General features: G+C 60.9%; 51 protein-coding genes (2 of these 51 running past the window's edge). 24 read left to right on the top strand and 27 right to left on the bottom strand.

The genetic code is table 11. The annotated features are described in order from the left end of the window. A protein-coding gene (locus tag EQG66_RS11050; RefSeq protein WP_245988050.1) for a helix-turn-helix transcriptional regulator crosses the window boundary here: on the bottom strand, positions 1–321 show its start. 756 nt of this gene lie to the left of the window's left edge; only the first 321 of its 1,077 coding nucleotides appear in the window; the start codon lies at positions 319–321; its stop codon lies beyond the left edge, outside the window. A 257-nt stretch (positions 322–578) separates the two neighbouring features. Between EQG66_RS11050 and EQG66_RS11045 the strand changes: the two genes are divergently transcribed. The 3 genes from EQG66_RS11045 (at position 579) to EQG66_RS11035 (ending at position 2,098) form a co-directional block, all read left to right on the top strand. Next, positions 579–1,187: a hypothetical protein gene (locus EQG66_RS11045; protein ID WP_129404636.1), complete on the top strand. Its 609-nt coding sequence runs from the start codon at positions 579–581 to the stop codon at positions 1,185–1,187. Between the two features lie 14 nt (positions 1,188–1,201). Further along, positions 1,202–1,621 (top strand): hypothetical protein, encoded by a 420-nt coding sequence (locus EQG66_RS11040; RefSeq protein ID WP_129404635.1) that lies wholly within the window; start codon positions 1,202–1,204, stop codon positions 1,619–1,621. Between the two features lie 288 nt (positions 1,622–1,909). Beyond that, the gene (locus tag EQG66_RS11035) at positions 1,910–2,098 is read left to right on the top strand and encodes a hypothetical protein (RefSeq protein WP_015458414.1); all 189 of its coding nucleotides are present in this window, start codon (positions 1,910–1,912) and stop codon (positions 2,096–2,098) included. A gap of 71 nt (positions 2,099–2,169) precedes the next feature. On the opposite strand, the gene EQG66_RS11030 is transcribed toward EQG66_RS11035, so the two are convergent. The 7 genes from EQG66_RS11030 to EQG66_RS11000 all read right to left on the bottom strand — a co-directional run bounded on the left by EQG66_RS11030 (position 2,170) and on the right by EQG66_RS11000 (position 13,543). Further along, a complete protein-coding gene (locus EQG66_RS11030) occupies positions 2,170–6,687 on the bottom strand; it encodes a type I secretion C-terminal target domain-containing protein (protein WP_129404634.1) in 4,518 nt (1,505 codons plus the stop codon). Between the two features lie 2 nt (positions 6,688–6,689). Further along, positions 6,690–7,370 carry a hypothetical protein gene (locus EQG66_RS11025; RefSeq protein ID WP_129404633.1) on the bottom strand — a complete coding sequence of 227 codons (681 nt, stop codon included), beginning with the start codon at positions 7,368–7,370 and terminating at the stop codon, positions 6,690–6,692. Between the two features lie 175 nt (positions 7,371–7,545). Beyond that, complete coding sequence (locus EQG66_RS11020; RefSeq protein WP_129404632.1) at positions 7,546–7,944, bottom strand: hypothetical protein; 399 nt, start codon at positions 7,942–7,944, stop codon at positions 7,546–7,548. Positions 7,945–8,057: 113 nt separating this feature from the next. Beyond that, positions 8,058–9,542, bottom strand: a complete 1,485-nt coding sequence (locus EQG66_RS11015) for a relaxase/mobilization nuclease domain-containing protein (protein ID WP_129404631.1) — start codon at positions 9,540–9,542, stop codon at positions 8,058–8,060. 9 nt (positions 9,543–9,551) lie between these two features. Beyond that, positions 9,552–10,097 carry a plasmid mobilization protein gene (locus tag EQG66_RS11010; protein ID WP_129404630.1) on the bottom strand — a complete coding sequence of 182 codons (546 nt, stop codon included), beginning with the start codon at positions 10,095–10,097 and terminating at the stop codon, positions 9,552–9,554. Positions 10,098–10,676: 579 nt separating this feature from the next. Continuing rightward, positions 10,677–13,058: a type IV secretory system conjugative DNA transfer family protein gene (locus EQG66_RS11005; RefSeq protein WP_129404629.1), complete on the bottom strand. Its 2,382-nt coding sequence runs from the start codon at positions 13,056–13,058 to the stop codon at positions 10,677–10,679. Beyond that, a complete protein-coding gene (locus EQG66_RS11000) occupies positions 13,058–13,543 on the bottom strand; it encodes a hypothetical protein (protein WP_129404628.1) in 486 nt (161 codons plus the stop codon). Before EQG66_RS11000 ends, EQG66_RS11005 begins: the two co-directional genes overlap by 1 nt. Positions 13,544–13,726: 183 nt before the next feature. On the opposite strand from EQG66_RS11000, the gene EQG66_RS10995 reads away from it, so the two are divergent. The 6 genes from EQG66_RS10995 (at position 13,727) to EQG66_RS15395 (ending at position 20,958) form a co-directional block, all read left to right on the top strand. Continuing rightward, on the top strand, positions 13,727–14,137 hold the full coding sequence (locus tag EQG66_RS10995; protein ID WP_245988048.1) for a hypothetical protein: 411 nt from the start codon (positions 13,727–13,729) through the stop codon (positions 14,135–14,137). 235 nt (positions 14,138–14,372) lie between these two features. Then, positions 14,373–14,696 carry a HigA family addiction module antitoxin gene (locus EQG66_RS10990; protein ID WP_129404627.1) on the top strand — a complete coding sequence of 108 codons (324 nt, stop codon included), beginning with the start codon at positions 14,373–14,375 and terminating at the stop codon, positions 14,694–14,696. A 46-nt stretch (positions 14,697–14,742) separates the two neighbouring features. After that, the gene (locus EQG66_RS10985) at positions 14,743–17,943 is read left to right on the top strand and encodes a helicase-related protein (RefSeq protein WP_129404626.1); all 3,201 of its coding nucleotides are present in this window, start codon (positions 14,743–14,745) and stop codon (positions 17,941–17,943) included. Then, a complete protein-coding gene (locus tag EQG66_RS10980) occupies positions 17,940–18,710 on the top strand; it encodes a DUF4391 domain-containing protein (RefSeq protein ID WP_129404625.1) in 771 nt (256 codons plus the stop codon). The genes EQG66_RS10985 and EQG66_RS10980 overlap by 4 nt, the downstream gene beginning before the upstream one ends. A gap of 23 nt (positions 18,711–18,733) precedes the next feature. Next, complete coding sequence (locus EQG66_RS10975) at positions 18,734–20,746, top strand: site-specific DNA-methyltransferase (protein WP_129404624.1); 2,013 nt, start codon at positions 18,734–18,736, stop codon at positions 20,744–20,746. Continuing rightward, positions 20,746–20,958, top strand: a complete 213-nt coding sequence (locus EQG66_RS15395; protein ID WP_181951802.1) for a gamma-glutamylcyclotransferase family protein — start codon at positions 20,746–20,748, stop codon at positions 20,956–20,958. The genes EQG66_RS10975 and EQG66_RS15395 overlap by 1 nt, the downstream gene beginning before the upstream one ends. Positions 20,959–20,979: 21 nt before the next feature. On the opposite strand, the gene EQG66_RS10965 is transcribed toward EQG66_RS15395, so the two are convergent. The 6 genes from EQG66_RS10965 to EQG66_RS10940 form a co-directional block, all read right to left on the bottom strand. Continuing rightward, positions 20,980–21,306, bottom strand: coding sequence for a hypothetical protein (locus EQG66_RS10965; RefSeq protein ID WP_129404623.1), 327 nt, complete (start codon positions 21,304–21,306; stop codon positions 20,980–20,982). Further along, positions 21,303–21,488 carry a hypothetical protein gene (locus EQG66_RS10960; RefSeq protein WP_015458418.1) on the bottom strand — a complete coding sequence of 62 codons (186 nt, stop codon included), beginning with the start codon at positions 21,486–21,488 and terminating at the stop codon, positions 21,303–21,305. Before EQG66_RS10960 ends, EQG66_RS10965 begins: the two co-directional genes overlap by 4 nt. After that, a complete protein-coding gene (locus tag EQG66_RS10955) occupies positions 21,485–21,700 on the bottom strand; it encodes a hypothetical protein (protein WP_129404622.1) in 216 nt (71 codons plus the stop codon). The genes EQG66_RS10960 and EQG66_RS10955 overlap by 4 nt, the downstream gene beginning before the upstream one ends. A gap of 538 nt (positions 21,701–22,238) precedes the next feature. Further along, the gene (locus tag EQG66_RS10950; protein ID WP_129404621.1) at positions 22,239–23,534 is read right to left on the bottom strand and encodes a tyrosine-type recombinase/integrase; all 1,296 of its coding nucleotides are present in this window, start codon (positions 23,532–23,534) and stop codon (positions 22,239–22,241) included. A gap of 196 nt (positions 23,535–23,730) precedes the next feature. Then, positions 23,731–24,606 (bottom strand): UTP--glucose-1-phosphate uridylyltransferase, encoded by an 876-nt coding sequence (locus EQG66_RS10945; protein ID WP_129404620.1) that lies wholly within the window; start codon positions 24,604–24,606, stop codon positions 23,731–23,733. An 82-nt stretch (positions 24,607–24,688) separates the two neighbouring features. Beyond that, positions 24,689–24,850 carry a DUF1674 domain-containing protein gene (locus tag EQG66_RS10940; protein ID WP_129404619.1) on the bottom strand — a complete coding sequence of 54 codons (162 nt, stop codon included), beginning with the start codon at positions 24,848–24,850 and terminating at the stop codon, positions 24,689–24,691. Positions 24,851–24,962: 112 nt separating this feature from the next. Here EQG66_RS10940 and EQG66_RS10935 point away from each other — a divergent pair, with 112 nt between their 5' ends. Continuing rightward, on the top strand, positions 24,963–26,282 hold the full coding sequence (locus EQG66_RS10935) for an RsmB/NOP family class I SAM-dependent RNA methyltransferase (RefSeq protein ID WP_129404653.1): 1,320 nt from the start codon (positions 24,963–24,965) through the stop codon (positions 26,280–26,282). Here EQG66_RS10935 and EQG66_RS10930 read toward each other — a convergent pair. Continuing rightward, complete coding sequence (locus tag EQG66_RS10930; RefSeq protein ID WP_129404618.1) at positions 26,272–27,327, bottom strand: methyl-accepting chemotaxis protein; 1,056 nt, start codon at positions 27,325–27,327, stop codon at positions 26,272–26,274. The two genes, EQG66_RS10935 and EQG66_RS10930, sit on opposite strands and share 11 nt — an antisense overlap. 261 nt (positions 27,328–27,588) lie before the next feature. Between EQG66_RS10930 and rpe the strand changes: the two genes are divergently transcribed. Genes rpe through purH form a run of 3 tightly spaced genes read left to right on the top strand, consistent with a single transcriptional unit; the run spans position 27,589 to position 31,600 of the window. Beyond that, positions 27,589–28,251, top strand: a complete 663-nt coding sequence (rpe, locus tag EQG66_RS10925) for a ribulose-phosphate 3-epimerase (RefSeq protein ID WP_129404617.1) — start codon at positions 27,589–27,591, stop codon at positions 28,249–28,251. Continuing rightward, on the top strand, positions 28,248–29,996 hold the full coding sequence (locus EQG66_RS10920) for a heparinase II/III family protein (RefSeq protein ID WP_129404616.1): 1,749 nt from the start codon (positions 28,248–28,250) through the stop codon (positions 29,994–29,996). The genes rpe and EQG66_RS10920 overlap by 4 nt, the downstream gene beginning before the upstream one ends. A gap of 14 nt (positions 29,997–30,010) precedes the next feature. Beyond that, a complete protein-coding gene (gene purH, locus EQG66_RS10915) occupies positions 30,011–31,600 on the top strand; it encodes a bifunctional phosphoribosylaminoimidazolecarboxamide formyltransferase/IMP cyclohydrolase (protein ID WP_129404615.1) in 1,590 nt (529 codons plus the stop codon). 46 nt (positions 31,601–31,646) lie between these two features. On the opposite strand, the gene EQG66_RS10910 is transcribed toward purH, so the two are convergent. Continuing rightward, a complete protein-coding gene (locus EQG66_RS10910) occupies positions 31,647–32,948 on the bottom strand; it encodes an arylsulfotransferase family protein (protein WP_129404614.1) in 1,302 nt (433 codons plus the stop codon). A 198-nt stretch (positions 32,949–33,146) separates the two neighbouring features. On the opposite strand from EQG66_RS10910, the gene dnaE reads away from it, so the two are divergent. After that, on the top strand, positions 33,147–36,662 hold the full coding sequence (gene dnaE, locus EQG66_RS10905) for a DNA polymerase III subunit alpha (protein WP_129404652.1): 3,516 nt from the start codon (positions 33,147–33,149) through the stop codon (positions 36,660–36,662). Between the two features lies 1 nt (position 36,663). On the opposite strand, the gene EQG66_RS10900 is transcribed toward dnaE, so the two are convergent. From EQG66_RS10900 to secB, 6 genes are all read right to left on the bottom strand, one after another. Further along, entirely contained in the window at positions 36,664–37,350 is a 687-nt protein-coding gene (locus EQG66_RS10900) for a glutathione binding-like protein (protein ID WP_129404613.1), read from the bottom strand. A 40-nt stretch (positions 37,351–37,390) separates the two neighbouring features. After that, positions 37,391–38,248: a formyltetrahydrofolate deformylase gene (gene purU / locus EQG66_RS10895; protein ID WP_129404612.1), complete on the bottom strand. Its 858-nt coding sequence runs from the start codon at positions 38,246–38,248 to the stop codon at positions 37,391–37,393. 87 nt (positions 38,249–38,335) lie between these two features. After that, complete coding sequence (locus EQG66_RS10890) at positions 38,336–38,986, bottom strand: DUF4136 domain-containing protein (protein ID WP_245988047.1); 651 nt, start codon at positions 38,984–38,986, stop codon at positions 38,336–38,338. A gap of 109 nt (positions 38,987–39,095) precedes the next feature. After that, positions 39,096–40,100 carry a tryptophan--tRNA ligase gene (trpS, locus tag EQG66_RS10885; RefSeq protein ID WP_129404611.1) on the bottom strand — a complete coding sequence of 335 codons (1,005 nt, stop codon included), beginning with the start codon at positions 40,098–40,100 and terminating at the stop codon, positions 39,096–39,098. A 16-nt stretch (positions 40,101–40,116) separates the two neighbouring features. Beyond that, positions 40,117–41,694, bottom strand: a complete 1,578-nt coding sequence (murJ, locus tag EQG66_RS10880; protein ID WP_129404610.1) for a murein biosynthesis integral membrane protein MurJ — start codon at positions 41,692–41,694, stop codon at positions 40,117–40,119. Between the two features lie 23 nt (positions 41,695–41,717). Beyond that, positions 41,718–42,227 carry a protein-export chaperone SecB gene (secB, locus tag EQG66_RS10875; protein ID WP_129404609.1) on the bottom strand — a complete coding sequence of 170 codons (510 nt, stop codon included), beginning with the start codon at positions 42,225–42,227 and terminating at the stop codon, positions 41,718–41,720. 203 nt (positions 42,228–42,430) lie between these two features. On the opposite strand from secB, the gene EQG66_RS10870 reads away from it, so the two are divergent. From EQG66_RS10870 to EQG66_RS10860, 3 genes are read left to right on the top strand one after another with little or no spacing between them, the layout of a single operon-like run. Next, the gene (locus EQG66_RS10870; RefSeq protein WP_129404608.1) at positions 42,431–43,087 is read left to right on the top strand and encodes a Tim44/TimA family putative adaptor protein; all 657 of its coding nucleotides are present in this window, start codon (positions 42,431–42,433) and stop codon (positions 43,085–43,087) included. An 8-nt stretch (positions 43,088–43,095) separates the two neighbouring features. Further along, entirely contained in the window at positions 43,096–44,334 is a 1,239-nt protein-coding gene (gene mltA, locus EQG66_RS10865) for a murein transglycosylase A (RefSeq protein ID WP_129404650.1), read from the top strand. After that, positions 44,334–44,882: a Smr/MutS family protein gene (locus tag EQG66_RS10860; protein WP_129404649.1), complete on the top strand. Its 549-nt coding sequence runs from the start codon at positions 44,334–44,336 to the stop codon at positions 44,880–44,882. Before mltA ends, EQG66_RS10860 begins: the two co-directional genes overlap by 1 nt. Positions 44,883–45,081: 199 nt before the next feature. On the opposite strand, the gene EQG66_RS10855 is transcribed toward EQG66_RS10860, so the two are convergent. Then, positions 45,082–46,866, bottom strand: a complete 1,785-nt coding sequence (locus EQG66_RS10855) for an ABC transporter ATP-binding protein (RefSeq protein WP_129404607.1) — start codon at positions 46,864–46,866, stop codon at positions 45,082–45,084. 187 nt (positions 46,867–47,053) lie between these two features. On the opposite strand from EQG66_RS10855, the gene EQG66_RS10850 reads away from it, so the two are divergent. Genes EQG66_RS10850 through EQG66_RS10840 form a run of 3 tightly spaced genes read left to right on the top strand, consistent with a single transcriptional unit; the run spans position 47,054 to position 49,756 of the window. Continuing rightward, on the top strand, positions 47,054–48,181 hold the full coding sequence (locus EQG66_RS10850) for a hypothetical protein (protein WP_129404606.1): 1,128 nt from the start codon (positions 47,054–47,056) through the stop codon (positions 48,179–48,181). A 49-nt stretch (positions 48,182–48,230) separates the two neighbouring features. Next, entirely contained in the window at positions 48,231–49,310 is a 1,080-nt protein-coding gene (locus EQG66_RS10845; protein ID WP_129404605.1) for a CDP-alcohol phosphatidyltransferase family protein, read from the top strand. After that, positions 49,307–49,756, top strand: coding sequence for an HIT family protein (locus tag EQG66_RS10840; protein WP_129404604.1), 450 nt, complete (start codon positions 49,307–49,309; stop codon positions 49,754–49,756). Before EQG66_RS10845 ends, EQG66_RS10840 begins: the two co-directional genes overlap by 4 nt. Here the strand turns inward: EQG66_RS10840 and EQG66_RS10835 are convergent. Both EQG66_RS10835 and EQG66_RS10830 read right to left on the bottom strand, forming a co-directional pair. Continuing rightward, on the bottom strand, positions 49,751–50,506 hold the full coding sequence (locus EQG66_RS10835) for a phosphocholine cytidylyltransferase family protein (RefSeq protein WP_129404603.1): 756 nt from the start codon (positions 50,504–50,506) through the stop codon (positions 49,751–49,753). The genes EQG66_RS10840 and EQG66_RS10835 overlap by 6 nt on opposite strands. 40 nt (positions 50,507–50,546) lie before the next feature. Beyond that, entirely contained in the window at positions 50,547–50,912 is a 366-nt protein-coding gene (locus tag EQG66_RS10830; protein WP_129404648.1) for a MerC domain-containing protein, read from the bottom strand. Between the two features lie 114 nt (positions 50,913–51,026). Here EQG66_RS10830 and EQG66_RS10825 point away from each other — a divergent pair, with 114 nt between their 5' ends. The 4 genes from EQG66_RS10825 to EQG66_RS10810 all read left to right on the top strand — a co-directional run bounded on the left by EQG66_RS10825 (position 51,027) and on the right by EQG66_RS10810 (position 53,785). After that, the gene (locus tag EQG66_RS10825) at positions 51,027–52,082 is read left to right on the top strand and encodes a COX15/CtaA family protein (RefSeq protein WP_129404602.1); all 1,056 of its coding nucleotides are present in this window, start codon (positions 51,027–51,029) and stop codon (positions 52,080–52,082) included. Positions 52,083–52,248: 166 nt separating this feature from the next. Further along, positions 52,249–52,728, top strand: coding sequence for a 50S ribosomal protein L13 (gene rplM / locus EQG66_RS10820; RefSeq protein ID WP_129404601.1), 480 nt, complete (start codon positions 52,249–52,251; stop codon positions 52,726–52,728). Further along, positions 52,728–53,237 (top strand): 30S ribosomal protein S9, encoded by a 510-nt coding sequence (gene rpsI / locus EQG66_RS10815; RefSeq protein ID WP_129404600.1) that lies wholly within the window; start codon positions 52,728–52,730, stop codon positions 53,235–53,237. The genes rplM and rpsI overlap by 1 nt, the downstream gene beginning before the upstream one ends. Positions 53,238–53,311: 74 nt before the next feature. Continuing rightward, a complete protein-coding gene (locus EQG66_RS10810) occupies positions 53,312–53,785 on the top strand; it encodes a hemerythrin domain-containing protein (protein ID WP_129404599.1) in 474 nt (157 codons plus the stop codon). Here the strand turns inward: EQG66_RS10810 and EQG66_RS10805 are convergent. After that, entirely contained in the window at positions 53,772–54,461 is a 690-nt protein-coding gene (locus EQG66_RS10805) for an aspartate/glutamate racemase family protein (protein WP_129404598.1), read from the bottom strand. The genes EQG66_RS10810 and EQG66_RS10805 overlap by 14 nt on opposite strands. Positions 54,462–54,557: 96 nt before the next feature. Beyond that, positions 54,558–56,491, bottom strand: the 3' portion of a protein-coding gene (ftsH, locus tag EQG66_RS10800; protein WP_129404597.1) for an ATP-dependent zinc metalloprotease FtsH. It continues 22 nt past the right edge of the window; the window shows 1,934 of its 1,956 coding nt (coding positions 23–1,956); its start codon lies beyond the right edge, outside the window; the stop codon is at positions 54,558–54,560.

Below are 56,491 nucleotides of genomic sequence, written 5' to 3'. Positions count from 1 at the left end.
CACCGCGCCAATCATGTGATGAATATCAAGATGCCGGAGCCATTCCTGATAAAAGCCGCTGCGCGCCTGTTCCTCGCGCGTCACCAAATCTTCATCCGTGATGATGCGCGACATGCCGTAGGCCACGCTGCGCTCCACCCATAAATCCTTGCGGTGCCAGTCATCCGCCCATGCCTGCTCGCGCGCGGACACCATGAGGTTGTCAGTGCATTCCAGCAGGTTCACGCTGGCATTGTCACCGTGGAGTTTAAGAACGGTGCTGGTCGAGCCGAGCGTTTCCGCGATGCGCGTAGCCGTTCCTGCCCAAAGGCTATCATCCACTGCCGCATCGTATAGATGCGCGATTAATCCCGAGAGACGGGGTTCAAGGATTTCTTCGGACAGCATGGCCGCGTAACGCCCCCCGTATTTATGCGCTGATAACAGTTAACCTTATCCGCACTTCAAATAACCGCACCTGAACAACGCCGCGCGCCAGCATTGTTCGATGCTGCGTGATTTCTCCCCTGTTTAGGGGACGAATGACCGCGCGCGCCACCTTAACCATGACGGAAAGGAATTTCACGCGCGGAGATGTCATGAGCCAAACCCGTTTCATCATAATGCCGCTGATCTTGGCGACGGGGCTTGCCGCCTGCGGCCAGCCCGCCGATACGGCGGAAAATAAGAACGCAGCGACGGCGGAGAATTCCACCGTCACAGAGGACGTAGCTGCACCGGCGACCGGCAACGCGGCGGACGCAACCACAGCAACCAAAGTTGCCACCACAACCTCTGTCTCCGCACCCGAAACACCGGAGACGCCTCCGGCTCGGGTGCAAGCAGCCGTGGTCACGGTGCTCCCGCTCAAGCGCGGCTATTATGTCGCCAGCGACACGCCGTGCGGCCAAGCCTCCAACGCCACCACGACGCTGCTGCGCCGTGAGGGTATCGGCGGCGCGCGGGACTTCTGCGAGTTCAAGAAGATCGAGCAAACGGGGCCGAACACGTTTCGCGTCACGGAAGCCTGCGGGGATTTGCAGGAGAACGCCCCGCCAGAAACCAGCGTCACGACCTATACGCTCAAGGGCGATACGGCGTTTACGTCCAAGAGCGCGAGCGGCTGGGAACACAGCGCCCGCTACTGCACCCAATCGAGCATGCCGCCTGATTGGCGCGCCAATGACATCAGCGACGTGACGCGCTGAACATAGAGACAGATATGGAACTCACCACACTGAGCGGGCCTGTCAGCGGTATCCGCCATTCCACCGAAACGCGCGGCACGGTGGGCCGCAATGGCGGCTCTGTGAAAACCGGGCAGGTCATCGCCTTTCGCGTTGGCGAGCGCTCCGCGCAAATCAAGCTGGCCGATGTGCCGGACATCCGCGATGGCGATGAGGTAACACTGGCCGGACGCGAGAAGAACGGCGTGTTCAAGGCGCTGGCGCTGCGCAACGACAAGACACGCGCTGTCTATACCATCCCGACGACGGTCGGCTATCTGATGGGCGTGACGCTTATCGCGCTCGGCGTGATGACGCTCGTTTTCCTGATCGGCGTCGTGTTCATCGCGGGCGGGCTGTGGACGCTCTACGAGGCGTACAACTACACGCAGGCGGCGAATATGCTCAGGGGATGAAGCCCTTCCATCCGCGCGCGGCAGGCAGGCAGGCAGGCCATCGTGCTCCGGCGGAAACGAGGTTCAGGGCAAGTCAGAAACCGGCGCGGGACAATCTCCCTGCGTGTCTGCACCCATACGTCCTATCCATCATGCACCCTGCCAGCGGCTTTGCCTGCTGGGCGCAAGCCCGTGCGGGCTTCTTCTCTCCGTTGCGGTCCTACGGATGCGCCCGGCAATGCCGCTGGCGTCATCGGGGGGCATGAAAGGCCGTAGTGGTTGCGGCCTCAAGCAATAGGGAGACAGCCCATGCGCCTCATCGTCGCTTCCGAACTCGACAACCTGCCGGAAACCGCTCTGCACTCCAAATTCTACCGCGTGCAGCAGGAACTGGCCTTCACCGAGCCCGCCACCACCGAGCGCGCGAATGCGCTGGCGTCCCTCGAAAACATCAACCGCGCGATCATCACGCGCCGCGTCAAAGGGCCGGGCTTTTAAGCCCCGCCTAAAAGAAAACCGCCAGCGGATGGAACAGCTGGCGGCTTTCTTTTCCCAAAACTGGGTCGTCGCTACGCGGCCAGCAGGTGGCCGTTGGCAACAAGCGTGTCCACATCGGGCAAAGCTGTCACGCCTTGAAGCGTTGCCACATGCACCCAGTCGTGCTCCGCGCCTGCGCCATCAAGATCGACAAACATATTCGACTTCTTGCCGCTGCGGGTAAACTGGACGAAGTCTGCCAGCGCATCCGTTAGAGGGTCATAGGCGGATAGAAGATCGCTGATGTCGATTTTGTCGTTCTGCGCCAAGCTGAAATCCTTGATCGTATCTACGCCGGTGCCGATATGGTTGGCACGAAACACGAAGGTATCCACACCGTTGCCGCCATCCAGCGTATCGCTGCCGCGTCCGCCGACTAGACGGTCGTCTCCGTCACCGCCGCGCAGGATATCATCGCCACTACCGCCACGAAGAATATCATTCCCCGCGCTGCCTTTGAGAATATCGTTCCCTGCGCCGCCGATAAGAAGGTCGTTACCACTACCGCCGCGCAGGATATCGTTACCGATGCCTCCATAGAGACTGTCGTGACCGTTTCCACCGATAAGAATGTCGTCGCCATCATAGCCATAGAGAGTATCAGCGCCGCCTAGACCGCGAAGAATATCGGCTGCCTCAGTGCCCTCTAGAAGGTCCGCGCCGGACGTGCCCGTGATCGTACCTGTCCCTGTGGAAACAGCGGCAAGGATGTACGCTGCATCATGAATTGTGCCGTCCATGAAGGCCACTTCCTCGATGCGCGTCTCGTCGCTCGCAAAGAATCCCGTCACGGTGATTTCGTCCGAGCCAGCGCCGTATCTGATGAATAGATCGTCCCCGTCCTGATAATAGGACACACTCGAAGATTCGACCGACGCAGCGAAACGGATGCGATCCAATGATCCGCCTTCATCAACAATGGTGTCGGAACCGTCACCTAGATTGAACCAGTAGTTGTCGTTGCCCACGCCGCCATAGAGCGTATCATCTCCTGCGCCGCCCACGATCACATCATCGTCCGCATAGCCCCAGATAACATCGTCGCCAGCGAGACCGTAGATGAAATCGCGCCAGGCTGTTCCATGCAGTGTATCGTTGTCCGGCGTGCCGTAAATGCCATCGTCGTCACCGCCGGAGCCGATCGATGTCACGCTGGTAATAAGGCCGTCACGATCCACGGCAAGCGACAGCTTGGTGCCGCTATTCAACTGCACACGAACAACGGCGTCTTCGTCCTCTGCTTCCGGTCTTTCGATACCGAGCAGCATAGAGGTATTATCCGCATAGAGCTCCAAACCTTGAGCGCCATGAGGGCTCGTCCACCACGACGTCACGAGCTGCGAAATGTCGGATACCGTATATGGCAGAATGATAATATCTTTCTGCGCCGCGGTATAATCCACAAAGTTGGTCACGCTGTAGGGGCTCATAACAACGGTGTCCGCACCAAATCCGCCATAAACGGTGTTAACCCCCATACCAGCATCGATAAAGTCTTCTCCGTCACCGCCGTAAACAAGATCGTTGCCATAGCTAGCGATGATGGTGTCATCGCCCCCAAAGCCGTGAAGCGTGTTGTCTTGCCCTTCGTAGCCCGTCAGAACGTTGTTGTCCCAGTTCCCTTTGCCAAAGAAAGACGTGTCATAATCAAAGAGCGATGCCGGTTGTCCAGTCTCGCCCCATTCCCAAGTCGTTCCATCACCGAAGGCGATTTGCAAAGGCACGAACGAACCGTTGTTATAGAGCTTTAGCCCCTCAATCGAAATGGTGCCGTAACCATCAACCGTAATCAATGCGTCTGCATAGGTAACGGGGAAATAGGTGCCAACCAAAGGGTCGCCGTCCTGTTCGCTTTGATTGAAGAACTCGACAGAAACCTGATCTGGCAAGATGCCATTCGCCATAAGGATCAGCAGTGGCGCATTTACAGGGTTCAGGCCGGGTGCAAGCTCGCTACCATACGAAACAATCTGGTCATAACCACCTTGATAGCCAATCGTAATGCGGCCCATCGTCTCGAAACCGCCGGTCTGAATGACGATAGTGTCGTCCTGAATCCCGCCGGTAAATGCACCTGTGCCATAGAAAGAGATAGTGTTACCGACAGCGTTACTGCCTATAACCATTGAGGGCGTTTCTGATATCAGATGTGTATGCACGCCGCTTGCGTCAAACATCTCTGCGGTATTGTACTGCACGCCAAGCGTAAAGAGAATGTTGGCCGCCGAGGTAGAGTAATCCAGCGTACTCGCAGACGATGCGTTGACATCGTATGTATAACGAACATCCGGAATAATATATTTTGCCGCCATATTCAGCACAGGGCCGGGCAGATTACCGTTTACAATGTCATAGTATTGACTGGGAGAAAATCCGAAGAAATCGACGTTCAACAGATGGTCTTTGCCAGTTCCGTTAATGTTCTGCACAACGGAATTGACATCGTCGCGGATGAGGTTTGATGTATCATAAAACACAGTATCGCCGCCAGCGCCGCCGTCAAACCAGCGCTCCACACCCGCCACAGGGGTGCTGAGCCACAAGCCGTCGTCATAATCTGTCAGTGTCAGATGCTCGACCGAGAACAGGTAGTCTTTGACAGTATGCATGGAGCCCATCAGCTTGACCGTGCCGAACCCGGATTCCGCTGCGGCGCTAAAATCCGCTTCCAGCCCGGTAGTGTAGCTGTAGGGGTCATAATTGGGAGCGGGGTAAATCTCCCCCTCCGGCGGAGCAATATAAATGCCGGAGTAGTCCACTGTATCGATACCATGACCGCCGATAACAAAATCTCCGCCGATACGCGCGTAAACAGCATCGTTCCCTGCGCCGCCGACAACGATCTGTGCGCCGCTTGTAGATTCAGACGTCGAATTTTCGATGAACATCTGCGTAGAATTGCCGCCCGATGCCGGGATGACATAGTTAAAAGCATCCCGTGTCGTTGAAATTGTTATTTTCTGAATATGTTCAAACTGATCCAGAATGTATTGCTTCTGAAGGTCGTCAATACGCAGATTTCCGAGCAATAATTGCTTTGAAATAATGTTTGAAGGGGCCTCGTTGTCAAATTGCCATTTCGCAGATGAAAAATCAGCGGTTATGCCCGTGTTTCCCTCCGTCAGGCTCAATATGCCTTGCAGAGCATTATGTTCCGTTGCGTAATCACTTGATTGCAGCACCTTTTCCATGGCCAGCTTCGCCGCAAACTCGACAAAAACCTTGCTGAGCTGTTCCGCATATCTAAGGACGGCTGCGCCTTTCGAGGCCACCCCCATCGCAACGCCAAGATCGCTCGCGTCGTCGTAGAGCGCGCGTATCGCAGTATCGCCATAAGGGCGGGCAGATAAATCATCAGCGCCGTTATCGATGGCTGAGTAGGCAATATAAGTCCGCATCGTCTTGTCGTATCCATGCGGCCCGTTCTCTGCGATGTACCTTCCGCCATCCGCTACGCCAACGCCGATACTTTGGCTGAATTGGTTATCATACATCACCGGCCAAAAATGCGGCGCTGCGATTTTCCAAGCATGTCCGAATGCAGCTTCCTCGGCGGGCGTTATGCCTGCGAACATGCGAATGACAAGTGTGGCCACGTTGTGAGCGTCAAAGGGGTCTATGCCATTATCACCAATCAGGTTGAACCATCCAACATCTGCTGCGAGGGAAAGCTCAACAGGTTTCACGGGGTCTTGATGCGCATTTCCGCCGGGAATAAAGTCCTCTGCGAGGATTTCCCCCGCTATCGTGTAAGCCTTTAGCCCCTCAAATTTCGCATAGAAATCTCCGCCAGACTGCCAGCGCGGATCAAGAGACCGCTGCCCGTTTCCATCAATCAAAACAGGTCCGTTGGTACCGTTAATCAGCTGATAGAAATCTTCGCTGTAAAGCGGGCGCAACAGGTCGGATGGATCATTCGGGCTGCTCGGACTACCATTATAAAAAGACAGGTTTCGGGCGGCCTCAACAAATGCCATATTGTCAAAGACCACGCCTTCCTTGTGGTATATCGCGCCGACAAGTCCCGCCAAGCCGCCACCGGAAGAATGGCCGGTGACGACAATGTTCGCGGCATAAGGGTCAGGATTCTGGGGATTGATAGCTGCTGCAACTGATTTATAGAACTCTATCGCCAGTCGGGCTTGGGTCTGCTCTGCTGCTCCGCTACCGACTAGATAGGCGTTGGCAATGTCACCACCCACCAAAGGATTGTTATTAGCATCGTATGTTGTAAAAAACTGATCAGTACCGCGATAAGAGATAATTGTTTTTATTTGACTGTTTGCATCCGTATACTGATAAGCTATGGCGTAGAATCCCGCCTTTTGATCATCTCCAGATGGAAACGCTTCAGAGGAATTTGCGATAATTGTTAAATGTCCTAGCGTGTTTCCGATAGTATCGGATGGAATAGGTGCACCGTTCTCGTCCACCACAAGATTTCCGTTCTCCTCCCTTAAACGTAAATCAACTCCAGATAAGTATCCCCTGCTGTAGGAGTCCATCGCTAGTATAGCTTGAAAGAGTGGTGAATTAGGTTCAATTGCCATTTTTAAAATCCTCTCTTGAATTCAATAGACTTTAGCCAGAGACCGGTTTTATCCTTAAAGGGACTATCAGGGTCTGATCCTATAGATCCAGGAAGATTTGCCCTCTCTGAGAGCCATGGCAAAAGCCGTTCTACATTACCGAAACTTGCAGGAGTATTTACAGTTTCTACTTCAATCTGTTTAAGAGAAACGCCATATCCAAAATCTCTCTGCAAATTTAGATAACTCGCGCTTGCGACGGTTTTAGGGTCATTCATGTCTTTGAAATAGACAAATCTTGGCGCGCCCCATTTCTTAATAAGTGGGTCTAAATCTTGCATATTTACTTTATTAGATGTTTCAAGCGCCTTGAAAACAATTCTTGCTTCCCATTCGCCTCCAATCAGGACAAACAAAACCCCACGATGCCCAAGATCAACGACAACAGCTTCGCCCTTGGTGATGTTGTAGAAAGTACCGCCTTGATCGGGCAGGATGCTTGGCTCGGTATAGCGGATGGCTTCCCGCACGGCGGAGCCGGTCTTGATGCCCTCTGGCGTCTCGACCGTCACGGTCATCTTGTACCTGATCGTTTCGTTTGAAAATCCGCCCGCACCCGCACAGGACGCCATTGTGAAAATCAAAGCCGAAGCCGCACAGATGGAAACCAAAAATCGCTTGGTAGCAAAACGTATTTGAGACATTCGTATTAAACTCACGTTAAAATTGCACACTCGATCTATTTTCGATTTGTTTTCGAAAATAAAATCAATATTAGTATTAGGCGAGAATCAAATTTTAACGTGATAAAAATTGAGATAACGATGACACGACGGCGCACTTTAGTTCAATAACATTATTTTTTATTTCTATAATACGTTATAGACGTGGCGTCATGTTGAACTTACCGCGCAGTGTTTGGGGCCTTGGCGACGATTGTGATGTAGCTGATTGTGCCACCGGCTTCGGCGGTTTTGGCGGAGCCGGTTTCGGTGCAGGCGGCGGTGATGGCTGCGCCAGAAACTTCGACCTGAACCCTGTACGCGCAAGAAGTGCGCGAAGACCGCGCGCACGGCGGTTTTTCACGCTGCGCTTCTTGGCCGGATTCATGAATCGCGAGAGCACGCGGCGCACCGTCGGCATGAACGTGGGCACAAGCTCGGGCGGGTCTTCAAACCCTTCACTGTCCTTCGCGGTCGCGCTTGCATCTGCCAGTTCCGATGATTGCATCGCGTCCAGATGCAGGAAGCGTGACATGGCTGCGGATATTGCCGCCATATCGGGAAGCCAGCCGAACAGCCCTTCGGCGGCGGCTTCGCCCTGCTGACCTGTGGCAACCTTTTTCTTCTTTTTCTTGCGGCCCGGTTCTGGTTGCAGGAAACGCGAGCCGCTTACTTTGCGGGTCTTGGCGGCGGTTCCGCCGCGCGCCCCTCCTGCCGTTGCCGCTCTGCTTCAAGGCGGTCTTGTTCTACCTGCGCGAGCAGTCGCGCCGCGCGGGCTGAATCTTCCGCATAACGGATACGCTCCCGCGCAAACCCCGCCTGTTGGTCGCGCCGCTGCTGGTCGTGGCGTTCTTTCAGTTCCGCGATGTGTTCGGCTCTGTCCTGCCGGAGCAATGTGCGAAGATCGGCGCGTTCGATGGCCTGCCGCTCTCGCAGGTGTTTCCATGCGGTGTCGCGCTCAAGGCGCTTCTCCGCGCCGCGCCCCGGCTTGAGGCGGTTTTGCAGGGCTTCGATATATCCCTCGATGCCGGATAATTTTCCATCGCGGATGAAGCGCGCGCGCTCGGCCTGCTGCTGGCGTCGCAGGCCGTCTATCTTTTCGCGTGCCTCAAGAACGAGCACATGCCGGAGCTGGCGCAATTCGGCCTGATGCCACTTGGCCAGTTTCTCGGCCTCGGCCTGTTCGCGCGCGACCAAGGGCGCCGCGACGGCGAGGGCGAGTTCCGGCGTGCCGGAATCCTGCTCCTGCGCGTCCGGTATCTCGCCCTGCGCCTCCGGCGCTGGCGCGAGATCTTCGACGGGCGGGCGTTGCATCTCGAAGGCAGGCGGCTCGGCATCCATATGCCGGTGCCGCTGCTGGGTTTTGGCCTCGCTGGCGGTGGGGAGCGTATCGCGGTTCACATCCGCCATGAATGCCCGCGCCTCGGCGGCCTTCATTTTGAGTTCGCGGCTCAGGCTGTAAACGCTGCCTTCCGGCCCGACGAGCACGAAGTCCTTGCTGTCGCCCCGCGCCAGCACATAGCCCGCTTCTTCCACGGCGGCCTTGAAAGCCATGCCGCTGTCGCAGGATGATTTGAGCGCCGCAAGCTGCGCCCGCCGCTCTTGGGTGGAAAGGCCGCTGCGTTCGGCCTGCTGATGCTCCGCATGGCTGACCTCCGCGCGCGGGAACTCCGGCTGCTTGGCGCGGTCGCGCTTCGCGTGCTTCCCCGGCACATGCTCATGGCCGAACTCGCGTTCCAGTTTCAGGCTGGCGCGCTCATGGGCGAGATAGTTGTTGCTATCCGAGCGCATGGTCATGGTTTCGAGGTCGGTGCGCGCCCAGACGATATGGATGTGCTGGCGGCCTTTCTTCTCGTGCAGGACGACGGCGCGGGGCTGGCCGTCCAGCCCGAGTTCCTGTTCCAGCACTTCCACAGCCCGCGCCCATTGCTGGGGCGTCATCTCATAGCGGGCGTCGGGGTCGATGTTGACGTGATAAAGGCCCTTCTTGCCGCGCGTGCCCTCCGAGAGCGTCTGCCAGTCGCGGAAGGTTGCGGCCAGGTCATCGAGGCCGGAGTGCAGTTCCAGCATCTCCATGCGTTCGTTGGTGTCGGTGCGCTGAAGGTGGGCGGCAAGCTGGCGGGGTCCGGCGCGTGAGCCTCCTTTGATAATCATGCCGCCGCCTCACGGTTTGGGCGGCGGGATGAACTTGGACAATCCCGCAGGCGGGATGGCCTCCGGCGCTGCCGGTGCCGGTGCCGGTGTCGGTGCCGGGATTGGAGCCGGTGCGGATGCCGAGGCCAGCGGCGATGTCGCCGCTGGCGCGCTATCCGGCTCCTTGCCGAGCGCATCATAGATGAGGCTGCGGATGTACGCGAAGTCGGCCAGCGCCTCGCGCAGGTCCGGCAGGACGGTTTCCGGCTCGCCGCCTGTATGCAGGTAGCGGGCAATCTGGTTCAGATTGCTGCCGGTCTTGCCAAGGTGGCCGAGGATTTGACGCAGCGCAGCACTGTCGGCAGGGGTGCGCCGCTGCGCGCGGGGACCGGCTTCGCCGATGAGCACCGCACGGGCGAAGGCGGCGGCGGCCATGCCCGCCCTGTCGGCGCGGGCGAGAAACGCCGACTTTTCGTCGGGCGTGACGCGGGCATAGATAGTGGCGGTGCGTTGCCGCCGCTCCGACTTGCGCCGCCCGGAAGGGCTGTGCTCTGAGCCGCTATCGCTCAAGCGCATCTCCTTTCTGCCGGATGTATCCGGCTGCGGGGTCGAGGGGGTATCCCCCTCCGTCAGGGTGCAGGGGCATGAAAGCCGCCTGTGCGTCGTCCAGAGCGCGCAAGCTCTGGCCGTGGGTGCCGGGACGCGGAAGTCTCCGGCGAGTGGTCGAGGGGGGCGATAACCCCTTGTCTGGTTCCAAGGACGACGTGCCTTGGTCGATGGGTTCCAAGGGAGCGCGATAGCTCCTTTGGTGGGGTCCGGGGGCAAAGCCCGGGTCATGGGTCGCAGGGAGCACGAAGGCTCCCCGCACGGGTGCAGGGGTGTGAAACCCCTTGCTCGGGAGGGATGCAACGGGAGGGCGAAGCGCCTTCCTTGCCAAGCCAGCACCATCAGGTGCGGGGTGTGGACGGTCAGTCCGCACATGGCTTGCACCGTCTCCTAAGCCATAACTTAGGATAGCACGGGACGTGCTGGGGTGTGGGGTAGCGAGCGCTTGCGGCAAGGGCGGGTATCGCCGTCTGCATACAATCGTATGTGAATCGCTCAGCGCGGGATGAGCCGCAGGATAGCACGAAGGCGGAGGATGTGGCGATGCTTTCATCCCGCGCGGCCCTCGTCGCCGCCGCCTGTGGCGAGCACGTCGCGGGCTTCGTTGAGCATCTGCGCAAAACGGGCCGAGCCGCCCGTGTCGGGATGCACCTTCTGCATAAGCCGCTTCCATGCGGCGCGGACTTCGGCGGCGGTTGCGCCTTCCGCAAGGCCGAGAAGGTCGAGCGCTTCCGCGCGCGTCATTTTGCCGTTGGGTTTTGCGGCGCGCTGACGCGCGCCGCCGGACTGGCGGCCCTGTTGGCCGCCGTCCTTGTTGCCACGCATAAAATACGGGTTGTCGTCGTAGACTAAGGGCGGCTCCCAATAGAGATGCGGGTAGACGCCGGCGAGCGAGGCGAAGGCATCAGGAAGCCGCCAGTAATCGACCGGACGCACATAATGCGGACGGTCTGCGGGGTTCAGGACGATGGCCACGTCCCGCCCGAGTGACAGCACCTCGTCGGGCATGAGCAGCGGGCGGCCTGTTTCCCCATAGTTGAGGTTTTCGCTATGCCCGCCGCCGCCGGGGCCAAAGTTCTGGCCCTCGCCATGCCCGACCGTCTGCACGGTCACTTTGCCCAAGGTTTCGGAGAGGTAGTTCGCGCTCTCAAGGTCGTTGACGTTGCAAAACCACTTGTAAGCGCAGTTCGAGAGGATGGTGCCCGCCGCCGCGCCGTAGAGGTCTTTGAGCTGGTCAAGGCCCTGCACGATGAGGGTGAAGTCGATGCCGTAGCCCGACATGGTGGCGATATCGCGGGGTAAATCCTCGATGCGGCCAAGGGCTGGAAACTCGTCCATCAATATCATGCAGCGGTGCGGCGGACGCCCGCCCAAGGGATACCGCTTGAACGTATGCATGGCCGCCGTGGTCATGAGCCGCAGCCATGTACGCTGGGTGTCGATGCGGTCGGGCGGTATCACCAGATAGACCGTCACCGCCTCACGGATGAGGTCGGCCATGTCGAAGGATGATTGGGCGGTCGCGGCCTTCACCTGCGGGTCGGAGAGGAACTTGGTCGCCTCCGAGAGATTGGACATGATGCCCGAATAAGTTTCTTGGGCAAGATCGAGATACGGGCTGACCATCTCCCGTATCGCCCCGCCGAAGGCGCTGCTGGCCGCCATCGGCACCAGAAACCTCTCCGTGAAATCCCTCCGGCTGAGGCTCACAATCTCCCGCGCGCGGGCGAGCGTCTTTTGCTCGCCCGGCTGGTCGGTGATCCACAGGAGCACGGCGGTCAGCACATTCGCGGCGCTGCCCTGCCAATAGCGGTCTTTGTCGCCGGGGGTCGTTGGACAGACCGCCGCAGCAAGCGCCTGCGCGACGGCGACGGCGTTAGGGTCGTCGCGCACCAGCACGTCCAGCGGATTGAAGGTCGCGGGGGCAAGGCCGCGTTCTTTGAACGTCTCCGCCAATTCGCCCCACGGGTTGATGACGTGCACGGCGCTGTTGAGCGCACTGCGCCGGATGCGCGCCGTGATGGCGGCGTTCTCGCCCTTGGGGTCGATGACGATGGCCGAGCCGCCATAGCGCAAAAGCGTCGGCACGATGACACGGGTGCCCTTGCCCGTGCGGGTGCGCGCGACAATCAGCGTATGGTGTTCCGGCGTCGAGAGCACGGGCGCGCCCGTCTGCTGCTCGATGGGGATGGCAGAAAGCTCCGGCGCGCTGCTTTTGCCGAAAAACACGCCCCGATGGCCGTCGTAGGGGTCGGCAAGGCGGTCGCGTACCTCCGCATAGCGGGCGCTGCCGTAGTTGTCGGACAGGGCGGGTTTTGGCTTCGGTTTACGCCGCTTGTCCTTCACCAGCCAAATCAGCCCGACGACGCCCACGAGCATGGCCAGCGGGCCGAACAGGCTGGAAAACAGACTGCCGAGAAAGCCGATGCTGTCTCGGAACAGGCCCACGGCCATGTCCTTGCCAATCCCTGCAAGCTCGGTGACGTAGTTCCAAGGGGTCGGTTCTTTGGGCGGGTCGTATTGCGCCCGCAGCGCCGCCATGCGCGCGCGGGCGATGCTGTCGGCGGCGCTGCTCAGCATGAGGTCTTGGCCCGTGCCGATGCCCTGCCATTTGCGGCGCAGGGCGGTTTCTGCCCCTTGCAGTTCGCTAGTGCGGCTACGCCATGCCGCCGCGTCAATCTCGCCTGCCTTGCGGCGATACGCGCCCTCCGCAAGCTCCACGCGGATATCGGCCAGCAACGCCGCATCGCGGTCAAAGACGCGCTGCTGCGCGGGCAGGAGCACCAGACCGCGCGGCTCGCCGCCCTGCCGGAATATCGGATTATCCTTCTGCCAGCTTGGCGCGGCTTCTTGCGCGGCGGCGGACAAAGGCAACGCGGCAAGCGCCAGCGATACGGCGACGGCCCGCAAGGGCTTCGTCGCCGCGCGCATCAGAACGACCCTCCGTCAGCGGGCGGCGTCCCGTCCGCTGCATCGCCGGTCGGCACCGCCAGTTCCGGCGCGCCTTCGGCGGCGCAGAGGGCGTTCCACAGTTCCGCATAGTGCGGATGGCTGGTCGGGTTGGTTACGATGGTATGCAGCAGATTTTCGAGGTGATTGCTGACAATCTGCGTCAGCAAGCGCGACGGCGGCGCGGGACTCCGCCCGACTCGGGCCGAATCGAGTTCTTCGATGTGGGCGAGTAGCGCGAGCAATCCCGGTTGCACCTCCACCGTCACGGGCACGGCGTCGCCCGCGTCGTTCATCGCGACGGAAAGCGCGTCTTCCAAGCTGCATACATCCGTATGCGCGGCGAAGAGGGATTTGATATGGGCGAGCTTCGGGTGCGGCGGCGCATCAGGCGTATTACCTGCGCCTTGTTCCCAAGCGCTTAGCGCTTCATCTGCGGTTGGTGCGCTTGGCTTGTCCTCCGGCATGATGCCCCCGTGAGTAAACATACGTCTGTATGTTTGTGCGGAGCGGCAACCCGCCTTGGTAAATCTTTGCCATGTCCTGCATCGTAGACAGGGACATTGCAGATGTACTTGCGCACAAACGTCTTTCCCCTTCACAATCTAAAGAGACAGGGGGCGCGTCAAGCTTACCATACAGAGGCGCGCATGCGCAGATGCCGCTGCGGCATCGCGCAGGTGAAGCGCCCCCGGATTGGGGGAGACGTGAAATGGCTATCCTGCGGCACTGATTTCATCGTGGCGGACGTGATCCGCTGGCGCGAGCCGGTCTGGAAACCCCAGCCGCGCCATTCCAAGAAAAGGCCGGTCATCACCGGCCACCGCGTTATCACGGGCCAAGTCGTCAAGATTGACCGGGGCGGCTGGGTGCATATTGAAGTCACGGCCTGCACGGTCGAGCCTGCGCCGCAATGGCTGCGCCCGCTCTATCCACTCAAACGCGGCGAAGCGATACGTCGCCAACGCGGGAAAATCGGCCAAGGCAAGATAGACCGCATGGCATGGAGCGATGAAACCGCCCGCGCTGCTATTGTCGGTTCGCGCTTCGTGAAGGTGTGAGGCCGTAAAGGCCGCAAGAATAGCAGCCGCGAGGGCGCGGCCCGACGCAAAGGTGCGCGGCATGACTGAGAGCGGAACAACACCGCAGGAGCAAACGCGGCGGTGGATGCGCTGTTGTGCCGGAAGCCGGACACGGCCCACGCGTCGCAGGTTATGTAAAGCGTGTCTTTACAGGAAACGATCCGTCCGATAGGCTGAAAGCCGATTCAAGGGGCAATTCAACCGGATACCGCACATGCCAAATCAGGCCGATGTTCGGCTAAAGGAACCCGCCCATCCGGGCGGCTTCGTGAAGCATGAAGTGTTGAAACCGCACGGCCTGTCCGTGACGGATGCCGCCGAAGTGCTCGGCGTGACGCGGCCTGCGCTATCTGCGCTGCTCAACGAGCGGGCGCACCTGTCGCCGGAAATGGCGCTCCGGATCGAGAAGGCGTTTGGCGTCTCCATGGAGACGCTGATGCGAATGCAGAACAGCTACGACATCGCCCAAACGCGCAAGCGGGCGGGAGACCTTAAAGTCGAGCGATATTCAGGACTGAACACGAAGGGGCGGGCATGACGGAGCTGAGTTTCAACGGCAAAGAGTTTGTTAGAGCGGATCGCTGATGAAACTTCTGCGTAACACCGGAAATGAGCGGGTTATTGATCAGCTGCGAGAATGGCTTCACCCGGATTCGGCGGTTGACCTTATGTCGCCGGAGTTCTCGCTCTACGCATTTGCCGAAACCCACGATCATTTGAAGAAAGCCGGACGCTGCCGCCTTCTCCTCGGTTCAGACGCAGCCCTTGCTGAAACCCTTTACGGCGGATCAGGTGACATTGCCGCGCGCGGCAAACTCCAAGGGCGTTGGCTGGCAAAACAAGCCGGTGAATGGTTGAACAAGCACGCCGAGGTTCGGCACGCGCCGACAGCCCCACCTCAATCCATGATCGTTGTTTCTAGCAACGACGACCGCCACGTCCTGACCGGCACATGCCCGTTCACGACCGAAGGTCTGGGCATCACGCCCGGCGACCAGCTTGGCCTTGTTCAGTTATCCGATATGGACGCGGAAGCCGCGGCCTATGCCGATTGGTTTCAAGCGAGCTGGAATGCACTTAAGCCGACAGGAAGCCAGCTTGCTGCCCGCCTCGACGATGCAGCGAACCATCGCCCGCCTGCGCTCCTCTATTTCAAGGTGCTTTACGAGCTTTTCCGCGACATCGGCGACGAGCTTGACGAGGAGCGGATTATCAAATCCGCCACTGGTATTCGGAACACCACCGTCTGGAACAAACTTTTCAAGTTCCAGCGTGACGGCGTTGTCGGCGCTATCGACAAGCTAGAGCGCATCGGCGGTTGCATCATCGCCGACAGTGTCGGCCTTGGCAAAACCTTCGAGGCCCTTGCCGTCATCAAATACTACGAGTTGCGCAACGACCGCGTCCTTGTCCTTTGCCCCAAGCGTCTGCGCGACAACTGGACGCTCTACAAGGCCAACGACCGGCGAAACATTCTGGCAAGCGACCGCTTCAACTACGATGTGCTCAATCACACCGACCTGTCGCGCGACGGCGGGATGTCCGGGGACATCGACCTCAGCCATGTAAATTGGGGCAACTACGACCTTGTCGTGATCGACGAGTCCCATAACTTCCGCAACAAGGCGACCCATAAAGATCGTGACACCCGATACGACCATTTGATGAAGCGGATCATCAAAGCGGGCGTCAAAACCAAGGTGCTCATGTTGTCGGCTACGCCGGTCAACAATCGCCTTGCCGATCTTAAAAACCAGATTGCCTTTATGACCGAAGGCAACGACCTCGCGCTCATGAGTCACGGAATTCAGAGCATTGAGGCCACCATCCGCAAGGCGCAAACGCAGTTTAACCGTTGGCTGGACTTGCCGGAAACAGACCGCCGCCCGACGCGGCTGATGGACATGCTCGGCTTCGACTATTTCAAGTTGCTCGACCTGCTGACCATCGCCCGTTCCCGCAAGCACGTCCAACGCTATTACGGCACCGAGGAAACGGGCCAGTTCCCGGAACGCCTACGGCCAGTCAACATCAAGGCCGACGTGGACCTTGCCGGAGAGTTCCGACCTATCCGCGAGATCAACAACGAAATCAGGCGGCTCACGCTCGCCGCCTATGCGCCGCTGCGCTACGTCCTGCCGCACAAGCAGTCCGTCTATGACGAGAAATACAGTACCAAGATTAGGGGCGGCGAGAGCTTCTTCCGGCAGGTTGACCGCGAGGAAAGCCTTATCCACCTGCTGCGCGTCAATATCCTTAAGCGCATGGAAAGCTCCGTCGCGTCCTTCGCGCTTACTATCAAGCGCCAGCTTGCCGATGTGAACGCACTATTGGCAAAGATCGACGCCCACAATGAAAGCGTGGACGAGGTTTCCATCGACGATGTCGATATAGACGATCCCGCCTTCGAGGCTCTGTTGATCGGGCGCAAGGTCAAGGTCTTGCTGCATGACGTGGACCGTGTTCGCTGGCGGCAGGATTTAATCGAGGACCGCAACCGGCTCGCCACGTTGCTATCTGCCGCGCAGGCAGTCACGCCGGAACGCGACGCCAAGCTGGCCGCCTTGCGTGAGGTGATCGCCAGCAAGGTCGCCACGCCGATCAATAGCGAGAACCGCAAAATCCTGCTGTTCACGGCCTTCGCGGACACGGCGGACTATCTCTACGCCCAGCTTGCTGCTTGGGCGAAGAACGAGCTTGGCCTCGAAACCGCTGTCGTCAGCGGCACGGGCGCCAACAAGACGACCCTGCGCGGACTGCGTGGTGACATGAGTTCAATCCTCTCCGCTTTCTCGCCTCGCTCGAAAGAGCGACCGGAGGAAATGAGCGCCGAAGGCCAGATCGACCTACTCATTGCCACCGACTGCATTTCAGAAGGCCAAAACCTTCAAGACTGCGATTTCCTCACCAATTACGATATCCACTGGAACCCTGTGCGGATCATCCAGCGGTTCGGGCGTATCGACCGTATTGGCTCGACCAACACCCGCATCCAGTTGGTTAATTTCTGGCCCAACATGGAGCTGGACGAGTATCTCGACCTCGAATCCCGCGTCAGCGGGCGCATGGTGCTGCTCGACGTGTCCGCGACCGGCGAGGAGAATGTCATCGAGTTTCAGGCCGGAAACCAGATGAATGACCTCGAATATCGCCGCGCCCAACTGCAAAAATTGCAGGACGCAGTGATCGACCTTGAGGACTTGTCGAGCGGGGTTTCCATCGCCGACCTCACGCTCAACGATTTCCGCATCGACCTTGCCGGATATATGCGCGAGCACAGGGAGCGGCTGGAAAGCCTGCCGCCTGGCACCTATGCCGTGGTGCCTGCGCCCGACGCATCCGCGCCCGAAAGCGATCTGCCTTCCGGTGCCATTTTCTGCCTGCGGGCTGTCGGCGACGCGGCGGAGAGCGCCGCCGAACCCGGCTACCCGCTGAGTCCCAATTTCGTTGTCCATGTCGGCGACGATGGCGAGGTGCTTCTCCCCTATACACAGGCCAAGCAGGTGCTCGACCGGCTCAAGAAGGCAGCCATCGGGCGCGATCTACCCGATGCCGAAGCCTGCACACGCTTCGACAAAGCCACCCGGCACGGGCGCGATATGGAGGACTATCAGGCGCTTCTTGCACGCGCCGTTGCCTCCATCGCTGGCAAGAGCGAGGAACGCGCCGTCGCCAGCCTCTTCAGTCCCGGCGGTACCCACGCCCTGAAAGGCGAGTTTGCCGGTATCAACGATTTCGAGGTTGTCGCCTTCCTTGTCATCCTGCCGGGAAGCGAGGCCGCATGACGGCGGGCGCAGGTTTTCTTACCATCGTCAATGCGCTGGGGCTTCCATCCGGTGCGCGCGTAGATGCGCGTGTGCCGAAAAAGCTGCTGGTCGAACAAGGCGCGCCGACCGCCGCCGACAAACGCGCCATTCAGGACGGTATCGACGAATTGCAGTGGTTCGCCGCATGCAAGCCCGCCACTATTGGCGTTCCGGCGTTTGCCGACGATACCCGCGAATATCTTGAGATCGCCGTTATTGGCTGTGCTTTCCGTTCCGGTGCCAAGGCTGCACGGCTGATCGAACTGATCCACCGCGCCATTCCCTATCCGGTGTTGCTCGTCACCGCCGACGAGAGCGGCCTTGCCGTATCGGCGGCGCACAAGCGCCATGCACAAAACGAAGCGGGCCGCACGGTGATCGAGAATGTCGTCGCAGCCAGCGGCCTCCACGCCGACGCGGTAGATTCCGTGCAGGTCGCGTTCCTGAAAAGCCTTGCGCTGGTGCAGCAGCCGCGCGCCGACCTGTATACCCTTTATGCGGGATGGATTGCCCGGATCGAAGCCGTCAATGCCGCCCGCCTGACGGGCACGTTCGCCGCGACCGACGATCAGGAAGCGATTGACCGCCGCCGCGCCGCGCTCGACGCACATCTGCGGCTCACCAAAGAAATCGAAGGTCTGCGCGCCAAGGCCAAGCGCGAGAAGCAGCTCGGCCGCCGCGTGGACCTGAACCTCGAAATCCAACAGCGCGAGGCTGACCTCGCTGCCTATGCAAACCAACTGTGACGCCAAGGGGGAATCCATCTCACATGCCTGAAATCAAAAAACTCGTTCTGGATGACCCCGACACCAAGAGCGCCGACATCGTCGCCGGAAACGTCGATGCCCTGAAAGCCCTGCTTCCCGATGCTTTCAAGGAAGGTGGCATTGACTTCGACGTGCTCCGGCAACTGCTGGGCGGAGCCGTGGATGAGAAAGACGAGAAATACGGCCTCAACTGGCACGGCAAGCGCAAGGCGCGACAGATCGCGCTTACGCCTTCCACCGGCACGCTGCTGCCGTGCCCGGATGAAAGCGTCGATTGGGATACGACGCAAAACCTCATGATCGAGGGTGACAACCTTGAGGTGCTGAAACTCTTGCAAAAGAGTTACGCGGGCAAGGTCAAGCTCATCTACATCGACCCACCGTATAATACGGGGAAGGATTTTGTTTATCCCGACGACTTTCACGATAGCATCAAGAATTATCTCAGCCTGACCGGCCAGATTGACGAAGGCGGGCAGAAGGCATCCTCCAACACCGAATCCTCAGGCCGTTTCCATACGGACTGGCTGAATATGATGTATCCTCGCTTGAGGCTCGGAAAGACGATGCTCAAGCGCGACGGGGCTATTTTTGTATCGTGCGACGAAGCGGAACATCCTCGGCTTCGTGTCGCACTCGACGAGATTTTTGGCGAAGAAAACTTCGTTGCCGACTTTGTTTGGGCCGCTGGCAGAAAAAACGACTCTCGGCTTGTCTCAGTCTCCCACGAATACATCGTGTGTTACGCCCGCGATAAGGGTTATCTCACGGAATTGAAGGTCGAATGGCGGCAGCGAAAGAAGGGACTTGAGGACATTTATGCCGAATATGAACGCCTTCGTAAAACACACGGAACCGACTACGCCGCAATGACCGCAGGGCTGAAGGCTTGGTATAAGAACCTGTCAGACAGCCACCCTGCAAAGGCTCATAAGCATTACAATCGAATTGACAAACGCGGTGTATTTTTCCCTGCGGATATTTCTTGGCCGGGCGGCGGTGGCCCAAAATACGAAGTCTTGCACCCGGCAACCAAGAAGCCTGTCACGATTCCCGCAAGAGGATGGATCACACCAGACCCTAAAAAGATGCAGGACTGGATTGCGGATGATCGCGTTGAATTCGGAAAGGATGAAAAAGCCGTCCCAACGCTCAAGAAGCACTTACGCGACGGAGAATACCAGCCGCCCTATAGTGTATTTTATCAGGATGGACGGGCCGCTACCAAACGCCTTCGCACTCTGATGGGCGAGGACGTCTTTGACTTTCCGAAGGATGAAACCGTCCTCCAAGAGCTTATCGAGATGATGACGGGTGACGATGATGTCATCATGGATTTCTTTGCGGGCTCAGGAACGACCGCCCACTCTGTTATGGCGCAGAACGCTTTGGACAATTCCCGCCGCAGGTATGTGCTGGTCCAGCTTCCTGAGCCTCTGGACCCGGAAAACAAGGGCCAAGCAGTGGCAGCGGCATTCTGCAAAGACCTTGGAAAACCACTGAACATCGCTGAGCTGACGAAGGAACGCCTTCGTCGGGCTGCAGCGTCGGTGAAGGTGGGGGCACCCGCATTCGATGGCGACCTTGGCTTTCGCGTCTATAAGCTTGCTCCTTCCAATATCATCGCATGGGAGCCCGAACCGACCGACCTTGAGGGCACGTTACTCGCCAATGCCGAACATCTTGTGCCGGGCCGCACCGAACAGGACGTGCTCTATGAGCTGTTGCTCAAGCTGGGCCTCGACCTCTGCGTTCCCATCGAGAGGAAGGACATTGCCGGAAAGGCCGTCCATTCCATCGGGGGCGGCGCGCTAATCGTTTGCCTCGCCGATGGACTTACCAAGGACAGCTTCGAAGCCGTCGCAAACGGCATCGTCAATTGGTGGAAGGAGCTTGCGCCCGCCGTAGATACCCGCGTCGTGTTTAAGGATTCCGGCTTCGCCGATGACGTGGCTAAGGCCAACATGGCGGCAATCCTCAATCAGAACGGCATCCTCGACGTGAGGAGCCTGTGATGAGCGCGGATAGTTTTCTCTACTTTGCCTACGGCTCCAATATGTTCACCCCTTGGCTTTGCCAACCAACGCGTTGTCCCTCGGCGCGCGCCGTGGGTATTGCCGAGCTTCGCGGGCATGAATTGCGCTGGCACAAGGCACTCGCCGTTGACGAAAATCCTGCCAGCTATATCAGGGCCAGAAATATTGAAGACCTGATGGAGCATTGCTGATGCCCGCCACCAGCATCACCCTCAAAAGAGGGTGAGCTGGCGCGCGGCGGCCTCGTGCCGCCGCCAGTCTGGCGAGGCCGCTTCCTCGTCCAGCCATGTACGCACAAGGGCCACCGGCCCGCCCATGGCGGCGACGGCATTTGCCGTCGTGAAGTGCGAGCGGTAGCCGGTTTCCGTGATGGGAAGCGGCGCGCGCTCTGGCGCGATGGCCTCGATTTCGAGGTGGGCCGTGTCGAGGCCGTAGTCGTCGGAAAGGCTGAGCCAGCGCGGTTCGTAGCTGATGGAAATGGTCACGCCGTTCCAGACGGTTTCGTGATGCTCCATATAGCGTTTGCAGAGGCGGCTCATGCTGCACCTCCCTCTGCGATGGGAAGTTGGGCGGCTTCGTCCTGAGCCGCACCGACGATGTAGAGTACCTCTTGGAGGTCGCGGCGTGCGTCGCCGGTGATGCTATCGTAGTTGTCGAGCATAAAGCTGACGTGGTCAAAGATGCTGTTAAGCCCGCTGGAGAGGCGCTGGCTGCGGGTCATGCTGCACCGCCTTCCGCCGCTTCGTCGGCTTTCGGGGGGAGCAGAACAATGCGACCGTCCAGCGGATAGAGGTCGAGTTGCAGGGTATGGCCGTCGCCGTTCTGGTGGGGCCAAGCGGCCCCGATGCGCGTCCAGAAGGATTTGCCGCCTTTGGCTTCTCTGACGTGCCACGCAATCAGCGCGGGCACTTTGGTTTCGGATTTTTTCGTCATGTTTTTTCTCCTTGGTTTGCGTTTCCCTTTCGGGCGTGCCCACGGAGAGCCAGGCGCGATGGCGCGGCGTCACACAGGAAAATTGGGGGGACCGGACGCCTGCGGACGGGGGAGCCGAGGCTTCCTGTTGACGCCATGAGCGCCCGCGCATGGCAGGGGGCATGACGCTGCCCGATGGGAATGCAAACAAGACAAGGGGAATTCAGGACGGAGCCGAGAACAATGCCAACGCCTGCAAAGCGTAAGTGGCAGTTCTAGAGGTCAGCGGCATATCCTGAGATATAGCGATTTGGGGGTAAGGGTGGCCTGCATGAAGGCAGGCCCCGCTATCCATTGCCTCTGGTTCGCCAGCGGCTGAGGCAACGGCTTCGCGGAAAGACGCGATCACAGGGGCGCTTGAAGCTCGGCGCGCCTTTTTCCCGTGCCCGCTTGGCCGGACTCCACGACCGGGGAGCGCCAGCGGCGCGTCGTGACCTCCGGCAGAAACGCATAGCTCTGTTGCATCGGCCATCGAACTCGATGGCTGGTGCGATGCGCGCTAGCGTTTGGGGCGGTTCGGCTTGTCCGTCTGCTTGGCTTTGATGGACTGCACCTCTTTGGCCTTGGCTTCCAGCTCGTCGATTTCGGCGTTCATTTCGGCATGCATCGCATCCCACCCGCCGATGCCCATAAGCACGCGGTCGGCATGTTTGATGGTGTTCACATGCCCATAGTGCTGTTCGATCATCTTAACGGAGGTGCCCATTTGCTGGGCGAGGATATAGACATCGACACCGGCGGAGAGCCGGAGCGTGGCGTAGGTATGGCGGAAGCAATAGGTCGTGCGGGGAATGCCGCTCGGTCCCTCGCGAAGGTCGGTGTATTTCAATAACTCTTCGACGGTGTCCCGATAGAGCCATTTTGCCGGTTTGCCGTTGATAATCGTAAAGACGTGATCGTCCGGCTTGGTCGCCTTGGAAAGCTCGCGGATGCGGTCGAGGTATTTCCCGACACTGATCGGAGCAATCAGCTTGCGGGTTTTGCCCTTGCCCTGAACGTAGAGGACAAGGATTTCCTGTCCGTCTTTGTCTTTTGCGGTGGTGATGTCCCGCCAGCGTAGGTTCTTCGCTTCTGGCGGGCGCATCCCCGTATTGCACATAATAAGAATGAAATTGTAGCAGACTTGGCGATACCAGACGCCTTGCGGCGTGGTCGCCTCCTTCATCCACTTGCGGCCTTTGGTGTGCAGCTTGCGGTATTCCTCAAGCGTGAACTCGTCGCGGCGGTTCGATTTGAGCTTTGGCATGCCCTCGAAGCGATGATGCGCGGGCACATATCGCTTGCTGATCGCAAAGTTCATGATGGCTGCGAAAATGGTCATTTCGATGCGGATAGTGGAATCGCTGATGACGCTCTTGCGACGGCCTTCGCCGTTTTCGCGCCGCCACAGCGGATATTCTGACCAGCGGTCTTGCGTAACCAGATGAATCTGTGTGCTGCCGACATAGGCCTTGAGAGGGCCGTCGATCTTGCTTCTGATATTTTTGCAGCGGGCTTGGCTGACCTCGCCCGCGTTGGCGCGGCGCTGTTGTGCGTCGGCGTATTCCTCCGCCACCTGCGAGAAGGGGCGGTTGAATACGGGAACATCGTGTTTCACACGAAAACGGATGTCGGCATACTCGTCCATCGCGCGATCCCGCGCCGTCTGCCGGTCCGCCGTCCGCAGCGAGATTGTCTTGTAGCGGTCTTCGTTCTGGATTCTGATCCGGCAGTAATACTGGTCGTGCCCGACGTCACCGCGTCGGAAGATGATAAGGCCGGGCTTGATCTGCTCTTTATCGAGGATGAAACTCATTTCTCCGCTTCCCACTGTGCAGAAACTGTGCAGATTGGCGGCGTAAGTGCTTGATATGCCGTACCTGTGTAGGTTCTGTGTGGGTCATTGTAGCAAAAAATGTTGTTTATTTGTAGTGACTTGTTATAATCCCTTCACCCGCTCCACGGTTTTCCGCCGTTTCTTTGCCTCAGGTCTGGCCTTCCAGTTCGCTCAACTACAGCACCAGCCTGCGCGCAAATTCGCGGATGTGCGCGCCGATTTCGGGGCTTTCCAGCGCCAGCGAAAGGTTCGCCTCTATATAGCCCGCCTTCGATCCGCAATCGAACCGCTGGCCGTCGAAGGTAACGCCGTGAAACGGCTGATTGCCGATCATTGCCGCCATCGCGTCCGTTAGCTGGATTTCGCCGCCTGCGCCTTTTTCATGCCGCGCGAGATGCTGCATCACTTGCGGCTGCAATATATAGCGCCCGGCGATGATGAGGTTGGATGGCGCGGTCCCGGCTGCGGGCTTTTCGACCAGCCCCTTCACCTCCGTCAGCGCGCCGTTGCGCGCGCCGGGGTCAAGCACGCCATAGCTCGGCGTCTGCTCCATCGGCACCTCCAGCGCGCAGATGAGGTTTCCGCCGGTCTTGTTATAGGCGTCGACCATCTGCTTGAGGCAGCCCTTGCCCGGCTTGCCGTGCATGAATTCGTCGGGCAGCAAAATGGCAAACGGCTCGTCGCCCACGATGTCGCGCGCGCACCAGATCGCGTGGCCAAGGCCCAGCGGCTCCTGCTGGCGCACGAACACGGCGTTGCCGGGGGTAAGGCGGGTGCCCTTGAGAGCATCGACGCTCTTGCCGCGGGCGGCCTGCGTCGTCTCCAGCTCGAACGCCATATCGAAATGATCCTCGATAGCGCCCTTGCCGCGCCCGTTTACGAAAATCATCGTCTCGATCCCCGCCTCGATCGCTTCATCGACCGCGTACTGGATCAGAGGGCGGTCCACCACCGGCAGCAATTCCTTTGGCACCGCCTTGGTCGCAGGCAGGAAACGGGTGCCCATGCCCGCCACGGGGAACACGGCCTTGCGGATAGGTTTATGAGCCATGAGAGCCTTTCACTCAGGATATTGATTCGCGTTTGGCGCACTTCATAGTTGTAAAAGGTTGAGGTTTTTCTGACGCCCCGCTTCAGAAATCGACGGCGATGCCTTTTCGTTCCCAATCGCCATAGCGGGTAGGGCTCAGCTCCTCCGTCACCTTGGGCGCGGCGTCCACAGGATCGGGCGCTGGCACCGGCGGGCTTTTGGAGAGATAGGCGGGTGGCCGCACATGATCGGGGCGCTTGCCCATGATGGAGGCTTCTTCCGAAATGAGAGGGTATCTGCGGCGCGGCATACTACTGGATGGCGCGGCATACAAGGTGGTGGGGTTTACGCGGCCCGGAAAGACGCTAAGGCGAGGGATGCCCAAGCCAACCTCTACGCCCAGGCGCCGCCGCCCCCTGAAAGAAGCCGATGTTCCCGGCCTTGCCGCGCGCAGGGCTGCCCTGCGCCTGCTTGATGCGGTGCTGCGCCGGGGCGAACCGCTGGAGACAGCGCTCCATGCCGCGACGCAAGGGCTGACGCGCGGCTCGGACAAGGGGCTGGCCCATGCAATCGCAGCAGATGTGCTGCGTTGGCTGCCCGATCTCGATGCGCTGATCGACACTGTGACCGAGCAGCCGATCCCGCCCGATGTCAAATCGCGTATGGTGTTGCGCATGGCGCTGGTGCAGATCTTGCTGCTGGAAACCCCGCCCCACGCCGCTATTTCCACCGCGCTGCCCTTGACCGAAGGCGGGCCGCGCAGGCTGGTACATGGCGTGCTGGGCAGCCTGATCCGCGCTGAGGCAAAGCTGCCTGAAGTGCCGACCCTGCCTGCCGATGTAACAGAGCGCTGGGCCGGGCAATGGGGCATAGAAATGGTGAGTGTGGCAGCCCGTGCGCTTGCCCGCCGTGCGCCAATAGACTTGAGTTTTGCCGATGCTGCCGAGGCGGAGCGCATCACCGACATGATGGGCGGAACCTCGCTGATGCCTGGCCATGTGCGCCTCGATCATGATGTATCCGTGCCAGACCTGCCGGGCTACACGCAAGGCCACTGGTGGGTGCAGGACATTTCCGCCAGCCTCCCCGCGCGCCTTGCCGGGGTGGGTGAGGGGCGCATAGCGCTTGATCTGTGCGCCGCGCCGGGCGGCAAGACCATGCAGCTTGCCTCAGCGGGCTGGCGCGTCACTGCGCTGGACAAGAGCGCCAAGCGGCTGGAGCGGCTGGCCGAGAATCTCGTGCGCAGCGGCCTTGGCACCCAGGTGGAGGTGGCGCAGGGAGACGCGCTGACATGGGAGCCTGCGGCGCCCGCAGACCTGATCCTGCTCGATGCGCCCTGCTCCGCCACCGGCATTTTCCGCCGCCATCCCGATGTGCTCTACCGCGCGGGGCCACGGCAGATCGCGGAAATGGCAGAGTTGCAGGGAGCACTGCTGGATCGCGCGGCAGCTTGGCTCAAGCCGGGAGGCATGCTGATCTACGCTACCTGCTCATTGGAACGCGCGGAGGGCGAAGATCAGATTGCGGCGTTTCTGGCCAGCCATCCGGGCTTTGCAGTCCAGCCAGTTCAGACCGAAGAGCTACCCGCCGGGATCGCGCCCACGCCTGAGGGCTTTGTTCGCACCCTGCCGGGCACGCTTGAGGAACTAGGCGGCGCGGACGGGTTTTTCGTCGCGCGGCTTGTGCTTAATGCTTGACCTGAAAGCTGCCGTCTCCGCCAGCACCACCACCCACCTTGCTCTCGATGCAGCCATACCAGCCAAGCCCCTGATAGGTTTCATAGCCTGGGGTGAGCGCATAGCAGACCATGCGCTGCCCTTCCTGATAAAAGCCCTGCTTGGCATCTGACTTGATCGGGTAAACCTCGCTAAGCGAACAGGATTTGTCGGACGCGGCGATCACCTGATGTTTTGAGTTCAAGAGCATCACCCGCGTCTCCGCCCGCTCTGCCTCTGTCAGCGCCACACCCTGCACAATGTCGCGCGCCTGCGGTTCCCAGTCGAAAAAGATACCCAGCACGCCGAGCACTTCGCCATCGGTTGCCCCACCCTTGCGGATGGCGGTGGAATAGGTAGCGACCTGCGCATTACCGAGCACGCCGTTGCGCGTGATGTCGCACACCGCAAAATCATCGCCGCTGCGGGTGGCAAGGCCGCTCTTGAACCATTCTGTCTCGGAGACATTCTGGTTGATCGCATTGGGAAAGCGGCTGCCGCGCCCGGTCGCGACCACACGGCCAGAGCGATCCGCCACCCACAGATCGAGATAGACGGTATAGGATCGCAAAATCGTCGCCAGACGCTCGCAGGCGTAAGCCGATGCCTCAAGCGTTTTCTGTTGCAGCACCCCGACCATCGCGCTGTCTGTGGCCCACCAGCGCACATCGCAGGAGCGCTCGTAAAGATTGCGATCGATGATTTCCACCACGTTGCGGGCGAGGTCTGCAAAGCGTTGGCCCTTGAACTCCTGCATCATGTGGCGTCCGGCGCTCTCGATGCGGGCGGTGTTGGCGGCGATTTCACTCTGAAGCTGGGCGGAAAGCGCGTTCACTTCCTCTGCCACAACGCCCATCTCGCGCGCCACGACGCCAAAGCCAAGGCCCGCCTCGCCCGCGCGGGTAGATTCCAGCCGTGCATTCATGGAAAGCATCCGGGTCCGCATCATGATCCGGTCTATCACCGCGATCTTTTCCCCCGTGATGCGGGAAACCTCGAACGCCAGCTTCAAAATGTCGTCTTGCATAAACGGATTCACCTCAGCACGTGTGAATCCTCCCCCTGAACTTCCCGACACTTATGCTTTAGCGGCCATTTTTTACAATTCTGTCCTAATTAAGGGTTAACTATCAAGAGAAAATCGTATCTTTTCATTAAATTGTCATCCTATGCCAAAAATAGATGATCCGCTTGCTCCTTCACCTCGTCTTACCGTGCCGAAATTTCGGCATAACGAGGAGTAAGCCCTGTTGCGCCGCAGCGCGCGCAAGGGTAAGGCGATGCGTTCATGGGCAGGCCGGTTCTCATCTCACCCTCCATCCTCTCGGCGGATTTCTCCCGTCTGGGCGAGGAAGTGCGCGCGATTGACGCTGCCGGGGCGGATTGGGTTCATGTCGATGTAATGGACGGGCATTTCGTGCCCAATATCACGATCGGCCCTATGGTGGTGAAGGCGCTTCGTCCGCACACGGCCAAGGTGATGGACGTACACCTGATGATCAGCCCGGTGGACCCGATGCTCGATGCCTTTGCAGAGGCGGGAAGCGACATCATCACTGTGCATCAGGAGGCCGGGCCGCATCTCCATCGTACGATCCAGCGGATCAAGGCGCTGGGCAAGAAGGCGGGTGTTTCGCTCAATCCCTCCACTCCGGCCAAGATGCTGGACTATGTGCTGGAGGAAATCGACCTCGTGCTGGTGATGAGCGTGAACCCCGGCTTTGGCGGGCAGAGCTTCATCGAGAGCCAGCTCAGAAAGATCGAGGCGATCCGCAAGAGCATCGACAAGCTTGGCAAGCCGATCCATCTGCAAGTGGATGGCGGGGTGGACCAGAATAGCGCACCTCGTGTCATCGCCGCCGGGGCGGACGTGCTGGTGGCGGGCACGGCCACATTCCGCGGCGGCCCAGATGCCTATGCCGCCAACATCAGGGGTCTGCGCGGCGCATGAACGACCTGTCCAACCCCTTCTTCCAGAACGAGACGCAAGAGGCGGACGGCATAGAGACCGGCAAACGCCTCATCCGCCTTTCCAATGACCAGGGCATTTCGCTGGCCGAACGCGTTGCCAATCAGTTTTATCGCCTGACATGGCGCACACCTCTGCACAGCATGCGCCTGCGCGGCAAATATCCGCTCAAGCTGCTTGCCGTGCCGGAAGACAAGGTGGCGGGCGAGGCACGCGCCGGAAAGGCGATCCGCGCGGGATATTTCCTGTTTCGCGGGCAGAAGCTGCCGGTTGCCGATGTCGATTTTGCCGCGCCAATGTCTGCTCCGCTGGCGGAGTATCTGCATGGCTTCCGCTGGTTGCGCGATCTCGCCACCGTCGCAACGCGCGAGCAAGGTGCGTCCATTGCAGAAGGGGTGCTGCGCCGCTGGCTCTCCGCGCATGCCGAAAAGCCGAGCGAACCCGCATGGGCACCCGAAAATGCGGGCTGGCGGCTGATCTTCTGGGCGGCCTACGCGCCCTATATCCTCTCCAGCAACGACCTCATCTATCGTTCGCTGTTGCTCACCTGCTTTGCGCGCACCGCCCGCCACCTGGATCGCAGCGCAGACAAGGCGCCGGTCGGCCTTCCGCGCCTTGTCGGCTGGGGCGGGATCGTGGCGGCTGGTCTGCTGCTGCCGGGCGGCGGCCCGCGCCGCGCCTTTGCCGAGGCAGGTCTCAAGCGTACGCTGGAAAGCACCCTCTACAGCGACGGCGGCATCATCAGCCGCTCTCCGACGGATCTGCTGCGCGCGATCGAGCTGCTCTCGATGCTGAATGCCGCCTATGATGCGGTGCGCGAGGAAGCGCCGAGCTGGCTCACCGAGACATTGGCGCGCACTGTCGCCGCGTTGCTGGGCATCACCCATGGCGATGGCGGGCTGGCAAGCTGGCAGGGCGCGGGCGCAGTCGATGCGGCGCAGGTCGAGAAGATTGTGCAGGCCAGCAGCGTTCGCACCCGCCCGCTGCGGCAGGCGAGGGACTGGGGCTATCAACGCATCGCCGCCGGGGCGACCGTACTGCTGGTCGATGCCGCGCCGCCCCCGGCGACGCGGATGGCGGGCGCTGGTTGCGCGTCCACCGGCGCGATAGAGCTGAGCGATGGGCCGGATAGGCTGATCGTGAGCTGTGGCGGAGCTGATCTTGCGGGAGCGCATATCCCCGATGACCTCGCGCAGGGGCTACGCACCACCGCCGCGCACAGCACGCTGATATTGGATGAGCGCAATTCCACCGCGATCCTGCCCGATGGCACGTTGGGCCGGGGCGTGACAGAGGTGGAGCTGCACCGACAGGAGCTGGAGAACGGCAGCCGCATCGAGATCAGTCATGATGGCTATGTGCGGCGGCTGGGCTATATGCACCGCCGCTTGCTGCTGGTGAGCAGCGATGGCAAGGATATTCGCGGTGAAGACATGCTGCTGCCCGCGCAGCGGCGCAAGAAGCCGGCAACCGTGCCGTTCGTGCTGCGCTTTCATCTCGCGCCGCATGTCGACGCATCGTTGACGGCGGACGAACAGGGCGCGCTGCTGCGTATCGATATGGCGGCGCTGTGGCAGTTTCGCTGCGGCACCGGCAAGCTCTCTATCGAAGACAGCCTGTGGGTCGATGGCGAGGGCCGCCCGCATGCCAGCAAACAGCTTGTCGTCAGCGCCATGGCCGAGCCGGGCGGCAACTCGCTGGGCTGGCTGCTGAAACGGGTGGGATAACGGGGAACTCCAATATGACGAATGTAAAGATCGGGCGGGCGCTGTTGTCTGTGTCCGACAAGACGGGGCTTGTGGATCTGGGCAAGGCGCTGGCCGCGCATGGCGTTGCGCTCGTCTCCACCGGCGGCACGGCTAAGGCGCTGCGTGAGGCTGGGCTGGACGTGGCGGATATATCGGACCTCACCGGCTTCCCCGAAATGATGGACGGGCGGGTGAAAACTCTGCACCCCAATGTGCATGGCGGGTTGCTTGCCGTGCGCGGCAATGCCGAGCATGTCGCCTCGATGGCCGAGCATACGATCGAGCCGATCGACCTCGTGGTGGTGAACCTCTACCCCTTCGCCCAGACGGTGGCGAAGGGCGCGAGCCGCGAGGAAATTATCGAGAATATAGACATTGGCGGTCCGTCGATGGTCCGCTCCGCCGCCAAGAACCATGAGAGCGTGACGATCGTCACTGATCCCGCCGATTATGCCCGCCTGATCGAGGAAATGGCTGCGAATGACGGCGCCACCACCTATGATTTCCGCCGCCTGTGTGCGGCCAAGGCCTATGCAGCCACCGCCGCTTATGATGGCATGATCTCTCATTGGTTCATGACCGTCGACCAGGGCGAGAAGTTTCCCTCCAGCGTTTCGATGACGCGCAAGCTCATCATGCCGCTGCGCTATGGCGAGAACCCGCATCAGGAGGCGGCGCTCTATGTGCCCGCCGGGCCGCATGTCTCCGGCATTGGTCAGGCTGAGCAGGTGCAGGGCAAGGAACTGAGCTACAACAACCTGAACGATGCCAATGCCGCGCTGGAGTTGCTCGCCGAGTTTCGCGATGGGCCGCCCACTGTAGTGATCGTAAAGCACGCCAACCCGTGCGGCGTTGCCACCGGGGCTACGCTGGCGGAAGCCTATAAGAACGCCTTCGAGTGCGACAGCGTTTCGGCCTTTGGCGGCATCATAGCGGTCAACCGGCCCCTGGATGGCCCGACCGCCGAAGCGATCAGCGGCATCTTCACCGAGGTCGTTGTAGCCCCCGGCGCCGATGATGCCGCGAAGGCCGTGTTCGCCAAGAAGAAAAATCTGCGCCTGCTGCTGACCGACGGCCTGCCCGATCCGGCGCGCACCGGCCAGAGCGTGACCGTGATCGCCGGCGGCATTTTGGTGCAGGATCGCGACAATGGCCGCTTGACGCGCGACATGCTGAAGACCGTGACCAAGCGGGCGCCGACAAGCCAAGAAATCGCCGACTGTCTGTTCGCGTGGACAGTGGCCAAGCATGTGAAGTCCAACGCCATCGTCTACGCAAAAGACGGCGTGACGGCGGGCATCGGCGCGGGGCAGATGAACCGGCGAGACAGCTCGCGCATCGCCGCTGCAAAAGCGCTGGAAGCCGCACAGACTTTCGGCTGGGCGAACGCGCGCACCGTGGGCAGCGCGGTGGCGTCAGATGCCTTCTTCCCGTTCGCGGACGGGCTGATGGCAGCGGTCGAAGCGGGGGCTACGGCAGTAATCCAGCCGGGAGGCTCCATGCGCGACGACGAGGTGATCGCTGCGGCGAATGAGGCGGGCCTCGCGATGGTATTCACAGGCATGCGCCACTTCCGGCACTAACATTCCGCTCATGCGGGCCTGCGAAATGTTCCGATCTGTTCGTTCCCTATTTGCTGCAGGACCAGTCTTTCACCTTGAAGTATGAGGACGGATAGCTCTCTACCCCATTGAGCCACGCCGCCTCCTTGTCGTCATAGCGATTGACATATTGCCAGACGATCCGCCCGGCGCGGTCGGCCTGAAACGCCCGCCCCGCGTTTGCCTCGGTAATCAGCATGCTGCCATCGCCCAGCATCTGGTGCAGTCCGCGCTGGTTGGTGAAGAAATGCTGGCCCTTGCGCCCGCCATAAAGGGTCTGCGTCTCGCCCGTTGCGGGGTTGACGGCGATGATGCGGCTGCCGCCGAAGCGGGTGCCATCCTCCGTGCCGTCAGGGTGGTTGTCAAACACCGTTATCCGCCCGTCTGCGCCCCAGTCCGGGTCATGCTGGCGGATCCACGGGCCGACGCGATACCATTTGATCCGCTCCAGCTTCGCGTCTGCCACCAGAATCATGTTGAGGTTGCGGATCGAGATCAGCAGATCGCCCGGCGCAAACATCGGAAATGCTCCGGCGAGTGCGGCAGGCAGCTCTTCCACCTCGTTCAGATGAAACTCGCCATCGGTCTTGGGGTTGTCGTCAGAGTGCGAGGTGAGCGCCGCAAGCATGCCGTTGCGGGCGAACAGATCGGTGATCGCGCGCTGCCTGATGAGCTTGCCCTGGGCGTCATAGACGCGGATCACGTCTTCCCAATAGGGTTCCGTAAAGGGCCAGCGCGTCGGCTTGCTGATATAATCACTCCCGCCGATGACGATCTCGCCATTCGCCATCAGATTGGGTGAATGATGGGTGAGTTCTTTAGTCGCCCAAATCTTTTTGCCACAGCGATCGAGCTTCACCATGCCGCAGGATTCATAGCTGAACAGCACCGAGCCATCCTGCCCGATCAGTACATTGTGCGCCGCGCTGTTCCAGTTGGTCTGCGGCACATTGCGGCACTGCCCTGCGCTCGGCAGTTGCTCCAGCGGCGACAAATTCCAGCTTGCCAGCACCGATCCGTCGCGCCGCATCAGCTGCGCGTGCTGGTTGTCTCCAATGAAGCCTGACAGCAGGACGAGATCGTCGCCGGAGGTCTTGTTCAGCGTCACGCCCTTGCCGGGGTAGCGCGCGGGCGCAAGAAAGTGGATCGGGCGTTCGCCAGTGAGGTTGGGAATTTCGCGGATCAACGCCTTGGTATCGTCATACACGCCAAAGGCCGCCCGCGCGACCGCATTGTCACCGCGCGCCGAGAATAGTCCCGCGCCGAAAACCAGGGCGACAGCCCCCGTCACTGCGCTGGCGTAAAACGCCACGCGGGAAAAATCGACCATAAGCTACAGCCCCCTTGTGCTCCGGTCTCGCGCCTACTCCCCGGCCTCTCCCCGCCGACAGGGGATGAACAGGATAAGGGTTGACCCGTTCAGACATGTAAGAGAGCGTAATACGTCCCGCAAGCCCGCTAACCATCTCTTGTGGATAACTGCCGCGGCAGCCTTGCCCAAGCGCATCGGCTCTACTACCGTTCGGCCATGCCCGCCGCGCCATCCCACGCCTCGTTCGTTCCGCTGCGCATCTTCTCCAGCTATACGATGCTCGATGGCGCGATAGAGCCGAAGCAGATCGCGAAACAGGCCAAGAAGCTCAGCTTTCCCGCCGCCGCGCTGACCGACCGCAACGGACTATACGCGGCGATGCCCTTTTCCGATGCGTGCAAGGGTGATGGGGTGCAGCCGATCATCGGCACCATGCTGTGCGTGGCGCGCCCCGGCCGGCCGCCGGGCGCGGCGCCGGTCTATGACTGGCTGGCACTCTATGCGCAGGGCACACGCGGCTATGACAATCTCTGCGCGCTCGTCTCGATGGCGCATCTGGACAGGCCGATCGAGGAACAGGCGCATGTAACGATGGCCGCGCTGGAGGGCTTGAGCGATGACCTCCTCTGCCTCACCGCCGGGGCCGAGGGCGCGCTGGCGCGGCTTTATGCCGAGGATCAGCCAGATGCCGCGCAGGACTATTGCACCGCGCTGGAGGCACTCTTTCCCGGCAGGCTCTATATAGAGTTGTGCCGCAGGCTGGACCCGGTGGAAGGCAAGGCCGAACCACGGCTGATCGACCTTGCCTATGCGCGCAATCTGCCGCTCGTCGCGACCAACCCCACCTGCTTTGCCGAGCCGGACTTCCACGAAGCGCATGATGCGATGCTGTGCATCGCCCAGAGCGCCTATGTGGAAAGCGCGGACCGGCGGCGCTCATCGCCCGATGCGTGGATGAAGCCCGCCGCCGAGATGAAGCATATCTTCGAGGATTTGCCGGAGGCGATTGCCAATACGCTGGTAGTGGCACAGCGGTGTGCCGTGATGGCGCCCAAGCGCAAGCCCATTCTCCCCAGCCTCGCGGGCGATATAGAGGGTGAGGCGCAGATGCTGCGCGATATGGCGGCGGCAGGGCTGGATGCGCGGCTGGAGAAGGCCGGCATCAAAGCGCAGGAAAAGCGCCAGCCCTATCTCGACCGCCTCGATTTCGAGCTGAACGTCATCATCCAGATGGGTTTTCCCGGCTATTTCCTGATCGTCGCGGACTTCATCCAGTGGGCGAAAGCAAACAACATCCCCGTGGGGCCGGGGCGTGGATCGGGCGCGGGCAGCGTGGTGGCGTGGGCGCTCACCATCACCGATCTCGATCCGCTGGAGCTGGGCCTGCTGTTCGAGCGCTTCCTGAACCCTGAGCGCGTCTCGATGCCGGACTTCGATATCGACTTCTGCGAAACGCGGCGCGGCGAGGTGATCCGCTACGTCCAGCAGAAATATGGTGCGGATCATGTGGCGCAGATCATCACCTTCGGAAAGCTGAAGGCCCGCGCCGTGCTGAAGGATACCGGCCGCGTGCTGCAGATGAGCTATGGCCAGGTCGATCGCCTCGCCAAGCTGGTGCCCAACCACCCGACCGACCCGTGGACGCTAGAGCGCACGATGAACGGCAGCACCGAGTTCGTGGCCGAGGTGAAGGCGGACCGGCAGGTGAGGCGCCTCGTCGACCTCGCGATGCAGCTTGAAGGTCTGCCGCGCCACAGCTCCACCCACGCGGCGGGCGTGGTGATCGGCGACCGGCCTTTGAGCCAGCTCGTGCCGCTCTATCGCGATCCACGTTCGGACATGCCGGTGACGCAGTTCGACATGAAATATGTCGAGGCGGCGGGGCTGGTGAAGTTCGACTTTCTCGGCCTCAAAACCCTCTCCGTTTTGCAACGCGCAGTGGAGCTGCTGGCCAGGCGTGGCGTGGAGGTCGATCTTGCGGCGCTCCCGTGGGACGACGAGGCGGTCTATAATCTGCTCCAGCGCGGCGATACGGTCGGCGTGTTCCAGCTCGAATCGGAGGGCATGAGGAAGACGCTCGCGGCGGTGAAACCCACGAATTTCGGCGATATCATTGCACTCGTCTCGCTCTATCGCCCCGGCCCGATGGACAATATCCCGATGTTCGGTCGACGGAAAAACGGGCAGGAGAGCATCGAATATCCGCATGCGCTGCTGGAGCCGATCCTCAAGGAAACATACGGCATCTTCGTCTATCAGGAGCAGGTAATGCAGGCCGCGCAGATCCTCGCCGGCTATTCGCTGGGAGACGCGGACCTGCTGCGCCGCGCGATGGGCAAGAAGATCCAGGCGGAGATGGACGCCCAGCGCGACCGCTTCGTCAAAGGCTGCGCCGAGCGGTCAGACATCCCGAAAGCCAAGGCGAATGAGCTGTTCGACTTGATCGACAAGTTCGCAGGGTACGGCTTTAACAAGAGCCACGCGGCGGCCTATGCCTTGCTCGCCTATCACACGGCGTGGCTGAAGGCGCATCATCCGGCGGAATTCTACGCCGCCTCGATGGCCTATGATATTCACCTTACCGACAAGCTGACGGTATTCGTGGACGATATGCGCCGCACCGGCGTGGCGTGCCTGCCGCCAGACATCAACCGCGCCGGGGCGGACTTTACCGTAGAGCGGGTAGAGGCGCAGGACGACGATCCGCGGCTTGCCTATGGCGTGCGCTATGCGTTGGGCGGCCTTAAGGGCGTCGGCGAAAAGGCGATGGAGCAACTGGTGGAGGAGCGGGAGCGCAACGGCCCGTTCCTGAGCCTTGATGATTTTGCCGACCGGATCGAGCCGCGCGTGCTGAACCGCCGCCAGCTGGAAAGCCTTGCCGCAGCAGGCGCGTTCGACGGCATTTATGCCGACCGCGCCGGGGTTCATACGGCGGCGGAGATCATCCTCTCTGTCGCGTCAAGCGCACATGAAGCGAGGGAAAGTGGACAAGGCGGCCTGTTCGGCGGCGAGGATACGCCCCATGCAGAGGTGCGCATCCCGCCGCATGAGCCATGGTCCACTGCCACCCGCATGGCGCAGGAAAAAGATGCGTTCGGCTTTTACTTTTCGGCGCACCCGGTGGATCGCTATGCCCATATCGCGCAGGCGCGCGGCGCGCGCAGCTTCGGCTCGATCTGCGCACAACCGCCCAGCGGAGGGTCCGATGGCCGCAGCGGCGCGATGATGGCCGCGCTGGTCGAGGATGTGCGCTGGCGCGAGACGAAGCGCGGCGCGCGCTATGTCTCCGCCACCTTCTCTGACAGCAGCGGTCAGTTTCAGGCGAGCTGCTTTGACGAGGCGGGCTGCACCAAGATCGCCGATCTCGCCGATGCAGGTGACTGTGCGCTGCTGAATGTCGAGCTGGAGCGGATGCCGGGCGAGGAAGTGCCGCGCGTTACCGTGCGCGGCGTCCAATCGCTCGCATCTGCGGCGAGCGGCATGCGGATCGAACTGTGGATCGATGTGGAAGACCCCGCCGCCATGGCGCAGATCGCGCTGCTGCTGTCAGGCAGCCGTGGCGGACGCGGCGAGGTGCGCATCCGCTCGCGCGATGCGCAGGGCAGGATCGCGAGCCTGCGGCTGGGCCGGGATTTCCAGATCGACGCCGAAACCATCGAGCGGCTGCGCGCGCTGCCGGGCATCGCCGGTGTCCAGATGCCCGCACGCGAGCCGCTGCGTCTGGTCGGCTGAGCTATTTCTTCAAGCCGAACAGCTTCGCCTTTTCTTCCTCGGTCTGCGGCTCTCCAGCGGGATAGAGCGCGTCTTTCTCCGAATAGACCTTCGCCACCGCCGGTCGTGCCTGCACCGCCGCAAACCAGCGCTTCACATTGGGGAAGTCGTCGAGATTCTGTTTCTGGTTCTCATGCGGCACGATCCACGGATAGATGGCCATATCGGCGATCGAATAGTCTCCCGCTACATAGTCCCGGTCCGCCAGCCTCTTGTCCAGCACGCCGTAGAGCCGGGCTGTCTCGTTGACATAGCGGTTGATGGCATATGGCACTTTCTCCGGCGCATAGATGTTGAAATGATGGTTCTGCCCGGCCATCGGCCCCAGCCCGCCCATCTGCCACATCAGCCACTGGACGACCTCCATCGTGCCGCGCGGATCGGTGGGGATGAACTTCTCATATTTGCGGGCGAGGTAAAACAGGATCGCCCCGCTCTCGAACACCGTGATCGGCTCGCCCCCGCCGGGTGGATCGAGATCGCGGATCGCGGGGATGCGATTGTTGGGCGAGAAGGAGAGGAAATGCGGATCGAACTGCTGGCCCTTGCCGATATTGACCGGGAATATCGTGTGCTCGACACCTGCCTCTTCGAGAAATATCGAGACCTTAAGGCCATTGGGCGTGGGCCAGCTGTGTAGTTCGATCATGAAATGCTCCCTTCTATATCACACCATAGCATATGGGGGATCAGCCCCGGAAAACCACCGTGCGATTGCCATTCATGAACACACGGTCATCCAGATGAAGCCGCACCGCCTCGGCCAGCACGCGGCGCTCAATGTCCCTGCCCTTGCGCACCAGCTCTTCTGGCGTATCCGCATGGCTGATCGCCTCGACATCCTGGTGGATGATCGGGCCTTCGTCGAGGTCCGCCGTTACATAATGCGCCGTCGCGCCGATCATCTTCACCCCGCGCGCGTGGGCCTGATGATAGGGCTTGGCCCCCTTGAAGCCGGGCAGGAAGCTGTGGTGGATGTTGATGCAGCGGCCAGACAGAAATGCCGCCATCTCATCTGACAATATCTGCATATAGCGCGCCAGCACCACCAGATCGGCCCCTGTCTCATCGATAAGCGCACGGATCTGCGCCTCCTGCTCCGCCTTTTTGCCCGGCGCTACGGGCAGGTGATGATAAGGCAGGCCGTCGGTCATGCTGGCGACCAGCGCGGTGCGCGGGTGGTTGGAGACAATGCCCGCAATGTCCATTGTCAGCTCGCCGATGCGCTGGCGATAGACAAGATCACTGAGGCAGTGATCGAATTTCGAGACGAGGATCAGCACCTTGGGCGCATCGCCCGCCGTGCGCAGCCGCCAGTCCAGCGAAAGCTCCTGCGCCACGTCGGCAAACTGCTGCTTCAGCGCATCGAGGCTGCCTGCCGGCGCGCTGAACTCCACCCGCATGAAAAAACGGGTATTGAGGCTGTCGTCAAACTGCTGCGCCTCCAGAATGTTGCATCCACGCTCGGCCAGAAACCCCGCCACCCGCGCGACCAGGCCGGGCCGATCCGCGCAGGAGAGGCTGAGGATAAGTTGGTCGCTATACATGCTGGCTCCGCAATCAGGATAGGGTCTGAAGCCTGCCTTAGCGAAGTTTCAGACCTGTCGCACCCGTCTTGCGGAAAAGGCGAAGACTTATTTCTTCTCAGGCGCCAGCGTGATCTTCACTGTCTCTCCCGATGTGCCGGGGAAGTTCACGAACATCGCATCAATAAGATTCGGCACCAGATAGGTTTGCTTATTACTGAGAGATTGCGCCTCGGCCTTGCCCTCGAACAGGCGCTGCCCGCCGTTGGCGCGGTCGATCTTCAACTCCAGCGTGCCGGTATAGACCGTATAGCTCTCCACCGCATTATAGCTGCTCAGCCCGCCGAACAGGAAGGGATCGTAAAAGCCCCAGCGATAGGGGTGGCCCCAATAGCCATAACGGCCATATCCAGCATAGCCGCGATAGAAGGGATCAGGCCCGAAGCCGGATGAACGCACGCGCTCGCGCCCGCCATCCACGCCATAGCGCATCTTCACCACCAGATCGGCCTTGGCCGCATCGCTGGCGGCAACATAGCCGGCTCCACTCAGCTTTTGCGCCAGATGCGCAGCATATTGGCCGAACTCCAGACCGCCCGCGAGGCGCGGATCATCCGCCACGATCGTGAAGCTCTGCCCCTGCGCAGGGGGGAGCTGCTGAAAGCGGGCGACATCAGCCTTGAAGCGTTCGGCACACCCTGCCGTCAGCATCAGGGTGGCTCCCGCGAGCGCAATCATAATGGTTTTGCGGCTTTTCATGATCCTGTCCTGCCTTCTGGTGATCGCGCGTGGGGCGCGACACTCCAATCATGCCTGCAAAGGTGCCATTGCGCAACTGAACGACGATTGAACGAAGGAAGGGATCAGTTCAGCGCATCAGGCCCATAGCGTCATACGCGGCGCGCAATGTCGGTTCAGCGGCGGCGGCGGCTTTCTCAGCGCCTTTGCGTAAAATATCGTCAAGTGCGGCGTGATCGTCTTTCAGCGCCACATAACGATCGCGAATCGGCGCGAGCGTGCTCACGAGCAGATCCGCCAGCGCGGGCTTGAACGCGCCAAAGCCCTGCCCCGCAAACTGCGCGCAGACGGCATCCGCGCTCATGCCCGCCATTGCGGCATAGATGCCGACGAGATTCTGTGCTTCGGGCCGCCCCTCCAGCCCCTTCGCTTCAGAGGGCAAAGGCTCCGGGTCTGTCTTCGCCTTGCGCACCTTTTGGGCGATGGTGTCGTTGTCGTCGGTCAGGTTGATGCGGCTCTGGTCCGACGGGTCAGACTTCGACATCTTGGCGGAGCCATCGCGCAGGCTCATGATCCGCGCCGTCTCCTTGGGGATGATCGGATCGGGCAGGGTGAAAACCTCGCGCTCGAAATCGGTGTTAAACTTGATCGCGATGTCGCGCGTCAGTTCCAGATGCTGCTTCTGGTCCTCGCCCACCGGAACATGCGTCGCCTGATAGAGCAGCACGTCGGCGGCTTGCAGCACAGGATAGACATAAAGCCCGATCGACGCGCCTTCGCGGTTTTTGCCCGCCTTGTCCTTGAACTGGGTCATGCGGTTGAGCCAGCCGATGCGCGCGGTGCCGTTCAACAACCAGCACAGCTCGGCATGCGCGGGCACGCGCGCCTGATTGAACAGCACGGAGCGATCCGGGTCGATGCCGCAGGCGACAAGCGCTGCCGCCATCTCGCGCACATTGGTGAGGCGCTGCTCCCGCCCCTCGTGCACGGTGATCGAGTGCATATCCGCGAGGAAGAAGAAGCATTGGCTCTGCGCGTCCATTTCATCCTGCATCTTCACCCAGTTACGGATCGCGCCGAGATAGTTGCCAAGGTGCAGGTTGCCGGTGGGCTGGATGCCGGAAAGGACGCGCATGAATATGTCTTTCGTACTATTTGCGGCGCGAAACCAGCGCCTTCAGCTCGGACAGGCGATAGGCGCCTGTGCCGAAGATCGCGACCGCATAGACCATCGCCCCCCCGCCGCACAATGCCCCAAGCGCGATCACGCGACTGAAAAACCCGCCGGTCATGTATGTGTCGGCCAGCGGCACCACATACCACAACGCCGCGCCCATCACCGCGCTTGCGCCAATGATGCGGGCACCGCGCGAGATCAGGCGGGCGTCCGCCTGCAGATGATCACCCCGATGCAACAGCCAATAGAGGATCAGCACATTGACCCAGGCGGAAAACGCGGTAGCGGCGGCCACCCCGACATGGCCCAGCGGCCAGATCAGGATCAGATTGCCGACAAGGTTGAACAGCATCGAAAACAGCGCCACGCGCACCGGCGTTTTGGTGTCCTGCCGCGCATAAAAGCCGGGGGTGAGCACCTTGATCAGCACATAGGCCGGCACGCCGAGCGCAAATACCGCCAGCGCCGACGCCGCGCCCGATGTGTCCTGCGCGGTAAAGACGCCATGCTGAAGCAAGCCCCGGATCAGCGGCGTCGCCGCCACGCACAGCGCCACCGCGGCAGGCAGCGCGAGGAACAGCGCCAGCTCGATCGCACGGTTTTGCGTCTCCTTCGCCGCGCTCTCGTTGCCGGAGCCGATCTGGCGCGAGAGCGCGGGCAGGATCGCGGTGCCCACCCCGATGCCGATCAGCCCCAGCGGCAACTGATTGAGCCTGTCCGCATAATAGAGATAGCTCACCGCGCCTTCCTGAAGAAACCGCGCAGCCAGAGAAGTCGATATCAGCAGGTTGAACTGGATCGCCCCCTGCCCCAGCGCCGCGGGCAGGATCAGGACCAGCATCTGCTTTACGCGCGGCGTCAGGCGCGGCATACGCGGCCACAGCACCACGCCTTCGCGTGCGCAGGCCCACATCAGCCACAAGAGCTGCATCACGCCTGAAACGGTGACGGCCACCGCCTGCGTATAGCTCGTTTCTACCGGCGTTTCTCCGCGGAAGAACAGCACAGCCGCGATCATGCAGACATTCAGCAATATCGGCGCGGCGGCATTGACCCAGAAGCGATCGAGCGAGTTCAATATGCCGCCCAGCAATGAGACGATGGAAATCAGCGCGAGATAGGGGAAGGTGATGCGCGTCAGATCGACCGCCAGCGCGAACTTCACTGGCCCGCCGTCAGGAAAGCCACCGGTCATCGCCCACACGATCTGCGAGGCGAAGACCATCATCATGATCGTGAAGAGGACAAGAAACGGGAACAGCACCGAAAGCACCTGCCCGGCAAAAGCTACCGCTGCCGCCTTGCCGGAGCCGGGGCTTTCCGAGTCCGCCTCCGCCATCGTCCGGTTGAACATCGGCACGAACACAGCGGAGAATGCACCCTCCGCAAACAGCGCACGAAACAGGTTGGGCAGCCGCCACGCGATCAGGAACGCGTCAGACGCCATTCCCGCGCCGAGATAGCGCGCCACCGCCATGTCCCGCACCATGCCGAGCACCCGGCTGACGAGCGTGAGCGCGCCTATGGTGCCGGATGCGCGGAGCAAGCCCATGAGGTCAGCGCGCCCGCCTCATCTCAGGCGTTGCCGATGACCGGCTCGCCGCCCTGTGCCTGCTCGGCCTGCTGCGCTGCAAGCTGCTGGAGATAGAGGCCGTTAAAGTCGATCGGATCGAGGATCAGCGGCTGGAACCCGCCATCGCGGATCGCATCGGCCAGCACGCGGCGGGCGAACGGAAAAAGCAGACGCGGCGCCTCGGCAAAGAGGAACGGGTGGATCTGGTCATCGGGCACATTGCGGATGCCGAACAGCCCACCATAGGTCAGCTCGGTGGCGAAAGCGGTGCCCTGCGCGGTCTTGGCCTTCACCTCGATCTTGAGGGAGACCTCATACACATCCTCACCCGGCTTTTCAGAAGCGATGTTGAACTGAACGTCGATGTCCGGCTGCTCTTGCCACTGATAGACAGCGGGCGCATTCGGGTTTTCGAAGGAAAGATCCTTCACATATTGGGTGATGAGGCCGATGGTCGGCGAGGTGTCTGCGCCGTTTGCAAGGGGTTCGGTGGTGGTGGCGTCGTCGGCCATGAGTATGTCTTCCCTGACTGAAATGCTGGAGGATGAACGCCAAGCGAGCACCCGTCTGGCGCGCGCTTAGCAGCACCAACGGCCAAGGGCAATGCGGGCGACAGTTCTCCATCCTGCCTTTTTCACAGCGCGGGTTTGAAAATCGGGATCGCTTTGCCTATGTTGCGGGTTCATCCCTTCTTTAACCGGGACAGGCTATAACCGTGTACATGATCGTCATACTGGCTCTCGCCGCTGCTTTTCTCGCGCTGCGGCTCTATTCGGTACTTGGCCGACGCACGGGCCATGAACAGCAGCCTGCGCCGCTGCAGCATGATGATCGCGTGGCGCCCAAGCCTGCCCACCCGGAGATTCAAACAGCCGGAGCCGCCGTTACCGGGCGTTTTGCGGAAAGCATGATCGCGCCTGAGGCCGAGGCTGGCGTGCGCGCTATCATCGGCGCAGACAGGCATTTTGATGTGCCACAGTTCGCAGAAGGTGCCCGCGCGGCCTATGGCATGATCCTCGAAGCCTTCTGGAAGGGCAAGCGCGACGAGCTGCGCTGGCTGTGCGACTCGGATGTCGCGCAATCCTTTGAGGACGCGATCACCGCGCGCGAGGAAGCGGGCGAGGTGATCGACAACCGGCTGGTGCGCATCGACAAGGCGCAGATTGTGGACGCTGCTCTGCACGGGCGCATGGCCCACATCACGGTGCGCTTTGATGCTGATATCGCGGCTGTGACACGCAATAAGGATGGCGCGGTTATCGCCGGTTCCATGAGCGATGCAGTCCCGACGCATGATATCTGGACCTTCACCCGCGAGATCGGCCACGCCGACCCGAACTGGAAGCTGAGCGAAACAGACGAGGCGGCATAAGCGTGGCGATGGCGGGGCGCAGCGTGTTGACCCGCGCGATCGCCATCATCGGCGGCGCGCTCCTCCTCTCGGCCTGCGCGGGCGGGATAATCCCCCCCTCCCGTGGGCCGGCTCCGGCTCCTAAACCTACCGCGCCCACACAACCTCGCCCCACTCCGCCCACGGCGCAACCTGCGGCACCACCGGAAACGGCACTGACCGCAGGAGTGATGCCGGGGCCTTCCGTCAGCGAATTGGTGCGACAAAACGAGCGCACCGCCGCCGCACTCGCCGCCTTCCGTATCTCCTGCCCGTCGCTGGTTCGTCGCACTGACCAATCCGGCCTTAGCCAGGGGCAGGACTGGGCGCCTGCCTGCGCCGCCGCCGCGAACTGGCCGGTCGAAACCGCTGCCGATTTCTTTGCCCGCTATTTCGAGGCCGTGCAGGTGGGCAATGGAGCGGCCTTCGCAACGGGCTATTACGAGCCAGAGATATTGGGCGCCCGCTCGCCCGGCGGCGCATATCAGACGCCGATCTATCGCCGCCCGCCAGACCTCATCGATGTCGATCTCGGCCAGTTCAGCGACAGCCTGAAAGGCAAGACCATCCGCGGCCGGGTAGAGGGGCAGAAGTTCATTCCCTATTTCGCGCGGACGGACATTGTAGACAGCGCAGCACTCTCTTCCAAAGGGCTGGAGCTGGCCTGGGCGGCGGACCCTGTCGAGTTCTTCTTTCTGCAAGTGCAGGGCAGCGGGCGTCTGCGCCTGCCGGACGGCGGCATCATGCGCATCGGCTATGATGGGCAGAACGGACGCGACTATACCGGCATCGGCAAGCTGATGAAGGATCGCGGGCTGATCAAGGCCGGCTCGATGCAGGACATCATGGCCTATTTGCGCGCCAACCCTGAGGAAGGGCGCAAGATCATGAACGAGAACAAGAGCTTCGTGTTCTTTCGTGAAGTGAACGGGGCGGGTCCGCTTGGTGCGCTCGGCCTGCCGGTGACGGCAGAGGCCACGGTGGCGGCCGATCCGCGTTATGTGCCGCTGGGCGCGCCTGTACTGCTGTCTATGGACCGGGCGGAGCCGAACGGCGTCTGGATCGCGCAGGATACCGGCGGCGCGATCAAGGGTGCGAACCGGTTTGACACGTTCTGGGGCGCGGGCGAGCGGGCGCGCACGATCGCGGGCGGCATGTCGGCGCGCGGCACATCATGGCTGCTGTTGCCGATCGGGACCGTGGCGCGGATCAATGCCTCGGCGCGATAATGCCGCCGCGACGCCTCAGCCCTGAGGAGCGCGAAATCTGGGCGCGGCTCGCGCGTAGTGTGACACCACTGGCAGGGCGCATAGTCTCTCCCGATCCCACCCCAATGCAGACAGCCGTCGCCCCCAAGGCCGCACCCGGATCTCAGCTGAGCCGCGAGGCACCCGCGCGCCCGGCACCGCCCCATCGCCCTGCTCCTGCGCCTGTGCTCGATTCAAGCTGGGAGCGTCGCATCGGCAACGGCACCCTCGCGCCCGATGTTACGATAGACCTGCACGGCCACACGCTCGACACCGCGCATCAGCGGCTCAACCATGCGCTCGGCACTGCCATCGCGCGCGGCCACAGGGTGTTGCTGGTGGTGACGGGCAATCCACGCCCGGCGCATGTCGGCCCACTGGGGCACAAGGCGCGTGGCGCAATCCGCGCGGAGATCGGCGACTGGCTGGCGCTCTCAGGCCATGCAGACGGCATCGCCAGCGTGCGCACCGCCCACCCGCGCCACGGCGGCAAGGGCGCGCTCTACATCATCCTGCGGCGGAAGAGCTAACGGCTTCTTTCAGGAGTTGCGGGAATTTGGTTCAGATGGAGCTGGGGCCACAGGCGACCGCAGGGCAAAAGACTGATTTCCGAGTATCTTGAATCGAGGCACGTGACTCGATTCAACGCAGCGTACTTCAAAGTACGTGAGCACCGAAACGCAGGAAATCGAGCTTTGCAGGCCCATATGGGGCGAATTACCGTAACTCCTACACCATGGCCTTGAACTTGCGGCTAGTGGCCAGCAGTTCGTCATAGCTGCCCTGTTCGACCAGTCGGCCCTTGTCGAGCATGAAAATTGTGTCGCACGGGCGCACCGTGGTCAGACGATGGGCGATCATGATGATGGTCTTCTGGTGGCTCAGCGCCTGCACAGACTCCATCACCGCCTTTTCCGTCAACGTATCGAGCGCGCTGGTCGCCTCATCCAGCACCAGCACCGATGGATCGCGATAGAGAGCGCGCGCGATGCCAATGCGCTGGCGCTGCCCGCCCGACAGGCGCACACCGCGCTCTCCCACGCGGGTTTCATAAGCATCAGACATGTCCGACAGTACAAAATCATGGATCTGCGCCATCCGCGCACATTCCTCGACCTTCGCCATGTCGATGGAATCCTTGCGCACACCGAGCGCGATATTCTCTGCCACTGTCGTGTCCGCCAGGAAGATCGATTGCGGCACATACCCCAGGGCCTGTTGCCAGCTTTGCAGATTGCTCTCGTCAATCGGCACGCCATCCACGATGATGGCGCCTTCCGAAGGACGCAGCAGACCGAGGATGATATCCACCAGCGTCGTCTTGCCCGCGCCTGTGCCGCCGATCAGCCCCACCGATGTGCCGACCCCGATGCTGAGCGTAATGCCCTCTATCGCGGTCTTGCGCATGTTGGGATAGGAAAAGCCGACATCACGCAGCACTATCTCTCGCGCAGGCTGCATCGCTTCTACCAGCGTTGTGGACCGCGGTTGAGGCGGCACTGTCTGCGCGAAATCGTCTCGGATCGCGTTCAGCACCGAATCTCCGACTTGCAGGTTGCTGAGGCCGCTAAAGACCCGCTGAGCCGAGGGTATGAGCTTGTAGCCGGCGAGCGCATAGACACTCAAGCCCGGCAGCACGAGGGCCGTCCCCCTGCCAGTGGCGAGCAGCAGCAGCGCCAGTGTGAGCGCACCGCCTATCGCCACTGCCTCGATCAGATAGCGCGGCGATTCAGCCAGCGCGGCGCTGATCGCCTGATGGCGCGCGGCGCGAAGCGAGGCGGGACGAAACTGGTCGAGATACACATCTTCCCGGCCCATCAGCTTGATGTCCTTGATACCGCCTATGGCGACCTCGATGGAGGAGAAGCGCTGGTTGTTCGCGACATCCAGCTCCTGCCCTATGCGTGCAAGCATGCGCTTTGACGCACGGAAGATCAGCACATACATGCCGCCGATCACGCCGCCTACGCTGAGCGCTACAAAGGGATCGAGCGCCAGCATCACGCCGGTCATGGTGATGACCACGAGCGTGTAGGCGATCACATACATGCCCGGCTGCACAACATAGCTGACCAGCATTTGCGAATCGGCCGTAATTTTCTTGGTCAGCTCGCTGCTGTGGCGCTGGAGAAAAAAGACATAGGGCTGGCGCAGATAGGTTTCGAGCAGCCGTTCGGCCATTCTGTGTCCGCTCTTTTGCGCGAACAGGTTCATCATAAACGTGGTGGCGATGCGGATGACCGCCGCCAGCACCACAACGGCAAAGGCCACCAGACCGAACACGAGGAGAAAGCTGTGATGATCGGTAAACCCCAGCCCATGATAAATGGCTGATATGGCCGGTTGGATCTCGATCATCTGCGGGCGGCTGAGCACCATGAAGAACGGCAACAGCATCGCTATGCCGAACGTCTCGCTCATCGCCATCAATACGACCAGCACGAGAAGATGTGCGCCGCGCCTTCTGTCCTTAGGCGCCAGCAGCGCCACAGTGCGGACCAGAGTATTCCACATTCAGACAGTTACTCCAAGGGGGCGTTGCTGACCCATAGCATGCTTTTAATATGCTCCCCTTCACTCTCAAAGCGCCATTTCATGCGCACCTGTCAAGACTGGACACGCGCGATCTCCTGTTGGCAAGTGCGCCGCAACCCGGCATGGAGGCAAGGTTGTCAGCCGGCTGTTTGGAGAATGCTGTCGCGTGCGTATCTTGTTTTTGTTAATTGGTGAAGCACATCAGGCGTTGCATGCGCTGCCAATTGCGGCGGAAATGCAGGCGATCGCACCGGAAGTGGAACTGGAAGTCGCGGTCTCAGGCAACGCGCATGGTTGGGCGATGGATCTGGTGCAAGACGCTTACCCTGCGTTTGCCCCGCATGCGAAGAAGCTGGCGATACCCGCCATTTCTGCGGCGCAAAAATTTTTCACGGGCACTGATGACCCGCCAAGGCTTGTCTCCCTGCTCAGGCATATCAACTATTTGCGCAAGTTTGATGCAATTGTGGCTCCAGAGCGCACCACCACGATCATCCGTCACCTGCTGCCCACCCGCACAAAGCTTATCTTCACCCCGCATGGCGCGGGTGACAAGGCGATCATGCTCGATCCACGCGATCGCTTTTTCGATTTCGTGCTGGTGGCGGGCGAGAAAAGCGAGAAAAGGCTGCTGGAAGCGGGAACGATCACACCGGGCCGCTATGCGGTCAACGGCTATGTAAAGCTCGATTTCATGGCGAAGCTCGCGGCCAGCCGACCTCCGCTGTTCGACAATGATCGCCCCACCGTGCTCTATGCGCCGCATTTCCGGCCAGACCAGTCCTCCTGGCCGGTGATGGGAACACAGATAATTGAGGCTTTTGCCGCGCAGGATCGCTTTAACCTCGTGGTTGCGCCACATATCCGCCTGTTCCATCGCGCCAGCAAGGCGGCGAAGGCGAAGATCGAGTCACTCGCGGTTCCGGGGAAGATCATCGTCGATGTCGGCTCAAACCGGCTGGTGGACATGAGCTATACCGGAGGCGCCGATATCTATCTCGGCGATGTCAGCAGCCAGGTTTACGAGTTCCTTGCCACGCCGCGCCCCTGCGTATTCCTCAACGCCCATAATGTCCGGTGGCAGGGCGATCCGAACTATCTGTTTTGGAATTTGGGCGCTGTCGCCACAAATGTGGGGCAGGCGATGGAGGCGATCGCGCAGGCGAAAGCCGAGCATCTCCGCTATCGCGCGATTCAGGAACAAACCCTCGCCCTGTCGGTTGGCGAAAATCCATTGGGCGCGTCGCGGCGGGGGGCGGAGGCGATCCTGCGCTTTCTGCGCGCGCAAGCCTGAGCCGCAAAGAGACTTCTCAAGCGCCTCCGGATGCGATAGCCGCGACTGTATGACAGAGAATATGGATATTGGCCGCGTGACGCGCTTTGGCGAGGGCCAGGAGCAGGTCTGGGGCATGACATCGGCGGAGCGCGTGCGCCGGATGCTCGTGCGCGATGTTCCCGCCGGGGCGCGCATCGCATCCGGCCACAGCCTGCATATCAACCTGGATTACGCGTTTGATCCGCTGCTGCTGCGCCTCGCACTGGCGCGGCCGGGCGTCGCGTTCGATGATGGCGACGCGCTGGTGATCGGCCAGTTGCCGGATGAAGGCGCGCCGTCAGAGCGCATTGATCTGCGCACCTCCACAGGGTTCTACAACGAAAAGCTGCGCAAGACCGAGCGGCCCTTTGCCATCCGCGTCTCACCGCAAACCCGCACGGCCATCGAGCGGGCGAGCTATTTCGGCGCCTATAAGGGCGTGACGGACCTTCTCACCAAATATCTCTGGCCAGAGCTGGCCTTTCACCTCACCCGCCTCGCCGCCGCACTCAAGATGACACCCAATATGGTGACGGGCATCGGCGCCATCATGTGCGTGCTGGCGACGATATTCTTTTATAACGGCGCGTTTTGGGAGGGGATTGGCGCGGGCTTTGTATTCATGGTGCTGGACACGGTGGACGGCAAGCTTGCGCGCTGCACCATCACATCCAGCAAATGGGGCAATGTGTTCGACCATGGCATAGACCTCGTTCACCCACCCTTCTGGTGGGCCGCATGGGGGCTGGGGCTGGGCCACGTCGGCCTTGCCCTGCCCGTCAGCACCTTCGCCACGATTATGGTCGCGATCGTTGCGGGCTATGTGCTCCAGCGGCTGTGCGAGGGCATTTTCCTCAAATATGCCGCGATGGACATGCACGTCTGGCGACCGTTCGACAGCTGGTTTCGCCTCATCACTGCGCGCCGCAACCCCAATATGGTGATATTGTTCGTCAGCATGATCGCGGGCAGGCCCGATCTGGGCCTGATCGCTGTGGCATGGTGGACCATCCTCTCGCTGCTGGTGCACATGGTGCAGGTGATGCAGCTGGTGCAGGCGCGCAAGGCCGGAAGGCCTATCACAAGCTGGCTGGAACAATCGCGATGAACGATACGATCCGCAAGTTCGGCTATCCCGCAACGCTGATCGGCGAGACGGCGCATTGGGTGGTGCTGCTCAGGCCCGCACAGGTGACACTGGGGTCGCTGGTAGTGGCGGCGAAATCGGACGCAACCGCTTTTGGCGCATTACCGGGAGAATTTCATGCCGGTTTGGCCGAAGCGTCGCGCCGGGTGGAGGCGATGCTGCGTGCGGGCGTGGGGTATGAGCGCATCAATTGGCTGATGCTGATGATGGTGGACCCCCATGTCCATTTCCATGTGCTGCCCCGTTATGAGGGCGCACGCGCGCAGGGTGCGCTGAGCCTCGCCGACGCGGGTTGGCCCGGCCCGCCCGATCTCAAGTCCGCGCTCACGCTTTCGGAGGCGCAGCAGGCCGGGTTGGCGGAGTGGCTGCAGGGACTGTGGAGCGAGACGGCCGGAGCGGCCCTATAGCCAGCCGGCGGTCAGCTTCTCCGCCACATCGACATCGTTGAGGAAGTCGACCTCGCCCCATTCCATGCCCTCGATGGAAAGCGTGCCGACCTTGCCGGTGGGCGCGAGCTGATCGATCACCTTCAGATACCAGTTTTCCACCCCTGCGGGCGTGCGCATCGCCGCCTCAATCGCCTCGCGGAACAGCGCGCCGCCCTCGCCGCGAAAGGCGAGGAAGCCAATCGATTCGGCATTGCTCTGGTCGGCGGTCAGTGTCTTACCGATGTGGACGAGGCGGTCGCCATCGCGCTCCACCTTCATGTCGTCGCTGTCGTAATTCGGCTTCACATCCACCGTCACACAGATGGGCCAGTTTCCAGCCTGCTGGACTCGCTCTACCAGGGCTTGAGAAACAAGAGTATCTCCGTTTAATATCAGATAGTTATCTGTCATCGCCTCACGCGCGATCCAGCAACTGCCGAGGTTATCCGCTACCTTGAAAAAGGGATTGAAATGGGCCTGCAAAACCAGCCCCGGCCGCGCCAGTCTCCGCAGCTCCTGCTCCACCGCCTCGGTATGAAACCCCGTGACGACATGAACCTCGCTCACTCCATTGGCGAACAGCGCCTCCACCTGCCACGCCAGCAAGGTCTTGCCGGAGAGGCTAATGAGGCATTTCGGCAGATCGGCCGTGAGGGGGAGAAGGCGGGAACCTTGCCCCGCACTCAGGATTATGGCGCGGGCGATGGGCTGGGGATGAAGCTCGGTCATGCGCCCAGATAGGAAATGAACGAGCGCTGCGCAAATATTCTTAGCAGGTTCGGGCGTTCATCATGTGTGCGCCCGCCACCAGCGATACACCCAGGATGGTCAACAGTGCCTCGCCATAGCCATGGGGAGCAAACAGCGCAGCAGCCATCAACGCCAGGCCCGGCACACCGATAAAGACAGGGAGCGTCCGCCGGTGGCGCATGATGCCGCTGCCCAGCGCCACCGCCCCCAGCAGCGTAGCGCACAAAAGACCTATTTCATGAATGAGAGGATTGGCAAAAAAATGCCCCAGCGAGGTCAGTGTACCAATCAGAACAATGGTCGCCACGCAATGCACAACGCAAAACCCGGAGAGGGTTATCGCAGCCTTGTCGAGCCAGTGCAGATAGGCGGGCCTCTGGGTCATCATATCTCCTCGTATAGCGCATGTAGCGCTGCATCATCAAAGATACAATATAACATTGCGCTACAACGGGATTCTCTGCTTGAAAACCGCTTACGCCAGGCGCATCTGCCGGGTATGAAAGCGACTGTGATCACTGGTGCCACCTCTTCAAATACCCAACCCCGTGCCGTCGCTCGCTGGTTGTTCATCATCGCCGCTCTTATTGTGCTGATGGTCGCGGTAGGCGGCATTACGCGCCTTACTGAATCGGGCCTGTCGATTACCGAGTGGAAGCCCGTTACCGGCACCCTGCCGCCTTTGAACGATGCACAATGGGCAAAGGAGTTCGCGCTCTACAAAAACAGCTCGCAATATGTGCTGATGAACAAGGGCATGACGCTGGAGGCCTTCAAGCAGATCTATTTCTGGGAGTATTTCCATCGGCTCATGGGGCGTTTGCTAGGGCTTGCCTTTGCCGTGCCGCTCCTGTGGTTTGCGGCCAAGCGCGCCATCCCGAAGGGCTATGGACCACGCCTCCTGATGCTCCTAGTCCTCGGCGGGGCGCAAGGAGCAATCGGCTGGCTGATGGTCAAGAGCGGGCTGACCGATAGGGTGAATGTGCAGCCCGCGATGCTGGCCGCGCACCTCCTGATGGCGCTGTTGCTCCTCAGTGCGATAGTCTGGACTGCTCTGGATATGGCTGCAGAGGCGAAGCAAGTTGTACGCCGCAAGGCAATATTGCGCTGGGCCACGGCGATCCCGCTGGCTGCGCTGTTTGTGCAGATTTTCCTCGGTGCGATCACAGCAGGCCTGCGCGCAGGCTATGTGTCGAACACGTGGCCGCTGATGAACGATCATTTCGTTCCGGAGGGCATAGTTTGGTGGGGAAGCTTCTGGCTGACGATCACCAGCGACCCCTATTTGGTGCATTTCCTCCATCGCTGGTGGGCATGGGGCGCAGCGCTGCTGCTCATCCTGCTGGCCCGTGAGGCAAAATTGGCCGGAAATAGGCGCGCGTCTGTTGCGGTCAATGCAGCAGTCGGCACACAAATACTGCTCGGCATCGCCACGGTATGGAGTGGAATCTCGCTGCCGCTCGCCGTCGCTCATCAGCTGGTGGGTGCATTGCTGCTGGTGGCAGCAGTGTGGGCCGCACACAGTGTGAGCCAAAAAAATCCCGGTCGCGGCTGACGCTTTCTTCGACTCGTTTCGGCAGCTCACAAGAATGGGGTATTATTTTACCTCCTTTACAACTACCGCTTTTTCTTGACTCTTTGCATGCACCTCGCCAATAGCGCGCTTCCGCTCGCAGGCATTTGGCTTGCGGGGCATGTCATCAATCAGGAGTTTTCGGGCCATGAAGGCGCTGATGAAAACCACCAAGCCGGCCACACCGGCAACGGTAGAAAAGAAATGGGTGCTGATCGACGCCGAAGGCCTCGTGGTCGGCCGCGCCGCCTCGATCATTGCCAACATTCTGCGCGGCAAGCACAAGCCGAGCTTTACCCCCCATGTCGATTGTGGTGACAATGTCATCATCATCAATGCAGGCAAGGTGAAGTTCACCGGCAAGAAGCTGACCGACAAGGTGTATTACAAGCACACCGGCTATGCGGGCGGTATCAAGGAAACCACCCCGCAGAAGGTGCTGGAAGGCCGCTTCCCGGAGCGCGTGCTTGAAAAGGCAATCGAGCGGATGATCCCGCGCGGCCCGCTTGGCCGTCAGCAGATGCGCAACCTGCGCATTTTCGCGGGCGCAGAGCATCCGCACGAAGCCCAGAACCCGGAAGTGCTCGATCTCGCTTCCCGCAACCGCAAGAACAAGGTGGGTGCATAATGTCCGATACCGTCAATTCGCTCTCTGACCTTCAGGGTCTGGCCGCCGGTGCGGAAGGTGCCGCCGTCGCTGTGCCTGTCGCTCAGGAAGCCGCTCCGCTGCGCGTTCAGGAACTCGACAAGCAGGGCCGCGCCTATGCCACCGGCCGCCGCAAGGATGCTGTCGCCCGCGTCTGGGTGAAGCCAGGCACCGGCAAGATCACGGTCAATGGCCGCGATCAGGAAATCTATTTCGCGCGCCCCACGCTGCGCCTCGTCATCAACCAGCCTTTCTCGGTCACAGATCGCGAGGGCCAGTATGATGTGATCTGCACCGTCAAGGGCGGCGGCCTCTCCGGTCAGGCCGGCGCGGTGAAGCACGGCATCGCACAGGCGCTCACAAAATATGAGCCTGCGCTGCGCGGCGCGGTGAAGGCCGAGGGCTTCCTCACCCGCGACAGCCGCACCGTGGAGCGCAAGAAGTACGGCCGGGCCAAGGCGCGCCGCAGCTTCCAGTTCTCCAAGCGCTAAGTCAGCTTCACACATTACAAGAAGGGCCGGATTTTCCCGGCCCTTTTTTTGTGCCCTCCGTATCGCTGCCTATAATGTTTCAGGCGGAGGCGCGGATGCACGATATCGAACGGCTTATTCAGGAGCATAAGGCAATGGACGGGCTGGCGGAGGATCTGCTGGCCTTGGTAGAGTCTTCTGGGCCGCGCGCTGAGGAGGCGTTTTCTCTAATCCGCCGCCTGTCCGCCTGTCTCGATGAGCATCTCGCCGCCGAACAGGGCTTCCTCTACGCCAACCATTTCGCCGCAGTGCCGGGCCGGCTCGATGAAGAAGTCACTGCTTTTGAACGCACATTCGCGGATCTCAAAGAAGAATGGGCGCTCTATCTGCACGAATGGACGCCGGACAACATCAACATCGACTGGCGCAATTTCGCCCACGCCACCCAGTGGATCATCGGCCGCCTGCGCGAACGGATCGCGCAGGAAAACGACATCCTCTATCCGCTGGCACTGCAACAGGGGCGCATCAGGCTGCGCCAGCCTATGCAAAAATCTAGCTCAGGATGAAATCCAGCGCTGCCTGTGCGTGGATGGTGGTGGAATCATAAATCGGCAGCACATTCGCGCGCACATCGACGATCAGTTCCAGCTCCGTACAGGCCAGCACCACTGCTTGCACTTGTTGCTTGGCGATGTCGGTCAGTTCCGATTTCATGAAGCGTTCGGATTCGCGTGAAACCTTGCCATGCACCAGCTCGTCATAGACGATTTTATCGACCCGCTCGGCCAGTTCCATATCCGGCGGCAAAAGCGAAATTCCGCAGGAAACAAGCCTCTGGCGATAGAATTTCTCGGTCATCACGTTGCGGGTGCCGACAATGGCGGCAGATTTGACACCATCTGCCTGCATCTTGGCGCCAACCGTTTCAGCGATGTGAAGCACGGGCACCGAGACGGCCTGCGCCACCCGGTCATAAATCACATGCATGGAGTTGGCACAGATCACCATGCCTTGCGCGCCAGCCGCCTCCAGACGCTGCGCTGCCGCGATCAGAGGCCCGCTCGCACAGTCCCAGTCTTCAGCGGTGGTGCAACGCGCCACTTCCGCGAAATCTAGGCTCTCGATCACCAATGGCGCACTGTGAAAGCCACCAAGCCGGCGGGCCACGCCTTTGTTGATGATCTCGTAATAGCGCGCTGTCGAGCTCCAGCTTAGCCCGCCGATCAATCCGAATTTTTTCATGGCTTCCCCCAAGCGGCGGCTTAATCCAGTGCGGCACTACACCCTGCCTCATCGCATATACGGGATGAGCAAGACCACGCAAGTGCGGGGGACTGATTAAGCCCCCGCCGCCGCCGCTCCGCCAAGCCCGCCCTTGCCGCGCCGGCCAGAGCGGGGGATCGACGTACCCACAACCGGGATAGGACTGGGCTTGATCTTGGTGCCATCGTCGCGGGTGATCTCGCCCTTGTCGAGCAGCGTCTTGATCTCGTCGCCAGACAGCGTCTCATACTCCAGCAGCGCGTTAGCCAGCAGATGCAACTGCGCCTCGAAATCGGACAGCACCTTCTTGGCGCGGTCATAGCCCGCTTCGACGATCCGTCGGATCTCCTGATCGATTGCCTTTGCCGTCTCGTTGGACATATGAACGCGCTGGCTCTGCGAATATCCAAGGAAGGTTTCGCCTTGCTGCTCTTCATATTGCAGCGGGCCAAGCTTGTCCGACATGCCCCATTGCGTCACCATGTCGCGCGCAAGACGGGTGGCGTACTGAATGTCGCCGGACGCACCGGAGCTGACCTTGTCATAGCCGAAGATGATCTCCTCGGCCACGCGGCCACCCATGGATACGGCAAGGTTCGCGTACATCTTGTCGCGGTGATAGGAATAATTGTCCCGCTCCGGCAGGCGCATCACCATGCCCAGTGCGCGGCCGCGGGGGATGATGGTCGCCTTGTGAATCGGGTCTGACGCGGGTTCGTGAACCGCGACAATAGCGTGACCCGCCTCATGATAAGCGGTCATCTTCTTTTCGTCCTCGGTCATGACCATCGACTTGCGTTCCGCGCCCATCATCACCTTGTCCTTGGCGGCCTCAAACTCCGCGCTGGCCACAAGGCGCTTGCCACGACGCGCCGCCATCAGCGCCGCTTCGTTGACAAGGTTCGCAAGATCTGCGCCAGAGAAACCGGGTGTACCGCGCGCAATCGTGCGCGCATCGACATCGGGCGCAAGCGGCACCTTCTTCATGTGGACTTCAAGGATCTTGACCCGGCCCTCGATATCAGGGCGCGGCACCACCACTTGCCGATCAAACCGGCCGGGGCGCAATAGCGCGGGATCAAGCACGTCAGGGCGGTTGGTTGCCGCGACGATGATGATGCCCTCGTTCGATTCGAAGCCGTCCATCTCGACCAGAAGCTGGTTCAATGTCTGCTCGCGCTCATCATTGCCATTACCCAGCCCTGCGCCACGATGGCGGCCCACGGCGTCGATTTCGTCGATGAAGACGATGCAGGGCGCGTTCTTTTTCGCCTGCTCGAACATGTCGCGCACACGGCTGGCGCCGACGCCGACGAACATTTCAACGAAATCCGAGCCAGAGATGGTGAAGAACGGCACGCCCGCTTCGCCCGCAATCGCGCGGGCGAGCAGGGTCTTGCCGGTGCCGGGACTGCCGACCAGCAGTGCGCCTTTGGGAATCTTGCCGCCTAGGCGCGAAAATTTCTGCGGGTCTTTCAGGAACTCGACGATTTCCTGCAACTCTTCGCGCGCTTCGTCTATCCCCGCCACGTCGTCAAAGGTGACGCGGCCAGACTTCTCTGTCAGCAGCTTGGCCTTGGACTTACCAAAGCCCATCGCGCCGCCCGCACCGCCGCCTTTCTGCATCTGTCGAAGCACGAAGAAAGCAACACCAAGGATCAACAGGAACGGAAGCGACTGATACAGCAGCACCATCCAGAAGCTCGGCTGCTCCTCGGCCTTGCCGCTATATTTTACGCCATAGTCATCCAGCAGGGGGATGAGGCCGGGATCGTTGACCGGCACGGTGGAGAATTTCGAGCCGTTGTTGAGGGTGCCGTAAATATGATCGGGGCCAACCGAGACCTCTTTGACTTGGCCGCCCTCGATTTTGGAACGGAAATCAGAATAGGCGATAGCCGTGCCGGAAGTAGCGCCATCACGATTTTCCACCAGCGATACCACCAGCAGTAACGCGAACACCACGCCTGCCCATATCATTGCGCTCTTGACCCAGGGATTGCCCTGCT

The organism is Sphingobium fluviale, assembly GCF_004122115.1.
GTDB lineage: Bacteria > Pseudomonadota > Alphaproteobacteria > Sphingomonadales > Sphingomonadaceae > Sphingobium > Sphingobium fluviale.
Note: the sequence above shows the minus strand (reverse complement) of the source record. Positions and strands in the feature narration are given on the sequence as shown.

What these genes read in the sequence shown, in the direction of transcription:
- EQG66_RS10890 (WP_245988047.1), bottom strand. Translation starts at nt 38,986, where the DNA reads ATGAAAAGCCGCAAAACCATTATGATTGCGCTCGCGGGAGCCACCCTG.
- EQG66_RS10940 (WP_129404619.1), bottom strand. Translation starts at nt 24,850, where the DNA reads ATGGGCAAGCGCCCCGATCATGTGCGGCCACCCGCCTATCTCTCCAAA.
- EQG66_RS10835 (WP_129404603.1), bottom strand. Translation starts at nt 50,506, where the DNA reads ATGACCGAGCTTCATCCCCAGCCCATCGCCCGCGCCATAATCCTGAGT.
- EQG66_RS10845 (WP_129404605.1), top strand. Translation starts at nt 48,231, where the DNA reads ATGACAGAGAATATGGATATTGGCCGCGTGACGCGCTTTGGCGAGGGC.
- EQG66_RS10920 (WP_129404616.1), top strand. Translation starts at nt 28,248, where the DNA reads ATGAACGACCTGTCCAACCCCTTCTTCCAGAACGAGACGCAAGAGGCG.
- trpS (WP_129404611.1), bottom strand. Translation starts at nt 40,100, where the DNA reads ATGCGCGTCCTTTCCGGCATCCAGCCCACCGGCAACCTGCACCTTGGC.
- EQG66_RS10945 (WP_129404620.1), bottom strand. Translation starts at nt 24,606, where the DNA reads ATGGCTCATAAACCTATCCGCAAGGCCGTGTTCCCCGTGGCGGGCATG.
- dnaE (WP_129404652.1), top strand. Translation starts at nt 33,147, where the DNA reads ATGCCCGCCGCGCCATCCCACGCCTCGTTCGTTCCGCTGCGCATCTTC.
- EQG66_RS10855 (WP_129404607.1), bottom strand. Translation starts at nt 46,866, where the DNA reads ATGTGGAATACTCTGGTCCGCACTGTGGCGCTGCTGGCGCCTAAGGAC.
- rpsI (WP_129404600.1), top strand. Translation starts at nt 52,728, where the DNA reads ATGTCCGATACCGTCAATTCGCTCTCTGACCTTCAGGGTCTGGCCGCC.
- EQG66_RS11005 (WP_129404629.1), bottom strand. Translation starts at nt 13,058, where the DNA reads ATGCGCGCGGCGACGAAGCCCTTGCGGGCCGTCGCCGTATCGCTGGCG.
- EQG66_RS11010 (WP_129404630.1), bottom strand. Translation starts at nt 10,097, where the DNA reads ATGCGCTTGAGCGATAGCGGCTCAGAGCACAGCCCTTCCGGGCGGCGC.
- rplM (WP_129404601.1), top strand. Translation starts at nt 52,249, where the DNA reads ATGAAGGCGCTGATGAAAACCACCAAGCCGGCCACACCGGCAACGGTA.
- EQG66_RS10990 (WP_129404627.1), top strand. Translation starts at nt 14,373, where the DNA reads ATGCCAAATCAGGCCGATGTTCGGCTAAAGGAACCCGCCCATCCGGGC.
- EQG66_RS10830 (WP_129404648.1), bottom strand. Translation starts at nt 50,912, where the DNA reads ATGACCCAGAGGCCCGCCTATCTGCACTGGCTCGACAAGGCTGCGATA.
- EQG66_RS15395 (WP_181951802.1), top strand. Translation starts at nt 20,746, where the DNA reads ATGAGCGCGGATAGTTTTCTCTACTTTGCCTACGGCTCCAATATGTTC.
- EQG66_RS11035 (WP_015458414.1), top strand. Translation starts at nt 1,910, where the DNA reads ATGCGCCTCATCGTCGCTTCCGAACTCGACAACCTGCCGGAAACCGCT.
- murJ (WP_129404610.1), bottom strand. Translation starts at nt 41,694, where the DNA reads ATGGGCTTGCTCCGCGCATCCGGCACCATAGGCGCGCTCACGCTCGTC.
- EQG66_RS10825 (WP_129404602.1), top strand. Translation starts at nt 51,027, where the DNA reads ATGAAAGCGACTGTGATCACTGGTGCCACCTCTTCAAATACCCAACCC.
- EQG66_RS11025 (WP_129404633.1), bottom strand. Translation starts at nt 7,370, where the DNA reads ATGTCTCAAATACGTTTTGCTACCAAGCGATTTTTGGTTTCCATCTGT.
- EQG66_RS10840 (WP_129404604.1), top strand. Translation starts at nt 49,307, where the DNA reads ATGAACGATACGATCCGCAAGTTCGGCTATCCCGCAACGCTGATCGGC.
- purH (WP_129404615.1), top strand. Translation starts at nt 30,011, where the DNA reads ATGACGAATGTAAAGATCGGGCGGGCGCTGTTGTCTGTGTCCGACAAG.
- EQG66_RS11030 (WP_129404634.1), bottom strand. Translation starts at nt 6,687, where the DNA reads ATGGCAATTGAACCTAATTCACCACTCTTTCAAGCTATACTAGCGATG.
- EQG66_RS10985 (WP_129404626.1), top strand. Translation starts at nt 14,743, where the DNA reads ATGAAACTTCTGCGTAACACCGGAAATGAGCGGGTTATTGATCAGCTG.
- EQG66_RS10860 (WP_129404649.1), top strand. Translation starts at nt 44,334, where the DNA reads ATGCCGCCGCGACGCCTCAGCCCTGAGGAGCGCGAAATCTGGGCGCGG.
- EQG66_RS10965 (WP_129404623.1), bottom strand. Translation starts at nt 21,306, where the DNA reads ATGAGCCGCCTCTGCAAACGCTATATGGAGCATCACGAAACCGTCTGG.
- EQG66_RS10995 (WP_245988048.1), top strand. Translation starts at nt 13,727, where the DNA reads ATGCGCAGATGCCGCTGCGGCATCGCGCAGGTGAAGCGCCCCCGGATT.
- EQG66_RS10910 (WP_129404614.1), bottom strand. Translation starts at nt 32,948, where the DNA reads ATGGTCGATTTTTCCCGCGTGGCGTTTTACGCCAGCGCAGTGACGGGG.
- EQG66_RS11045 (WP_129404636.1), top strand. Translation starts at nt 579, where the DNA reads ATGAGCCAAACCCGTTTCATCATAATGCCGCTGATCTTGGCGACGGGG.
- EQG66_RS10810 (WP_129404599.1), top strand. Translation starts at nt 53,312, where the DNA reads ATGTTTCAGGCGGAGGCGCGGATGCACGATATCGAACGGCTTATTCAG.
- EQG66_RS10935 (WP_129404653.1), top strand. Translation starts at nt 24,963, where the DNA reads ATGCCCAAGCCAACCTCTACGCCCAGGCGCCGCCGCCCCCTGAAAGAA.
- EQG66_RS10805 (WP_129404598.1), bottom strand. Translation starts at nt 54,461, where the DNA reads ATGAAAAAATTCGGATTGATCGGCGGGCTAAGCTGGAGCTCGACAGCG.
- EQG66_RS10955 (WP_129404622.1), bottom strand. Translation starts at nt 21,700, where the DNA reads ATGACGAAAAAATCCGAAACCAAAGTGCCCGCGCTGATTGCGTGGCAC.
- EQG66_RS10980 (WP_129404625.1), top strand. Translation starts at nt 17,940, where the DNA reads ATGACGGCGGGCGCAGGTTTTCTTACCATCGTCAATGCGCTGGGGCTT.
- secB (WP_129404609.1), bottom strand. Translation starts at nt 42,227, where the DNA reads ATGGCCGACGACGCCACCACCACCGAACCCCTTGCAAACGGCGCAGAC.
- purU (WP_129404612.1), bottom strand. Translation starts at nt 38,248, where the DNA reads ATGTATAGCGACCAACTTATCCTCAGCCTCTCCTGCGCGGATCGGCCC.
- rpe (WP_129404617.1), top strand. Translation starts at nt 27,589, where the DNA reads ATGGGCAGGCCGGTTCTCATCTCACCCTCCATCCTCTCGGCGGATTTC.
- EQG66_RS11000 (WP_129404628.1), bottom strand. Translation starts at nt 13,543, where the DNA reads ATGCCGGAGGACAAGCCAAGCGCACCAACCGCAGATGAAGCGCTAAGC.
- EQG66_RS11020 (WP_129404632.1), bottom strand. Translation starts at nt 7,944, where the DNA reads ATGGCGGCAATATCCGCAGCCATGTCACGCTTCCTGCATCTGGACGCG.
- EQG66_RS10960 (WP_015458418.1), bottom strand. Translation starts at nt 21,488, where the DNA reads ATGACCCGCAGCCAGCGCCTCTCCAGCGGGCTTAACAGCATCTTTGAC.
- EQG66_RS11040 (WP_129404635.1), top strand. Translation starts at nt 1,202, where the DNA reads ATGGAACTCACCACACTGAGCGGGCCTGTCAGCGGTATCCGCCATTCC.
- EQG66_RS10975 (WP_129404624.1), top strand. Translation starts at nt 18,734, where the DNA reads ATGCCTGAAATCAAAAAACTCGTTCTGGATGACCCCGACACCAAGAGC.
- EQG66_RS10950 (WP_129404621.1), bottom strand. Translation starts at nt 23,534, where the DNA reads ATGAGTTTCATCCTCGATAAAGAGCAGATCAAGCCCGGCCTTATCATC.
- EQG66_RS11015 (WP_129404631.1), bottom strand. Translation starts at nt 9,542, where the DNA reads ATGATTATCAAAGGAGGCTCACGCGCCGGACCCCGCCAGCTTGCCGCC.
- mltA (WP_129404650.1), top strand. Translation starts at nt 43,096, where the DNA reads ATGGCGGGGCGCAGCGTGTTGACCCGCGCGATCGCCATCATCGGCGGC.
- EQG66_RS10930 (WP_129404618.1), bottom strand. Translation starts at nt 27,327, where the DNA reads ATGCAAGACGACATTTTGAAGCTGGCGTTCGAGGTTTCCCGCATCACG.
- EQG66_RS10900 (WP_129404613.1), bottom strand. Translation starts at nt 37,350, where the DNA reads ATGATCGAACTACACAGCTGGCCCACGCCCAATGGCCTTAAGGTCTCG.